Annotated in this window: 49 protein-coding genes and 3 pseudogenes (1 of these 52 cut by a window edge); 26 read left to right on the top strand and 26 right to left on the bottom strand. The window is 60.6% G+C overall.

Annotation, left to right across the window (positions count from 1 at the left end; all coding sequences use genetic code 11):
- Positions 1–465: the 5' portion of a DUF4142 domain-containing protein gene (locus FJ967_RS21405; protein WP_140733809.1), read on the bottom strand. It extends 276 nt beyond the left edge of the window; the window shows 465 of its 741 coding nt (coding positions 1–465); it begins with the start codon at positions 463–465; the stop codon falls past the left edge of the window.
- Between the two features lie 350 nt (positions 466–815).
- Between FJ967_RS21405 and FJ967_RS21400 the strand changes: the two genes are divergently transcribed.
- The 3 genes from FJ967_RS21400 to FJ967_RS21390 all read left to right on the top strand — a co-directional run bounded on the left by FJ967_RS21400 (position 816) and on the right by FJ967_RS21390 (position 4,253).
- Positions 816–1,970: a zinc-dependent alcohol dehydrogenase gene (locus FJ967_RS21400; protein WP_140733808.1), complete on the top strand. Its 1,155-nt coding sequence runs from the start codon at positions 816–818 to the stop codon at positions 1,968–1,970.
- Between the two features lie 435 nt (positions 1,971–2,405).
- Positions 2,406–3,299, top strand: a complete 894-nt coding sequence (locus FJ967_RS21395) for an SDR family oxidoreductase (protein ID WP_140733807.1) — start codon at positions 2,406–2,408, stop codon at positions 3,297–3,299.
- A gap of 33 nt (positions 3,300–3,332) precedes the next feature.
- On the top strand, positions 3,333–4,253 hold the full coding sequence (locus FJ967_RS21390; RefSeq protein ID WP_140733806.1) for a cytochrome c: 921 nt from the start codon (positions 3,333–3,335) through the stop codon (positions 4,251–4,253).
- 2 nt (positions 4,254–4,255) lie between these two features.
- Here the strand turns inward: FJ967_RS21390 and FJ967_RS21385 are convergent, their stop codons facing one another.
- Genes FJ967_RS21385 through FJ967_RS21350 form a run of 8 tightly spaced genes read right to left on the bottom strand, consistent with a single transcriptional unit; the run spans position 4,256 to position 12,339 of the window.
- Positions 4,256–4,672, bottom strand: coding sequence for a cytochrome c (locus tag FJ967_RS21385; protein WP_140733805.1), 417 nt, complete (start codon positions 4,670–4,672; stop codon positions 4,256–4,258).
- The gene (locus tag FJ967_RS21380; RefSeq protein ID WP_140733918.1) at positions 4,665–5,507 is read right to left on the bottom strand and encodes a cytochrome c oxidase assembly protein; all 843 of its coding nucleotides are present in this window, start codon (positions 5,505–5,507) and stop codon (positions 4,665–4,667) included. Before FJ967_RS21380 ends, FJ967_RS21385 begins: the two co-directional genes overlap by 8 nt.
- Before the next feature lie 23 nt (positions 5,508–5,530).
- Positions 5,531–5,839 (bottom strand): hypothetical protein, encoded by a 309-nt coding sequence (locus tag FJ967_RS21375; protein WP_140733804.1) that lies wholly within the window; start codon positions 5,837–5,839, stop codon positions 5,531–5,533.
- A complete protein-coding gene (locus FJ967_RS21370; RefSeq protein ID WP_140733803.1) occupies positions 5,836–6,438 on the bottom strand; it encodes a cytochrome c oxidase subunit 3 in 603 nt (200 codons plus the stop codon). Before FJ967_RS21370 ends, FJ967_RS21375 begins: the two co-directional genes overlap by 4 nt.
- On the bottom strand, positions 6,435–8,345 hold the full coding sequence (gene ctaD, locus FJ967_RS21365) for a cytochrome c oxidase subunit I (protein ID WP_140733802.1): 1,911 nt from the start codon (positions 8,343–8,345) through the stop codon (positions 6,435–6,437). Before ctaD ends, FJ967_RS21370 begins: the two co-directional genes overlap by 4 nt.
- On the bottom strand, positions 8,342–9,331 hold the full coding sequence (gene coxB / locus FJ967_RS21360) for a cytochrome c oxidase subunit II (RefSeq protein ID WP_140733801.1): 990 nt from the start codon (positions 9,329–9,331) through the stop codon (positions 8,342–8,344). Before coxB ends, ctaD begins: the two co-directional genes overlap by 4 nt.
- Entirely contained in the window at positions 9,328–9,912 is a 585-nt protein-coding gene (locus FJ967_RS21355) for a cytochrome c (protein ID WP_181176057.1), read from the bottom strand. Before FJ967_RS21355 ends, coxB begins: the two co-directional genes overlap by 4 nt.
- Before the next feature lie 30 nt (positions 9,913–9,942).
- On the bottom strand, positions 9,943–12,339 hold the full coding sequence (locus tag FJ967_RS21350; protein WP_140733800.1) for an FdhF/YdeP family oxidoreductase: 2,397 nt from the start codon (positions 12,337–12,339) through the stop codon (positions 9,943–9,945).
- Between the two features lie 418 nt (positions 12,340–12,757).
- Here FJ967_RS21350 and FJ967_RS21345 point away from each other — a divergent pair, with 418 nt between their 5' ends.
- From FJ967_RS21345 to FJ967_RS21335, 3 genes are read left to right on the top strand one after another with little or no spacing between them, the layout of a single operon-like run.
- Entirely contained in the window at positions 12,758–13,066 is a 309-nt protein-coding gene (locus FJ967_RS21345) for a hypothetical protein (protein ID WP_140733799.1), read from the top strand.
- Positions 13,067–13,079: 13 nt separating this feature from the next.
- On the top strand, positions 13,080–13,547 hold the full coding sequence (locus FJ967_RS21340; protein ID WP_140733798.1) for a hypothetical protein: 468 nt from the start codon (positions 13,080–13,082) through the stop codon (positions 13,545–13,547).
- Positions 13,548–13,582: 35 nt separating this feature from the next.
- Positions 13,583–15,697: a catalase gene (locus FJ967_RS21335; protein WP_140733797.1), complete on the top strand. Its 2,115-nt coding sequence runs from the start codon at positions 13,583–13,585 to the stop codon at positions 15,695–15,697.
- 158 nt (positions 15,698–15,855) lie between these two features.
- Here FJ967_RS21335 and FJ967_RS21330 read toward each other — a convergent pair whose 3' ends face one another.
- Positions 15,856–16,890, bottom strand: coding sequence for a PAS domain-containing protein (locus tag FJ967_RS21330; protein WP_140733916.1), 1,035 nt, complete (start codon positions 16,888–16,890; stop codon positions 15,856–15,858).
- A gap of 265 nt (positions 16,891–17,155) precedes the next feature.
- On the opposite strand from FJ967_RS21330, the gene FJ967_RS21325 reads away from it, so the two are divergent.
- Both FJ967_RS21325 and FJ967_RS21320 read left to right on the top strand, forming a co-directional pair.
- Positions 17,156–17,368 (top strand): hypothetical protein, encoded by a 213-nt coding sequence (locus FJ967_RS21325; RefSeq protein ID WP_246675337.1) that lies wholly within the window; start codon positions 17,156–17,158, stop codon positions 17,366–17,368.
- Positions 17,307–17,987: an isochorismatase family cysteine hydrolase gene (locus FJ967_RS21320; protein WP_348643105.1), complete on the top strand. Its 681-nt coding sequence runs from the start codon at positions 17,307–17,309 to the stop codon at positions 17,985–17,987. Before FJ967_RS21325 ends, FJ967_RS21320 begins: the two co-directional genes overlap by 62 nt.
- A 59-nt stretch (positions 17,988–18,046) precedes the next feature.
- Here FJ967_RS21320 and FJ967_RS21315 read toward each other — a convergent pair whose 3' ends face one another.
- Both FJ967_RS21315 and FJ967_RS21310 read right to left on the bottom strand, forming a co-directional pair.
- On the bottom strand, positions 18,047–18,577 hold the full coding sequence (locus FJ967_RS21315; protein ID WP_140733794.1) for a ferritin-like domain-containing protein: 531 nt from the start codon (positions 18,575–18,577) through the stop codon (positions 18,047–18,049).
- A gap of 720 nt (positions 18,578–19,297) precedes the next feature.
- On the bottom strand, positions 19,298–22,639 hold the full coding sequence (locus tag FJ967_RS21310; protein WP_140733793.1) for a DEAD/DEAH box helicase: 3,342 nt from the start codon (positions 22,637–22,639) through the stop codon (positions 19,298–19,300).
- Positions 22,640–22,952: 313 nt separating this feature from the next.
- Here FJ967_RS21310 and FJ967_RS21305 point away from each other — a divergent pair, with 313 nt between their 5' ends.
- Genes FJ967_RS21305 through FJ967_RS21290 form a run of 4 tightly spaced genes read left to right on the top strand, consistent with a single transcriptional unit; the run spans position 22,953 to position 25,298 of the window.
- Positions 22,953–23,387 (top strand): hypothetical protein, encoded by a 435-nt coding sequence (locus FJ967_RS21305; RefSeq protein WP_140733792.1) that lies wholly within the window; start codon positions 22,953–22,955, stop codon positions 23,385–23,387.
- Positions 23,384–24,604, top strand: a complete 1,221-nt coding sequence (locus tag FJ967_RS21300; protein WP_140733791.1) for a divalent metal cation transporter — start codon at positions 23,384–23,386, stop codon at positions 24,602–24,604. Before FJ967_RS21305 ends, FJ967_RS21300 begins: the two co-directional genes overlap by 4 nt.
- Positions 24,604–24,963 carry a hypothetical protein gene (locus FJ967_RS21295; protein WP_140733790.1) on the top strand — a complete coding sequence of 120 codons (360 nt, stop codon included), beginning with the start codon at positions 24,604–24,606 and terminating at the stop codon, positions 24,961–24,963. Before FJ967_RS21300 ends, FJ967_RS21295 begins: the two co-directional genes overlap by 1 nt.
- Positions 24,964–24,965: 2 nt before the next feature.
- Complete coding sequence (locus FJ967_RS21290; RefSeq protein WP_140733789.1) at positions 24,966–25,298, top strand: hypothetical protein; 333 nt, start codon at positions 24,966–24,968, stop codon at positions 25,296–25,298.
- Positions 25,299–25,312: 14 nt separating this feature from the next.
- Here the strand turns inward: FJ967_RS21290 and FJ967_RS21285 are convergent, their stop codons facing one another.
- On the bottom strand, positions 25,313–26,221 hold the full coding sequence (locus FJ967_RS21285; RefSeq protein ID WP_140733788.1) for an alpha/beta hydrolase: 909 nt from the start codon (positions 26,219–26,221) through the stop codon (positions 25,313–25,315).
- Between the two features lie 308 nt (positions 26,222–26,529).
- Between FJ967_RS21285 and FJ967_RS21280 the strand changes: the two genes are divergently transcribed.
- The 4 genes from FJ967_RS21280 to FJ967_RS21265 all read left to right on the top strand — a co-directional run bounded on the left by FJ967_RS21280 (position 26,530) and on the right by FJ967_RS21265 (position 34,232).
- On the top strand, positions 26,530–28,560 hold the full coding sequence (locus tag FJ967_RS21280; protein WP_140733787.1) for an HWE histidine kinase domain-containing protein: 2,031 nt from the start codon (positions 26,530–26,532) through the stop codon (positions 28,558–28,560).
- Positions 28,561–28,732: 172 nt separating this feature from the next.
- Positions 28,733–30,274, top strand: a complete 1,542-nt coding sequence (locus FJ967_RS21275) for a trehalose-6-phosphate synthase (RefSeq protein WP_246675336.1) — start codon at positions 28,733–28,735, stop codon at positions 30,272–30,274.
- Between the two features lie 272 nt (positions 30,275–30,546).
- Positions 30,547–33,216: a DNA ligase D gene (ligD, locus tag FJ967_RS21270; RefSeq protein ID WP_140733915.1), complete on the top strand. Its 2,670-nt coding sequence runs from the start codon at positions 30,547–30,549 to the stop codon at positions 33,214–33,216.
- Complete coding sequence (locus tag FJ967_RS21265; RefSeq protein WP_140733786.1) at positions 33,213–34,232, top strand: ATP-dependent DNA ligase; 1,020 nt, start codon at positions 33,213–33,215, stop codon at positions 34,230–34,232. Before ligD ends, FJ967_RS21265 begins: the two co-directional genes overlap by 4 nt.
- A gap of 469 nt (positions 34,233–34,701) precedes the next feature.
- Here FJ967_RS21265 and FJ967_RS21260 read toward each other — a convergent pair whose 3' ends face one another.
- The 3 genes from FJ967_RS21260 to FJ967_RS21250 all read right to left on the bottom strand — a co-directional run bounded on the left by FJ967_RS21260 (position 34,702) and on the right by FJ967_RS21250 (position 36,320).
- Positions 34,702–35,265, bottom strand: a complete 564-nt coding sequence (locus tag FJ967_RS21260; RefSeq protein WP_246675335.1) for a hypothetical protein — start codon at positions 35,263–35,265, stop codon at positions 34,702–34,704.
- A 258-nt stretch (positions 35,266–35,523) separates the two neighbouring features.
- Positions 35,524–35,928 (bottom strand): GFA family protein, encoded by a 405-nt coding sequence (locus tag FJ967_RS21255; protein WP_140733784.1) that lies wholly within the window; start codon positions 35,926–35,928, stop codon positions 35,524–35,526.
- 152 nt (positions 35,929–36,080) lie between these two features.
- The gene (locus FJ967_RS21250) at positions 36,081–36,320 is read right to left on the bottom strand and encodes a hypothetical protein (RefSeq protein WP_140733783.1); all 240 of its coding nucleotides are present in this window, start codon (positions 36,318–36,320) and stop codon (positions 36,081–36,083) included.
- A gap of 320 nt (positions 36,321–36,640) precedes the next feature.
- Here FJ967_RS21250 and FJ967_RS33765 point away from each other — a divergent pair.
- Positions 36,641–36,916, top strand: a pseudogene (locus FJ967_RS33765) (hypothetical protein).
- A gap of 29 nt (positions 36,917–36,945) precedes the next feature.
- Here FJ967_RS33765 and FJ967_RS21240 read toward each other — a convergent pair.
- From FJ967_RS21240 to FJ967_RS21200, 8 genes are all read right to left on the bottom strand, one after another.
- Positions 36,946–37,266 carry a helix-turn-helix transcriptional regulator gene (locus tag FJ967_RS21240; protein WP_140733782.1) on the bottom strand — a complete coding sequence of 107 codons (321 nt, stop codon included), beginning with the start codon at positions 37,264–37,266 and terminating at the stop codon, positions 36,946–36,948.
- A gap of 19 nt (positions 37,267–37,285) precedes the next feature.
- Complete coding sequence (locus tag FJ967_RS21235) at positions 37,286–38,110, bottom strand: Ku protein (protein ID WP_140733781.1); 825 nt, start codon at positions 38,108–38,110, stop codon at positions 37,286–37,288.
- Positions 38,111–38,570: 460 nt separating this feature from the next.
- Positions 38,571–38,744: a BA14K family protein gene (locus tag FJ967_RS21225; RefSeq protein ID WP_246675334.1), complete on the bottom strand. Its 174-nt coding sequence runs from the start codon at positions 38,742–38,744 to the stop codon at positions 38,571–38,573.
- Positions 38,745–38,782: 38 nt separating this feature from the next.
- Positions 38,783–39,034 carry a hypothetical protein gene (locus FJ967_RS21220; protein ID WP_140733780.1) on the bottom strand — a complete coding sequence of 84 codons (252 nt, stop codon included), beginning with the start codon at positions 39,032–39,034 and terminating at the stop codon, positions 38,783–38,785.
- A 3-nt stretch (positions 39,035–39,037) separates the two neighbouring features.
- On the bottom strand, positions 39,038–39,298 hold the full coding sequence (locus FJ967_RS21215) for a hypothetical protein (RefSeq protein WP_181176055.1): 261 nt from the start codon (positions 39,296–39,298) through the stop codon (positions 39,038–39,040).
- Positions 39,299–39,496: a hypothetical protein gene (locus tag FJ967_RS21210; protein WP_140733779.1), complete on the bottom strand. Its 198-nt coding sequence runs from the start codon at positions 39,494–39,496 to the stop codon at positions 39,299–39,301. It lies immediately after the preceding gene.
- 113 nt (positions 39,497–39,609) lie between these two features.
- Positions 39,610–40,365 carry a hypothetical protein gene (locus FJ967_RS21205; protein ID WP_140733778.1) on the bottom strand — a complete coding sequence of 252 codons (756 nt, stop codon included), beginning with the start codon at positions 40,363–40,365 and terminating at the stop codon, positions 39,610–39,612.
- 651 nt (positions 40,366–41,016) lie between these two features.
- A complete protein-coding gene (locus tag FJ967_RS21200) occupies positions 41,017–41,307 on the bottom strand; it encodes a hypothetical protein (protein WP_140733777.1) in 291 nt (96 codons plus the stop codon).
- Positions 41,308–41,484: 177 nt separating this feature from the next.
- On the opposite strand from FJ967_RS21200, the gene FJ967_RS21195 reads away from it, so the two are divergent.
- From FJ967_RS21195 to FJ967_RS21185, 3 genes are read left to right on the top strand one after another with little or no spacing between them, the layout of a single operon-like run.
- Positions 41,485–42,249: an ImuA family protein gene (locus tag FJ967_RS21195; RefSeq protein ID WP_140733776.1), complete on the top strand. Its 765-nt coding sequence runs from the start codon at positions 41,485–41,487 to the stop codon at positions 42,247–42,249.
- A complete protein-coding gene (locus FJ967_RS21190; RefSeq protein ID WP_140733775.1) occupies positions 42,161–43,684 on the top strand; it encodes a DUF6504 family protein in 1,524 nt (507 codons plus the stop codon). The genes FJ967_RS21195 and FJ967_RS21190 overlap by 89 nt, the downstream gene beginning before the upstream one ends.
- Positions 43,681–46,947 carry an error-prone DNA polymerase gene (locus FJ967_RS21185; protein WP_140733774.1) on the top strand — a complete coding sequence of 1,089 codons (3,267 nt, stop codon included), beginning with the start codon at positions 43,681–43,683 and terminating at the stop codon, positions 46,945–46,947. The genes FJ967_RS21190 and FJ967_RS21185 overlap by 4 nt, the downstream gene beginning before the upstream one ends.
- A gap of 200 nt (positions 46,948–47,147) precedes the next feature.
- Here the strand turns inward: FJ967_RS21185 and FJ967_RS21180 are convergent, their stop codons facing one another.
- Complete coding sequence (locus tag FJ967_RS21180; protein ID WP_246675333.1) at positions 47,148–47,816, bottom strand: hypothetical protein; 669 nt, start codon at positions 47,814–47,816, stop codon at positions 47,148–47,150.
- A 132-nt stretch (positions 47,817–47,948) separates the two neighbouring features.
- Positions 47,949–48,542 (bottom strand): SOS response-associated peptidase family protein, encoded by a 594-nt coding sequence (locus tag FJ967_RS21175; protein ID WP_140733773.1) that lies wholly within the window; start codon positions 48,540–48,542, stop codon positions 47,949–47,951.
- Between the two features lie 467 nt (positions 48,543–49,009).
- Here FJ967_RS21175 and FJ967_RS21170 point away from each other — a divergent pair, with 467 nt between their 5' ends.
- The 6 genes and pseudogenes from FJ967_RS21170 to FJ967_RS21145 all read left to right on the top strand — a co-directional run.
- The gene (locus FJ967_RS21170) at positions 49,010–49,981 is read left to right on the top strand and encodes a zincin-like metallopeptidase domain-containing protein (RefSeq protein WP_140733772.1); all 972 of its coding nucleotides are present in this window, start codon (positions 49,010–49,012) and stop codon (positions 49,979–49,981) included.
- Positions 49,978–50,349, top strand: a complete 372-nt coding sequence (locus tag FJ967_RS21165; RefSeq protein ID WP_140733771.1) for a DUF2958 domain-containing protein — start codon at positions 49,978–49,980, stop codon at positions 50,347–50,349. The genes FJ967_RS21170 and FJ967_RS21165 overlap by 4 nt, the downstream gene beginning before the upstream one ends.
- A 172-nt stretch (positions 50,350–50,521) precedes the next feature.
- A complete protein-coding gene (locus tag FJ967_RS21160; protein ID WP_140733770.1) occupies positions 50,522–52,654 on the top strand; it encodes a ParB/RepB/Spo0J family partition protein in 2,133 nt (710 codons plus the stop codon).
- A 280-nt stretch (positions 52,655–52,934) separates the two neighbouring features.
- Entirely contained in the window at positions 52,935–53,195 is a 261-nt protein-coding gene (locus FJ967_RS33455; protein WP_181176053.1) for a hypothetical protein, read from the top strand.
- Positions 53,123–53,387: pseudogene (locus FJ967_RS33755) on the top strand (DUF6117 family protein). The gene FJ967_RS33455 and the pseudogene FJ967_RS33755 overlap by 73 nt, the downstream one beginning before the upstream one ends.
- A gap of 173 nt (positions 53,388–53,560) precedes the next feature.
- Positions 53,561–56,812 (top strand): annotated as a pseudogene (locus FJ967_RS21145) (strawberry notch-like NTP hydrolase domain-containing protein); the annotation flags it as partial.

The following is a 56,812-nucleotide window of genomic DNA, read 5'->3' as shown; positions in this document are numbered from 1 at the left end:
CTGATGCATCTTGAGTGTGGGCAGCGTGTCAGCCGCAAAGGATTTCAGGGCGGCGTTGTCGCCGTCCTTGGCATAGGCCTCGAAGAGGCTGACCGCATCGGCATGGGCCGCCTTCTGCATGTCTGCATAAGATGCGTCTACTGGCGCCGCACCCGCCTGCAGCTTGTCGACATCGTTTTTGTGTGCAGCATCGAGGTCGGCGGGCACCTTCAGCTTCTGTTCGCCGGCGATGCTCTCAAGCTTCGCATTGGCGGCGCCATGATCGGAGATCATCTTCTGGGCGAAGTCCTTCAGGCCTTTATCCTGCAGCTTATCTTGGGCGACCTTGCTCGACTGAACTTCGAACATTCCGCCGATCGCGGCCTTGGTGACGAAATCCTGGGCGGTCTCTGTAGCGAGAGATGGCCAGGCAAATGCCACCGACGCGGCTAACGATAGCGACGCCAGACGAAGACTGTTTCTCATGGTGATGTTCCTCAGTTGAGATTGGTGAATCCAAACCTGCTCATGGCGTGTTTGTTCCCAGGCAAATACGAACTCGCTGCCAAATTCATTGAAGGCGCTTTTCGTCGCTCACATGCGTTGAAGCAGGCGAAAAAGTTTTGGGGCGGCGCGAATTGCGCGGAAGAGTCGGTGGTTCGCCACCGAGCTTATGAGCGGCCTTCTCGGTGCTGAAATGCGTCCGTCAAATCCGTACGGGCGAGTTCACAGGTTGTTTGCGGTGTGGATATTCAAACCGAGCAAAGGATCGCGCTGGACCAGGAACATTTTTTCGAGCGGCAGGTTAGCGAAGGCACAACCAACGGAGAATGACGATGAAGGCGCTCACCTGGCACGGCAAAAGTGACATACGGTGCGAGCAGGTGGATGATCCGATCATTGAGGACGACCGCGATATTATCATCAAGGTTACGGCTTGTGCGATCTGCGGGTCAGACCTTCATCTGATGGGAGGATTTGTCCCGGAAATGCACGCCCATGACGTGCTTGGGCACGAGACAATGGGCGAGGTCGTTGAAGTCGGGAAGGGTCACTCGAAGTTCAGGATGGGCGAGCGCGTCGTGGTGCCGTTCACGATCGCCTGCGGCGAGTGCCGGATGTGCAAGTGGCAGCTGTTTTCCCTCTGCGAGAGGTCGAATCCAGCCGGCGCCAAGCAAGCCGAGCAGATGGGGTATCCAACTGCTGGGCTGTTCGGCTATTCGCACATGTATGGCGGCTTCGCGGGCGGCCAGGCAGAATTCCTGCGGGTACCCTATGCCGACGTTGGCCCTATCAAGGTGCCAGATGGCCTGACGGACGAGCAGGTACTGTTTCTCTCCGATATTTTTCCCACCGGGTATCAGGCCGCGGAAAACTGCAACATTCAATCCGGTGATACAGTGCTCGTCTTCGGCTGCGGGCCAGTTGGCCAGTTCGCAATCAAGTCAGCCGTTCTCCTGGGCGCGGGCCGGGTCATCGCGCTGGACATCGTCCCCGAACGGCTGGCGCTTGCGCAAGCGTCGGGAGCGGAAACGCTGAGATATGACGACGAAGATCTGCAAAAGCACATCCTGGCTATGACGGGCGGTAAAGGGCCGGATTCTGTCATCGAAGCGGTCGGCATGGAGAGCCATGGCCCCGGTGGCGTCATGGAGACCTTGCAAACGGACCTTACGGCGATGGAGAGGCCTTATGCGCTACAACAGGCGCTGATGGCCTGCCGGCCCGGCGGCACTGTCTCGTTGCCGGGGGTGTTCGTTGGAAGCGTTACTGTGCCCATGGGAATGTTCGTCGGCAAAGGGCTGACAATGAAGACGGGCCAAACACATGTCCAGCGCTACTTGGAACCGTTAATGAAGCTCATTGAGGACGGAAAAATCGACCCGTCCTTTCTGATCACCCATCGCTTTGGGCTAGAAGACGGACCGGAGGCTTATAAGACCTTCCGCGACAAGAAGGATGGCTGCATCAAGGTCGTCATCAAACCGTAGGCTCAATCACCCGCCCGGCATTCGCCTTCAATTCCATGGAAGCTTACTTCGATTTCGCAACGTCGACTGGCTGCAGTGGGCATCAATGCGGGCCGTTCAAAAGGACCCCATCCGGCGCGAATCCCGGCATGAGCCATCCGACACTGCCCGGAGGAATTCATCTTGCATGGATGCGAACCGCCCGAGATGAAGCTTTCTGCCATATTACGACATGCAGCAACTCTGTGGGTCCTTTGCGCAGTAAACCGAAGCGAATCTGATGCCACGCCGGGTGATGTCGACCGTTGCGGCTTTGTCGCGTTCCGAGGCCGACGCAGCTATTGGGCGGAGATCACTTCTGCTGCGCGGCGACTGATTTTCTAACCAGGCTCTCAGCGGAACAAAGGGTTTCTCCTCGCGTTGCGGCAAGGGCAACGACGATATGGAGGCTTCACCGTGAATGATCGTGCATTACTTCGGGATCCGCGTGAGGAGTACCCGGCGCCGCCTTTTCCAAAACAGCCGCAGGCCATGCCTGGCCTTGCCGGAAATATGGATCCGGTGCCGGACCACGGCGAGGAAAGCTATCGGGGCTCTGGTAAGCTAGCTGGGCGCAAGGCGCTCGTGACAGGGGGCGATTCCGGGATAGGGAGGGCCGTCGCTATAGCCTTTGCGCGGGAAGGAGCGGATGTAGCCATTTCTTACCTTGCGGAAGAGGAGGCGGATGCCAAGAAGGTCATCGACCTTATCGAAGCCGCAGGCAGGAAGGCGCTGGGGCTGCCTGGTGACATCAAGGACGAGGCTTGGTGTCGGGGTTTGGTAGACAAAGCTGTCTCCTCCCTCGGTGGCCTCGATCTGCTTGTGATCAATGCCGGGAGGCAGCAATATCGCGAGAGCATTGATGAGTTGACGACAGACGACTTCGATAAGACCATGAAAACGAATCTGTACGCGCTTCATTGGATCGCTCAAGCAGCCGCGCCGCACCTCCCTGCCGGCGCCTCCGTCATCACCACGGCGTCGATCCAGGCCTACAAGCCTTCGGCGATCCTGCTCGACTATGCCACCACCAAAGCAGGCATTGTCGCTTATACCAAGGCACTCGCCAAGCAATTGATCAAGCGGGGCATCCGGGCCAATGTCGTGGCTCCCGGGCCTATCTGGACCGTGCTGCAGCCAAGCGGTGGTCAGCCGGATGAAAAGGTCAAGCATTTTGGCGAGGACAGCGATTTCGGCCGTCCTGGACAGCCGGTGGAGCTAGCGCCCGTCTATGTGCTGCTGGCCTCGCCGGAAGCCAGTTTCATAAATGGCGAAGTTTATGGCGTCACTGGCGGCAAGGGAGTCGCGTGACCCTATATTGAGACATCGAGCTTTAAGGACGCCATGGGGCGCATTGCATATAAAGTTGCTGTCGCCATTCTCCTGACCGCTGCGGCTGCTGCGATCCCCGCGTTCTTGGTGACCTCGGCTCACCCGCCGTTCTCGCCAGACGATCCGCGATTCGAAGTGAAAGGGGATGTGGGTCGCGGCAAGCTGGTCTTCGCGGCGGGGGACTGCGCCTCCTGCCACGCTACCCCCGGACAGCCAGATCGACTAAAACTGGGCGGTGGCATGGCGCTTGGGTCGCCGTTCGGCACATTCAGGCCGCCCAACATTTCCCCTGATCCCGTTGACGGTATAGGGAAATGGAGCGCCGCCGATCTGGCAAATGCGCTGATCGGAGGGGTATCTCCCAAGCGTGAACACTATTACCCGTCATTCCCATACACCAGCTTCACCGGCATGACCGTCGCCGACATCAACGATGTCTACGCCTATCTCATGACGCTGCAAAAAGTGTCTGGACGTGCGCCGCCGCACGATCCCGCAATCCTGTTCAGCATTCGCCGGTCCGTCGGATTTTGGAAGCTGATGTTTTTCCGCCAGGGCCGGTCGGCTGCCAACGCAGACGGCAAAACGTTGCTTGATCGTGGCGCATACCTCGTCGAAACCGTTTCTCATTGCGCGGAATGCCACTCCAGCCGAAATGCGTTTGGAGCAATCCGGTCCGATACGCTGTTTGCCGGCGGCATCGACCCGCAAGGCACCGGGTTCGTGCCCAACATTACGCAGGAACGATTGGGGGCTTGGACCGAGACCGATATTGCCACGATGCTTAGAACCGGACAGACGCCCAACCACGGCCGGGTGGGATCGTCGATGGCCGACGTGGTGACGAATACCGCCATGCTGCCTGAAGGCGACCGCGAGGCGATCGCCCACTACATCAAAGCGCTTCCGCCGGTCGCGACCCCACACCCATAGGTTCATTGGGCATAAAGATACGCTGCAAGATCCCGCGCTTCTTGTTCAGAAATCCCCGATTGCGGCATGGCGGTCTGCGGGGAGAAGCGCTGCGGCGAAACGATCCAGGCTACAAGATTGGCGGGACGGTTTTCCAGGAGACCCGCGATATAGACACGCTTCGACAGCTTCGCCAGTGGCGCCCCAGCCTGGCCGTCCGCCCCAGGAATCCCGGAGATTGTGTGGCATCCGGCGCAGCCATAGCGACGAAAGATCGCCGGCGCTCGACCGGGATCGCCGCCGGTCATCATCCTGGCGATGGAGGCTTTGGTGTGCTTGTCACGCACGACAGTGGTCGTGACAAACGCGGCGGAAGATACGACAACAAGCACCGTAGCCAAGGCGGCCCGGCCGGGGACCGAAGCGAGCAGACTAGACATTCTGCGCCTTTCTCTCGCTCGAGCCTCTGATCCAAAGCGCCAGCATCGTCAATGCCGCGCCTGCATAGATGGTGCCGGCTGGGACCCACATGATCATGCCTGCTAGTTGTTGGTCCTCAAGCGGCGTCAAGCCCCAGGCCATCGCGGCTTGCGTCTGCGCGACGTACAAGACGCGGGGAGCGAGAGCCATCAATGCGCCCAGAACGCTCGTGTGGATCATAGTGAAAAACAGATGCCAGGCAGCCGGGCCGTAATCACTTCGCCAAACAAGCGCCCACCAGAACAAGATCGCCGTGGCGAAGAAAGTGAGGTGCTGAAAGCGGTGAACTGCGGGGTTTGTAACGGCGGCGTCGAACACTATCGGCACGTGCCAGGCCCAGATTGCAACGCCATGCAAAATGGTTGCGCTGGTCGCGCTTGTGCCCCTGTCCCACAACTCGCGCATCAGAGGCGCCCGCATCAGCATTCCCGCCGCCATACGGGCCCTGGCGGGCAATCCCCAAAGCAGGATTCCAATCGGCCGCGCCAACACGATCAAAGGGGCCGATACAGCCATGACGATCTCGTGCTCGATCATGTGAAAGGTAAAGAGGTGTTCGCCAAGCCAGTGCAGAGGGGATAGCAGCGCACCAGCCAGGGTCAGGATTCCAGCGCTGTAAAGGCAGATGCGGCGGTGCGTCCCCCCGGGCCGCCTTGTGCGTCGAGCCAGCCTTGCCGCTCCCAGGCAATACAGAACGGCCAGCGTCCCGAGTGGCACCACAATCCACGGATCGAAAGTCCAGGCAGGCTCCAAGCCATGCGCATCGTCGCCATGCGCCAAGGCCGGCCAGGCCATCATACCCATGGTCAGGGCGCAAATCAGCGTTGGCATGCGTCCAGCAGCATCGTGGCTGCCTCCTGCAACACCAGGGCAAAGACAAATGCCAGCGCGATCAGAAATCCCGCGTCAACAATAAAGCGCCTGGTCTGGGCCATCCCGTGTGAAGCCGTACGCGCTGCAGTTAGGCCAGCGATCGAAACAACCAGAAGGACGCCGCAGAGGAGGGCGCTCCACGAACTATTCTGTCGGCAGTCAATGTAGGGCATGATTTGGCCAAGTTGGGTGCTGAGCGCCCAGGCCAGCGGGGCGACACCAAGTCCGGTCCATTGCAGCCATGTTTTGCTCAAAGCCGAGGTATCCAATAAAGGCAGGCGTACATGGGCAACCACGTCGCAACCACGAAGTTCCAGTACATCGCATTGTCGCCGACATCTCCGAACCGGCGCGGCGTGTCGCCATGCCGGGAAAACATCAGGCAAGCGAGAACCAGCGTCTCGATCACATCAGTCAGGATGTGGGTGGTGTGGAGCCCAAGCATAACCCATACAATCGAACCGTATGCGTTTTGATCCCACTTGATATGCATCGCCGGAAACTCGAAGCCCCGCAGGATCAGAGGCACTATTCCCAGTACGGCCATGACGACCAATCCGAGGCGCACCTTTCGCAAATCCTGCTCGCGCGCCCAGCGTGCGACGAGGATGTTGGGAACAAGGCTTGCCAGCAGAAGGGCTGTCAGGGCCGAGCCGGCGAACAGATCTGGCGGCAGGGTGCCCAATGGCCATCGCGGCGCCAGGCTCATCAGGTAGAGATAGATCACGATCGAGAGGGCAAAGCCTGTCCCTTCGATGAGCATGAAAGCGAGCGTTCCCCACCATGACGGACTTGCCGTGCCAAGGGCATGCGCTGGGAGCTCGGTCAGATCGAGCACAATATTCTCTTTCATGACTCGTCCTCCAGCACGCCCTTGGGCCAGAACCAACCTATCAGCGAGACCGCGACTGGGATGGAACCCCAGACAACCGCCCATGGGCTGAATATGGACCAGACCAGCGTCAAGGTGGTGGCAAGCGCTGCCCAAAGCGGCCAGATCGAATTGCCGACCGATGATTCCCGCGCTTCTGGAATGCCCTCAACGACGCCGGTGATCAAAAGCTCACGCCGGTCGACCCGCAAGCCGGCAGCGACGGGCAGCGCGGTCGCCTCCGCCCACAGGGGCTCGCGGCTGCCGACCACGGGTGGCCTGGCAAAATTGTAAGGTTGCGGCGGCGACGCCGTCGCCCATTCAAGTGTGGAGGCTCCCCAGGGGTTAGCACTCGCGACGGCGCCTGACCTGGCGCTGCGGATTGCATCGACGAAAAACAGAAGGAAGCCCGCGGCCAGGACAATTGCGCTAAGGCTAATGAACATGTTGAGGCCGGCCCAAGGCATTTCGGGCTGATAGGTGTAGATGCGGCGCGGCATCCCCTGAAGACCCAGGATGTGCATGGGAAAAAACGTCAGGTTGAAGCCGACAAAGATCAGGCCGAAGACCCAGCGGCCAAGGGTCTCGCTCATCATCTTGCCCGTCAGCTTTGGGAACCAGTAATAGATCGCGCCGAGCAGCGGAAAAACCGCGCCGCCGACCAGGACATAATGAAAATGGGCGACAACGAAATAGGTGTCGTGGACCTGGGTATCGAACGGAACCGACGCCACCATGACGCCGGTGAGGCCGCCAATCACGAAGATTACGATGAAGCCGATGACGAACAGAAACGGCGTTTTGAAGATTGGCTTTCCCGCCCAGATGGTGGCCAGCCAGCAGAAAATCTGCAATCCCGCCGGGACCGCGATCGCCATGCTGGAGGCGGTGAAAAAGCTCTCTCCCAGTCGTGGAAGACCAGCAACGAACATATGATGGACCCAAAGGCCGAAGGCGAGGACCCCCGTCGCCACCAAAGCCATAACCATCGCCAGGTAGCCAAACACTGGCCGACGCGTAAACGTCGCTACAATGGTCGACACCATGCCCACTGCCGGCAGGAAGATTATGTAGACCTCGGGATGACCGAAGAACCAGAACAGATGCTGCCAAAGCAACACGTCGCCGCCTTCGGCAGGGTTGAAGAAGTGCGTGCCTACAAGGCGATCGAGGATAAGGCTCGTGCTTGCGATCATGATCGCCGGCATGGCCAGAATGATAAGAAACGACGTCACCAGCATCGACCAGACAAATAACGGAATCCTGTCGAGCGACATCCCCGGCCCGCGCTGCTTGAACACGGTCACAACGATCTCGACGGCGATGGCGAGGGCGGAAACCTCGGTGAAGGTGATCATCTGGGCCCAGATATCGGCGCGTTTCCCCACGCCATATTGCGGCCCCGACAAGGGCACGTAAGCGAACCATCCGACGTCCGGGCCGGTGTCGACGATGAAGGCAGTCCACAAGAGCAAGCCGCCCGCGACATAGATCCAGTAGGAAAATGCGTTGAGGCGCGGGAAGGCGATGTTGCGTGTCCCCACCATCAAAGGCACGAGGTAGACGGCCATCGCCTGCATGACGGGGACGGCGAACAGGAACATCATGTTCGAACCGTGCATGGTGAAAATCTGGTTGTAGCGATCAGGTCCGATGAACCTGGCTTCAGGCTGCGACAGCTGCAGCCGCATCAGCAGCGACAGCACCCCTCCAAGCGCCAGGAAAACAAAAGCTGTCGCGATATAGCGTCGGCCGATCACCTTGTGATCCACTGTCGACAAGGCGCCCCACAGGCCCGGCTGCGCTGACCAGGTCGAGGCGAGGGCCCGGTTGAGTTCCTTGTCGCTTAATGCCGTGTCCCTGAGTCCATCATCCTTCGAGCGGATCATTTCAGGCTCTCCATATAGGCCGAGATATCCTGGAGCTCGATACTGGTCAGCGGCACCATCGGCATGTTGTTTCCGGGCTTCAGCGTCTGCGGATCGGCGATCCATGCGGCCATTGAACCGCGCGTGGTCTCGACGAGGCCGGCCGCGATTGTTTGACGACTGCCGACATGGGTAAGGTCAGGTCCGGTGGTGCCGTTGGCGGCTGTGCCCCGAATGGTGTGGCAGGCGGCGCACGGCTTTGCCAGAAAAGCCGCGCGTCCGGCGGCGACGTCAGCACCCGTCGTCGGGATTGCATCAGCACTCTGTGACGCGATCCAGCGTGCGTAGTCGGCTGGCGCCTCGGCGATGACCATCACCGCCATATGGCTGTGCTGCAGTCCGCAGAATTCGGCGCACTGACCGCGATAGACACCGGGCTTCTCGGCCCGCAGCAGCAGGCTGTTGGAGCGCCCCGGGACAAGATCCTGCTTGCCGGCAAGACTGGGGATCCAAAAAGAGTGGATGACATCAGCGCTTTCAAGCCGAACATGAACATCCTGACCGACCGGGGTGTGAATTTCATTAGCGGTCTGAAACCCGGATGTTTGGCCGGAACTGGCGTAGAATACTTGCCACCACCACTGCTGCGCCCTTACGGTGATCGTTATGGAGGCCCTTTCAGGAAGGCCAATGCTGCGGGTGGTGTAGAAGCTGGCGACGGTCATGCCGGCAATCAGAATGGCGGTCGCAGCCACTGCCGCAGTCACGACCACAGTCAGCCGCCGTTGCCGGATTTCCGCGTCGTCCTCCTGGGGTTTGCGCCACAGTGCGCCAGCAAGAACGACCATCACAGCAAGCCAGATTACGGCGCACAGGGCAACGATGCCGATAATCAGGTGTTCGATGTGGAGCGCGGGCGCGCCAGAGGGGGCGAGCGCGGACTGATTTCCGCTGCAGCCGCACGCGGTCGTAGCGACCCACAACGCGATGACGCGCGCGGCTCTCAAGGCGAGGGCCCTTGGTCAGGGTGGACCCCCGCCGGCCCCTGGTCGAAGAGGATTTTTGCAGGACCACGATTTTCGGCAGGGCGGGTCTGCTTGTCATCGTTTCGACTGGGCGCCGCAACTTTGGGCTTATAAGCGCCAATCGTTTGAACATAGCCGGCGAGCTGCCATATCTGCTCGGTCGTCATCCGGTCGCGAAAGGCCGGCATCCCATGCGGCCGGCCGTCCCTGACGGACGCAACGATGGAGACGATCTCGGGCCCGTACAGCCACCAGCCGTCCAGGAACGACGGGCCAGCGCCGCCGCGACCATCACCATGGCATGCCGAGCAGCCGAACCAGGCATAAAGACGCTTGCCCTGGCTTAGGTTGTAGGCGTCCGTTTCGTAAGGCTTGCCCAACGCAAAATAACTCTCGGGCGGCGTTCCGCTGATGCCGTTTGGCATCAGCCGAAATCCATCAAGATCAGACGCGACAGGCGGATCCAGCCGAAGCTCTCGCGACTCGCCAAGCCATCCCAAGGCGCCACTGGCAATGCCGAGCGCTATCGCCGCAGCCGCAAAGGCGCCATTCGAGTAGCTCATCTCCCTCTTCATCATTCGCCTACAAGGGACTCAACCATCCTGGGACAGGGTTGATCGGCTCAAACGCACCGGCAAAAGTTTGTACGAAGGGGTCTTGGACTTTGGATCGTGATGCGCCAAGGGAAACAGCGGATTTGTCTCAGGATAGTAAGCCGCACAACAGCCCTTGGGAATGTTGTACCGGACAATCCTGAGGCCACCGACGCTGCGAACGCTGTTGTCGTCGATTGCTGTCGTCATGTCGACGATGTCACCATCGACGAAGCCCAGGCGAGCGATATCTTGTGCATTCATGAATACAATCCGACGCGTGCCCTCAACCCCACGGAAGCGGTCGCTGTAGCCGTAGATGGTGGTGTTGAACTGGTCGTTGGAGCGCAGCGTGGCGAGATGTAAAACATCTGCTCTCTCGGCGGTTGAAAAGTCGGGGAAAAGCTTGCCCGGCGTTATAAAGTTCGCCTTTCCTGTTTTCGTGACCCATTTGCGCTCCCGCGCCGGCAGCGGTCTCGCGAATCCGCCGGGCTTGAAAAGCCGTTCGTTGAAATCCTTGAACGTCTCGGGGTAAGTCCGCTCAATAGCATTGCGGATCTCGGCGTAGTCGCCAACCCAGTCGTCCCAGGGAACCTTGTTTTGCCCAAGCGTAGCCTTGGCAATGCCGGCAATAATGGCCGGTTCGGACAGAAGTTCAGAGCTTGCCGGTTTAGTCTTGCCCCGCGAACCATGGAAATGAGCGATCGAGCTTTCCATGGACAGCGCCTGCGGCCCACTCGCCTGCTGGTCGAGTTCGATGCGGCCAAGGCACGGCAGCAGAAATGCGACCTCTCCGTGCAGAACATGGCTGCGGTTGAGTTTGGTGGCTATCTGAACGCTCAAACGAAGTTTGCGCCATCCCTCTTCCATGGCCGCGGTGTCTGGCACCGCTCTCAGGAAATTGCCGCCAAGGCTGATAAACGCGCGGGACTGACCCGTCATAATCGCCTCGCACGTTTCCACCGTCGAGCGGCCGGTCCATTGCGGCGGCTCAAAGCCATAGAGCTCGGAAAGTTTGTCGAGGGGCGCCAGGCCGGGCTTCTCCGTAATCCCGACGGTGCGCTGGCCCTGCACGTTGGAGTGACCGCGAACGGCGCAAATATTCGCCCCGGGCTTGCCGATGTTGCCGCGCAGCAGGGCGAGGTTGCAGACCATGTGAACGTTCTCGACGCCCATGAGCTGTTGTGTCAGGCCCATGCCGTAGACCATCATGACTGCGTTTGAGCTGGCATAGGTGGCAGCGGCCTTCTTCATTTCGGCGCGTGTCAGCCCCGATACGCGCTCAAGCTCGTCCCATTGGTGGGCGCGCGCAGCTGCTGCGAATTCCTCGAAGCCGGTTGTGTGTCCCTTGATGAAATCGTGATCGAGAACGTGCTTCTTGGCAGCGGATGCCATCGATGCCGCAAAGGCAATCATGGCTGCGTTGTCCGGATCTTTTGGCGTCGCATCGCGTCCGGCGACAGGGTTTTGACCGGAGGCCTTCAGCGCGTCGTCTGCTTCGATGAGAGCCTTGCAGACGCCAAACAACGCTGCGATATCGCCGCCGTTGTTGACTTGATAATATTCCGACGAAATCGGTGTCTCTTTTCCGGTCAGCATCTGGACAGGTGATTGCGGATTGACGAAGCGCTCCAGCCCGCGCTCCCGCAGCAGGTTGAAAGTAACAATCTTCACGCCTCGGTTGACTGCGTCTTGCAGATCATGAAGCAGGCGTGGCGAGGATGTCCCGACATTCTGGCCAATGTAGAATATACAGTCCGTGTTCTCGAAATCGGACAAAATGGCGGTGCCGACCGATGCGCCGATGCTCTCGGGAAGCGCAACGGAGGAGCTTTCATGGCACATGTTCGAGCTGTCGGGCATGTTGTTGGAGCCGTACATCCGCGCAAACAGCTGGTACATGTAGCTCGCCTCGAGTGACGCCCGGCCGGATGTGTAAAGATCGGTCTGATGCGGGTCCAGAGCGCGCAACTCCCTGCCGATCTCTTCGAATGCAGCGGGCCATTCGACCGGCACATATTTGTCGCTGGCAGCGTCCCAGCGCATCGGGTGCGTCAGCCGACCCTCCTCTTCGAGATCGTGATCCGACCATCGCTCGAGGTCGCTCAGTGTGTGCTTGTCGAAGAACGCCGGGCCCGCACGTCGCGACGTGGTTTCCCAGGCTGTTGCCTTGGCGCCGTTCTCACAGAATTCGAGCGGATGCGGCTGCGCCGGCTTTGCCCAGGCGCAGCTCACGCACATATAGCCTTCGGGCTTGTTCTGCGTCGACAGCAATCGGCTCCCTTTCAAGGGAACATGTTCTTTTAGGAGAACACCAGCCACGGATTTCGCTGAGCCCCACCCACCCGAGGGCCCTTTATACGGCTTGATAGTGGCTGTTCTCGTGTTCGACGTCATTTCCTGCCTCGTTTGCCACAGCGAGATTGCCGTCGGTCTCGCTCTCATTTGCCGTGGACGCCCAAGCAACGCCACCTGGCCCACGGCGTCTTCCCTTCGCCGGCACGGGATGACTTGCTGGCTGCGACATGCTCGACAACGCGAAAGGCAGGCCAATCGACGTTTCCCGGCAATATGAAACTTGGGATCTGCCTGACGGTTCCACGCATGGACCGACTTCGTTTTCCTCAACTTTTGCCACCGATTCCTGACGTCGGAGAAGCGTTGCGTCGGCCGCTTCGGGATTGCATGGCGGCTCTGGAACCTCGTCTCGTGTGGAAAGTTGTCCAACGTCCCGAAGGAGATTCCCCCATGGCGCGTCCAGCTTGCAAACCCGTTGGTCCGCCGACCATCGGAAGCGTGTGATGGAGAAGAATCGATGAACGTCGCCAACCTACAGCTGGAGGGGCTGCTGATGGCGGTCGCAGCGGTCAACAACGCTCTGGTACGGAAGGGACTCCTCTCGATCGATGATATCGATAGGGCCTTGAAAACCGCAGAAGCCTCGTTCACCGGCGACGAGCGCCTGTTCGAGGATATGTCACCGGCAAACCATGATGCCGTCTGCTTCCCTTTGCGCCTTCTGCAACTCGCGAACACCAGCCAGTTCGAAGCCGGCGTGCCGCCGTTTTCAGAGTTGGTCAAGCAGGTCGGGATCACCAAACAGCCTTACAACGACCAGATGTGAAGGGAGCATAGGTATGGAGGTTCTGGAAATCGTCGTTGCCAACAACGTGGTGGAATTCCGCGGCGAGGGTGGTGACAATATACTCGTCACCGTCGCGCAACCGGCGGTTTTATCCCCTGAAGAGCTGATCGAAAAATCCAAGATCATGCTTTTGCATGCCGCCAAATTTGGTGTCGAGGAAGAGAATTCTGGCGAACAGCGGATAGCCGATGCGGGGGATGAGTATCGGCTTGAGTATCATGACAATGGGGAGATCCGTGACGTGAGTGGCCTGGTCTTTCCCGATCTGGACGCGGTGCGCGACGAATGCAGGCGCTCGGCGGAGGATTTGTGGAAAGACGCCCTGTCTCGGGGCGAAGCACCGGTGGGCTGGGCCGTCAGGGCGCGTGACCGTCGCGGTGACATCGTCGCCACGGTCGATTTTTCCGACTTGCAACGCGCCTCCGCGGAGCTGGATCAACGACCCCAGTCCGAAATTTGAGCCCGTCATTCTCAAGCATTTCAAAGGAGAGCACTATGCCGCATAAGCCAGCAGCCGAAGCCAACGCATCGTCCGCCACCGTCCACGACTTGACCTTGGTCAGAGGCCAGGGAGGAGAATTGCATCAAGTTGCGGAGGGCGACACTGACGTCCTGACAACAGCCCAGGGCGGGCCGGTCTCAGATGACCAGAACACGCTCAAGATCGGCGCACGTGGTCCCACGCTGATCGAGGATTTTCATTTCCGCGAGAAGATTTTCCATTTCGACCATGAGCGCATTCCTGAGAGGGTAGTGCATGCGCGTGGCTATGGCGCCCACGGCTTTTTCGAAACCTACGAGTCGCTCGCAAAATATACGCGCGCCGACATCTTCCAGCAAGCTGGAGAAAAAACGCCGGCATTCGTGCGGTTCTCGACGGTGGCCGGTAGCAAGGGGTCATTCGACCTTGCCCGCGACGTCCGCGGATTTGCCGTGAAGCTTTATACCAAAGAGGGCAACTGGGATATCGTGGGAAACAATATCCCGGTGTTCTTCATTCAGGACGCGATCAAATTTCCCGATGTAATCCATTCGGTCAAGCCGGAGCCCGACCGTGGCTTCCCGCAAGCGCAGTCGGCGCACGACACGTTCTGGGACTTTATCAGCCTGACGCCGGAATCGATGCACATGATCATGTGGGTGATGTCGGACCGCGCCATCCCGCGCTCTTTCCGCTTCATGCAAGGGTTCGGCGTGCACACCTTCCGGCTCGTCAATGCGGCCGATGAATCGACCTTCGTGAAATTCATCTGGAAGCCCAAGCTTGGCATGCAATCAGTCGTGTGGAACGAAGCGGTCAAGATCAACGGCGCCGATCCCGACTTTCATCGGAGGGACCTCTGGAACGCCATCCAGTCCGGCGATTTCCCCGAATGGGAGTTATGCCTGCAATTGTTCGACCAGGAGTTTGCCGACAATTTCGACTTCGACATCCTTGATCCGACCAAGATCATTCCGGAGGAGATCCTGCCGCCGATACCTGTCGGGCGTCTTGTTCTCGACCGGATGCCGGACAATTTCTTTGCCGAGACCGAACAGGTCGCGTTCATGACCCAGAACGTTCCGCCTGGCATCGACTTCAGCAATGACCCGCTGCTGCAGGGACGCAACTTCTCTTACCTCGACACACAGCTGAAACGCCTGGGCAGCCCCAATTTCACGCATCTGCCGATCAACGCGCCGAAATGCCCATTCCATCATTTCCAGCAGGACGGCCATATGGCGATGCGCAACCCGGTTGGACGGGCCAACTACCAGCCGAATTCGTTCGGCGTCGGCCCGCGCGAATCCCCTGAGCGTGGGTTCCGGTCCTTCGCTGACGGGGAGGAGGGCCAGAAGGTCCGGCTGCGGCCCGAAAGTTTCGCCGACCACTACAGCCAGGCCGCGCAGTTCTTCAACAGCCAGACCCCACCCGAGCAACGCCACATCGCTCAGGCCTTGACCTTTGAACTGAGCAAGGTTGAAACCCCGGCCATCCGCGAGCGGATGATCGCGCACTTGCTGAACATCGATGAGGGGCTGGCTGTCACGGTCGCCGACAAGCTCGGCATCACCGAGATGCCGAAGCCGGCCGACGCCGCTGTATCGCCGCGCACGGATCTCGAGCCCTCGCCAGCGCTGAGCATCATTGCCAATGGTCCGGAGAGCTTTGCTGGCCGCAAGGTCGGTGTCCTGATCGGCACCGGCACGGACGCCGGCCTCTTCAAAGCCTTACAGGCTGCCATTGAGAATGAAGGGGCCGCCATGGAAGTTATCGCGGCAAAGGTCGGCGGCGCGGTCGCCAGCGATGGCACCAGGATTGTGGCCAAGCATATGATCGATGGCGGCCCATCGGTATTGTTTGACGCGGTCGCCATCCTGCTCACCGAAGAGAGTGCCAATCTGCTGGCCGGCGAAGCAGCAGCTCGCGATTTCGTGGCGGATGCCTTTTCTCATTGCAAGTTCATCGGCTTCACGCCCGGCGCTGTGCCGCTTCTGGCCAAAGCGGGCGTCGAGCCCGGGGCTGACGAGGGAATGCTGCCGCTGGCTGACAAGGCGAGTGCCACGGATTTCATTGAAAGTTGCAGGGGTCTGCGGCTGTGGGCACGGGAAGCCGCAGTCAAGCTGTGAGGCCGCGTCTTTCGGGCTTGCAAAAGAGGGGCCTGCAAAGTGGGCCCTTCGTTTTGATGAATTTCTGACAGAGGACAGCTCCGAATGGTACGGACATCGAGTCGCCGCTGAACGACGCAGCTTTGCCGCTACGATTGCTCGCTCATGTGAACGGGTTGCTACGTCTCGCTGGTGACGTTAGGCACTTCGACGACGATTCTCACACCGCGATCTAACCATTCGCGCTCGGTAGACCCTTGAAGCTGCCGCCGTATCGTAGCTTCGGCGATCACAGTGCCAAAGCCTGCCTTTCGGATGCCCGCAGGCGGCGGGCCTCCCGTTTCTTCCCAAACGAGCGCAAGCCCCTTGGTTTGCGGGATTTCGTTCCAACTGATTGCGACCTGCCCGGTGTCCTGCGAGAGCGAGCCATGCGACGCCGCGTTTACGGCGAGCTCATGAATGAACAACGCAAGCGGTTGGACCGCATGAGCCGCAAGCATGATTTCCGGGCCGCTCAAAACTGCCCGTGTCGCCCCGTAAGGCTCTATCTGGGTCCGAATGGCCTCCCGTAACGGAATCTGATGCCAGCCGCGTCGGGAAAGCAAAGTGTGGGCTCGGGCCAGAGATTGCACACGCTGCTGTACGGAGGCCGCATACAAGGCAGCGTCGTCCGATCGAGTAAGCCGAACGATGCTGTCGACAAGCGCAAGCACATTGTTGGCGCGATGGTCTACCTCTAGAAGAAGCCGGTGCTCGGAGTCTTCGAGAGACTGGATCCTGCGATAGTCTGTGCGGTCGATTTGAGAGCCAAAGTGATACACAACACGGCCGCTGTCATCATGAATTGGGCTGAAGTGAAGCTGGTTCCAGAAGGCCGATCCATCCTTGCGGTAGTTGAGGAGTTCGACACTGGCCTCGCGCTCCTCTCTTATCGCGGCTCGTATCTCGGAAACGGCGATTTTGGATGTTGCCGGACCCTGTAGGAACCGGCAGTTTTTGCCGAGAACCTCTGCTGCATCGTATCCTGTTAATTTCAGGAAAGCTTCGTTTGCCAGGACTATAGGGTAATCTTGCTGGGTGGCATCGGTGACCACCATCGGCATGCGTGTCCGCTGAAACGCTGTGGCCGCCAACTCTTTGCGGTCTGGCAGCGCATCCGCCGTCACCGCGGCCGGCTGATCACCGTGAATATGGGACAGGTCTTTTTCGTCCATTAAGGCTTCCTTGGTGCCGACTAAACCTTGAACGTGAGAGGCGTTAAAGCGTTGCCGATCGTTGGCGAATTCGCTGCGGATGCCAATCTGGTCGCGACAATCGTTGACGAAGTTGACGCCTTCTGCCCGAGCGGTGGAACAAGGATCGGGGCCGCAAATTAACAGCAATCGAAATCCCGGCGGGCGCCACAAGGGCACCGCCGATCGCGGTTGATCTGGGTGGAGGATCAAGATGTCACACGAGGTAGAGGAGCGCCGCCTCGAGATGCTTATCGAGCAGTACGTCGAGGTGCGGAAGAAGCGGCACGATGTTGTGTCGGTGAGGCAGGCAGCATCGGCTGTCCTGACTGTCATGAAAGCCTGTCCGGTTTCCAGAAGCGAACTGAACGACATGATCGCCGCAAGCGCCGTGGCCCATGGCCTGGGTGTTGCGTTCGATGCGCAGCAATCCCCGCCGCAATTTTCGATCTCGCGCTGACATGGCCGCTGACCCTACGCTGCGCGAGGAACCCATTGGCAGCAACGCAGTGCACATCTGCGTCGACATGCAGGCGATGTTCCGCGAACCGTCGCAATGGTCGTTGCCATGGATGGACCGTGTGCTTCCCAGGATCGTAGATCTTTGCAGCACACAGCCGTCGAGACTGGTCTTCACGCGGTTTATACCGGCTAGGCGCCCCGGCGCCGGGCAGGGGACTTGGAAACGCTACTATGAACGATGGGCAGACATGACGCTTGAGCGCCTTGGCCCGGGAAAGGTGGACTTGGTCCCGGAACTTCGAGCGTTTACGCCGCCGGCGCCAGTTGTAGACAAGCCGGTGTATTCGCCTTGGCTTGGCTCGAACCTTCGCACTCTACTGGCGCAACGGCGCTGCGACACCGCAATCGTCACCGGCGGCGAAACAGATATGTGCGTGCTTTCGACGGTGTTGGGCGCGGCAGACTATGGCTTGCGTACCATCGTGGTCCAGGATGCGGTCTGCAGCGCCTCGGATGAGTCGCATGATGCCATGATCGGGCTGTTCAGCAACCGCTACGGCCAGCATATCGAGACCGCGACCACCGAGCAGCTTTTAAACTGTTGGATTGGTGGGTGACCGACGCAAACGGTGGGGCCACGACGATGTCGTCGTGGCCCTTCTTTCTGTGTGTGGATTCAAGCCGCTTTTTGCTGGTCGGCCGCCCTGTCATTCACGCCGGACTCACCGAGAGAGGTCAGGGCTTCGTCGGTGGCCTTCTCCTCTTCGAGCGTGGCGTTGAGGAGTTCGACGATGTCATCCTTGCCCAGCGATGTCGCCCAGGCGATCAGCGTGCCATAGCGCGCGATCTCATAGTGTTCGACCGCCTGCGCGGCGGCGACAAGGCCCGCGTCGATCGAGGTCGAACCCTTGTATTCCTCCAGGATTTCGGATCCTTCCTCGATGATGCCGTCGATGGCAGGGCAGGTCTTGCCGCGCGCAGCAATGCCAAGGATATCAAACACCTGCTCAAGTCGCTCGACCTGGCCCTCCGTCTCGACAAGATGTTTCTCGAAAGCGGCGGACACCTGGGGGTCCTCCGCGCCCTTGGCCATCTTCGGCAGGGCTTTGAGAATTTTCTTTTCGGCGTAGTAAATGTCCTTGAGGCCGTCGAGGAACAGATCCTCGAGGCCCTTGGTGCCGGCACTGGCTTTCTTGGTGGCTGCCATCTGACAATCTCCTTTGGTTGAAATCACCCCTTCGGGTGCTAATCAAACTCGGATGGTCGCACCGGGTTCCTCCGGAAATCAGGTGTGATCAATTTTCTTTTTAGCCTCGAAAAGCTCTGCAAAAGCGACGCGAAACGTGACCGACTTTTGTGCTCGGCGCACCTGCTCGGTGCTATCGTTTGAACTCCTGTTGCTGCTGGGCGTTTTCAACGGATGAACGCTGTGATGCACGACGAAGGGCCCCAAACGGGGGCTTCACCGACGCTGCAGGGGAACGAACTGCTTCGGCGCGGGTTACGCATCGTCCTTCATCCGAAGTCTCGGGGGTCCGTTTGGCAAGCCGGGCGACCCGAGAAATCAAGTAAACATTTCACCAACGATGGGAGAACAAGGTGACTGAATTTGTGGTGACTACGATTGACGGGAGGCAATTTCGTGCCAGCAGCGAGAACGCCCGGTTGTCGAGCCTCGTAGACCAGTGCAGCACGAAAGGCTATTGCGAACTGGCTGTCAGGCCGCGAGAGCTCGAGCATTCCGGCAGGGAGACAAACACGGTCTTTTTCAAGCACGGGATCATATCGATCAGTGAAGGAAGCCAGGTATAGTCGGATTTGCCAGCGGACAAGGCAGTATCTGCCTAGGCGTTCGCCGTGGCTGGCCCGTCCCTTCAATGGGACGAAGCACCGTCTGTGGACCTGCCTAGCCAGTGTTGAGCTTCGATCACGCCGGATGGGCCGATTCCAAAGCGTCTAGCACCAGTCCGTGAACAGCGGCTATCCGCTCCGGCCCGGGCTGGGTGGCGAGCTTAAAGATGAGCCGCCCGTCACGGCGAACGCAGTCGGTGCGCTGGGCCAAGCGGCTGTAGGATTTGGAACCGGGCGTCGTAAATTCGATGGCTATGGCAACGGGGCCAGCGCCGATCTTGGAGATGCCGGCCTTCACCGCCGCAAGCTTAAGGCGTGCGAAATCGATTAGCATGGTCGCCTCAGGTGGCGGCTTTCCAAACCGATCTTCAAGCTCCTCGGCAAAAGCATCGATTTCAGCGAGGGTCTCAAAGCGTTGCAAACGCGAATAGAGGTTGAGGCGCACCACAGCCTCGGGGACATAATCGAACGGAAGCGTGCCCGAGAATTGCAGTTCAATCTCGGTTTCGAAGGTCGAGGTGGCATTTTTGCCCCGCACCTTATCGACCGCCCGCGCCAACAGCCGCTGATACAGACTCAACCCGATCAACTTCATGTGGCCGGCTTGTTCCTCACCAACCAGATCGCCCGCGCCGCGCAGGTCGAGATCGCGGGCACTGATGGCAAGCCCTGAACCGAGCCGGTCGAAAGCGAGCAGTGTCGAGAGCCGCGAGCGCGTTTGCGGCGCGATGTCCTTGCCAGCCTCGGTTAACAAGTATGCCAAACCTTGCACCCGCCCCCTGCCGACACGGCCGCGCAACTGGTGCAGTTGAGCCATCCCGAACCGGTCCGCTCGAAACACGACGATGGTGTTGGCGCGTGGCACATCCAGGCCATTCTCGATGATGTTTGTCGACAGAAGGATGTCGCCATCCCCGTTGCCGAAATTCACGATAGCGTCGTCCATCTCGGCGGTGTTCATGTCGCCATGGGCCACTAGCACGGATAATTCGGGCAGCAATTTGCGCAGTTCAGCAAGCGTGGGCTCGATGTCCTCAATGCGTGGGACCACGCAGAAACTTTGGCCAGCCCGTCGATGCTCGCGGATCAGTGCTGTCTTGACCGACGCTCTATCGAATGGGGCAAGTTCTGTGCGCACCGGACGCCGCCTTGCCGGTGGCGTAGAAAGCAGGCTGGCTTCCTGCACACCAACCATGGCTGCCGCAAGCGTACGCGGTATGGGAGTGGCACTCATCGACAGAACGTGCAGCTTCTGGCCGAGGCCGCGAAGCGTTTGCTTGAGTTTGACGCCGAAGCGGTGCTCCTCGTCGATAACGAGCAGACCGAGGTCGGCAAAGGTGACGTCCTTGGCCGCGATTGCCTGCGTCCCAACGACGACTCGAAGCGATCCGTCGGCGAGCCCTGCCTTGACCTTTCTTGACTCGCCCTCGCTGACGACGCGCGAAAGAAGGGCCACACTCACCTCGGTGCCCTCAAATCTGCGGGAAAATGTATCGTAGTGCTGGCGCGCCAGCACTGTAGTCGGTGCGACGACCGCGACTTGACAACCATTCAACGCGACAACGGCGGCAGCGCGCAAGGCCACTTCAGTCTTGCCGAAACCAACATCGCCGCAAATCAACCTGTTCATCGCCTTGCCAGATGACAGGTCGTCGATGACTGCGGCAATCGCCTCGGCCTGATCGGCGGTCTCCGGATAGGGGAACCTTCCGGCGAAACGAGCATAAGGAATACGCGGTGGTTTCAACGCTCGGGCACCAGTTCTGTCACGCTCGGCAGCCAGTCTGACAAGCTGTTCTGCCGCCTCAGCAATCTCCATGTCGAGCTGTGCCCGGCGCTTGGCCCAGCCATCCCCTTTCAACCTGTCGAGTGTCACTGCCTCTTCATCGGCCCCGTAACGCCAGATGCGGCCGAATTCCTCTACGGGCGCCAGAAGCGTGGCTCCTCCATTATATTCAAGCCGTACGGTATCGGTGACCATCCCCTCGACCTCGACGGTTTCAAGGTCTCTCAGAACGGCGATGCCGTGATCTTCATGCAAAACGACGTCGCCGATTCGCAACTCTGGCTCCTGAACGAGAGAGCGGGCTTCATGATCTCCCGGGTTTAATCGTGTACCGAAGCCGTCGGCGGCCGTTACGACCGCAAGAGCGGCCTTGTCATCGACAAACCCGTCATCGATATCGACATTGAGGCTGGCCAAGGTTGCGGGCTCGGCGCCCAGTGCCGATGCCCAGCTTTCGGCGTGGCCGACATCAAGCGTCAGATGACGCTGCAGCGTCTTGACCATTCGATCGAGGTCCACCGCAGGGCCGGCGAGGGCGACGCGCCGGCCGCCTTGGATCTGTTCGGCAATAAAGTTCCCCATGGCCTTTGACGGGTTGACCTCAACGATAAAATCGGGCGTTGGCGACAAGCCCTGCAAATCGAGCTTCATCCGACGTTTCGCCAGGTGCTTATCAAGGGTCGGGCGATCAAGGTAGAAGCGCTCCGAGGTCGGCTTGCGGCCTTGCTGCCTGTCGCGCATCCGGCGGGCGTCATTGATCAACGCGATCGCGGCGTCAAAGCGTTCTTCCACAGCCGGCTCCACTGCGATACGGGCGTGCGGCAAGAGTTCGAAGATGGTGTTGAGCTTGTAGCCGGCCCCGACCATCTGCATTTCCATGCATTGTGCTTCCTTAGGTCCAGCCGGCGCTGAGCTGCATTCCAGCAACTCCGTCGAAGGCGCGAGCATGATGTTCTCGAAACTCTCATCTGTGCGTTGCGACACAGGGTTGTACGAACGAATGCTGTCGACGACTCCACGTTCGATTAGAATGCGATAGGGATGTGGCGCTGCTGATGGAAACACCTCGATGCCCTGACCAAGCAAGGCGAATTCCCCAGGCTCGTCGACCCGATCGTCCATCAGGTAGCCATAAGTCTGCAGGCGATCGCAAAATGCCTCAACATCAACGCGGTCGCCGGTGGCCAGGGATGTGAAGGCCTTCGCAACGGCATCGCCAGGGAGAAAGCGCTGCAGCGCCGCCTCGGGTGACATGACGACCAGGCGAGCGCGACTGTTGGCTGCCTTTGCCAAAGCGAGAAGCGCGGTTGCGCGTCGTCCCATGCTTTCACGCGATGGCTGGATACGGTCGTACGGCAGGCAGTCCCACGGCGGCAATAAAATCACCTGCGTTTCCGGCATAAACTGCTTGAATGAAATTGAGACTTCTTCGGCCTGGTTCTCGCTCCGTGCGATGAAAATCATGTCATCCGCGCCGCCATCCCGTACGGCCTGGACCAGCCGCGCGGCAATCGCCGCAGCTGGTATTCGACGCGATCTTTTTGCGTGTTCTTCGCTCGGAACACCCGATTCTGAAAGCGTGCTCGACCCAACCACGTCGATGGGCGGTTTTAAGTTTTTTTGTCGTTTCATGAAATATCGGTCCGAGGTTGCCCGCTTCTAACGAGCTTGCGCACGGTGTGTTCCAAAGGCCGCGGGCGCGCTTCAAGAAGGCGTGTAGCCCGAATGCGGCGGCTAACGGACAGCGTGCGATTGGCTGTTCTTCGACCGTTCGCCGAGTGACCCCTCGGCGGCAGGACGTGCAGGTTGCAGTCGGGTCTCCGGATACGGTCGTTAGCAAAGCCCGCAATGAAATCGCGGCGAACGTGACGATCACAAGCAGGGAGGGTAGTTCCTGAGCCGAACGCTTGCGGAACCTTTTCGACCGCAATGCTTTACGCATCCGATGTCACTGAGCGTCGTAACGTTCGCCAATACCATCATGTCGCGTCTGCTGGCGGCTTTGTTGCTCGCCGGCGTAGCTGCCTGTTCTTCATCCGATGCTGAAGACAAGCAGGCGCAGAACGCCAAGTCCACCGCAAATTCAGCGATCATGGTCATCGACAGTTGGACCGCCGGCGCCGCACCTTCCCACTATGCGGGAGCCACGTTGCGGTCTTTGGCCGAAGCGTTAGCTGACTACGATCGGCAACTACAAACGGCGGACGGTTCGGACTCCTCCAGGCGACTGGCGCGACAACTCACAGCCGCTGCCGAGCGGGCCGAAAATGCCGTCACGAGCGGCGACAGAGCACAATCGGGGCAAGCCGGTCAGGAGCTTCGAACTGTCATTGCCAAGTTCGTTGTGGCAGATCCCGCCGATCAAGCGACAAATCCATGAAAAAATTGCTTGAAATCTCGCTCGGCGTGGTGACCAGCGTTGGCGGTTTCCTTGAGGTCGGATCGTTGGCGACAGCAGCCCAGGCCGGTGCATTGTTCCACTTTCAGCTGGTCTGGGCGATTCTCCTTGGGACTATCTGCATTATTTTCCTGGTGGAGATGGCCGGCCGTTTCGCAGCCGTCAGCGAGCACACGATAGCCGACGGCATTCGCGAGCGCTTCGGCTTCAATGCGTTCCTTTGGCCTCTGGTCAGCACGTTGCTGGTCAATTTCCTGGTGCTGTCTGCTGAAATCGGTGGGGTCTCCATTGCTGCCGAACTCGCCAGCGGGATCGGCTTCCAATGGTGGGCGCTGCCGGTAGCTTTCATTGCGTGGCTCTTGCTGTGGAAAGGCACTTTCGGCCTTATTGAAAAAGGCGTTTCGCTGTTGGGGCTGGTGACGCTCTGCTTCGTCGTAGCGGCGGTCATCCTCAAGCCTGACTGGACGCGGGTCGCCGTCAGTGCGGTGCCCTCCTTGCCACATCATGACACCGCTACTTACTGGTTCATGGCTGTCAGCATTCTGGGTGCTTCCATCTCGCCATATCTCTTCATGTTCTATTCCGCGGGAGCTATCGAGGACAAGTGGGACAAGAGTTATCTCGGTATCAATCGCGCCATTGCCGGCCTCGGCATGAGTTTCGGCGGGACCATCTCCATAGCCGTGCTTATCGTCGCTGCGTTGGTGCTTGGAGCGAACGGCATCACGCAAGTGGACGACTACCACCAATTGCCATTGATGCTGACTCCGGTGTTCGGTTTCTGGGGCTTTGTGCTGTTCGTTGCGTCGCTCGGCATCGCCTGCTTCGGCGCCACGGTCGAGATCGCCCTTCAGCAGGCATACCTCGTCGCGCAGGGGTTCGGGTGGAATTGGGGCGAGGACCGCAAGCCTCGCGAGGATCCAGGCTTCACGATGCTCTATACCGTCACAATCTTCGCGGCCGCCATTCCGATCGCGCTCGGCCTTGATCCGCTGAAGCTTACCATCTTTTCAATGGCCCTTACGGCCGCAAGCCTGCCGCTGGCGGTCGTGCCATTTCTCTTCCTGCTCAATGACCGGTCTTATATGGGCGAACATCGCAACGGCGTGATCTCCAACGCGGCAGTGCTCTTTATTATCGCGCTTGGCTTTATCCTTGCGGTTGTCACCATTCCTCTACAAATATTTGGAGGCGGCTGATGCACATGATACGCGACGTTTTGGACAAGCAGGTTGTCGATCGCAATCAGGTCAAGATCGGCAAGGTGGACGGGATAGTAGCCCAGTTGAGACAAGGTAAGCCCCCAAGGGTCATCGCCGTCGAGATTGGCTCGATTGCGCTGGCGCGCCGCTTGGGACCGCTCCCCGGACGCTGGATGGTCATTCTGGTCGCCAAGCTGGGCGGCGAACGCCATGCCAAGCCTCATCGGGTGGCATGGAGCAAGGTTCGCGACATCGGCCTAGACATCGAGATCGATGTCGATGTGCGCAAGACTGCAATTTTTGGGTGGCAGGACTGGTTGCGCGACCACATCGTCGGAAGGATTCCGGGAGCTTGACGATGGCAACCGCAAATCTCGACCAACTGGCAGGCCGGCGCGTATTCTCGAAGGAGGGTCAATGCATCGGCCACTTGGAAGAGATCGTCGCCGAGGCAGATGGCGACGACCTTGTCGTCACTGAGTATCATGTCGGTATTTTCGCGGCGTTCGAGCGTCTGTCAGCCTCGTCGATCGGCACGGCCCTCCTCGACCTCATTCGGCTGCGCCATCGCGAAGGCATCTATCGGATTCCGTGGGACAAGCTTGACATCTCCGACCCCGTGCGGCCGGTCCTTCGCTGCTCCGAGCAGGACCTCGCAGCGATGCAATCCAGCGTGCGGGTCGAACGCTGAGGTCCGGTCACCAGTCAGGCTAGCTTCAGACGATCAGGTAACTGGCGCAACGGCGATCGAAATTGCTTTTGGAGAAAGGCCTTGAATGCTGCCGCGAGAGCGGCTGGATTCTCTTCGGCGACATGGTGCCCACTCTTTATCCCAAAGCCTCCCACGTCGTCGGCCCAGTGCTTCCATATTGCGATCGGATCGCCATAGATCTGCTCCAAGTCATCGTCGAGCGACCAGAGGCAAAGCATCGGACAGCGCACCTTGCGGCCTGCATCTCGATCATCACGGTCGTGGCGATGGTCGATCCTGACACCTGCGCGGTAGTCTTCAATCATCCCATGGACGACAGCAGGATCGTGGATTAAGGAAACCAACTCGTCATAGGCCTCACGTCCCATCTCATCTGGCCGCAAGGCGCTGTACCATGCCATTGGGTCTGCCAGGATGGCCCGTTCTGGCTTCTCGGGTTGAGCGAAGAAGAACCAGTGGTACCAATCGCGGGCAAATTTCCAGTCGGCACGCTCTAGATGCTCGATAACTGGCAATCCATCTACCGTAATCAACTTTCGCACCAAATCGGAATGGTCCATAGCCATTCTGAAAGCGACCAGGCTGCCACGATCATGCCCCGCAACGAAGAAAGTGTCGTGGCCCAACCCTTTCATGACCTCCACCAGCGCCGCCGCCTTTGCCCGCTTGGACGAGAACCTGCTTTCCGGGTCGTCCGCCGGTATGTAGGAGCGCCCGAACCCCGGAAGATCCGGGCACACAATTCTGAAATCTGCTGACAGCAAGTCCGCAACTTGGCCCCACGTCATATGCGAGCGGGGATGGCCATGGATCAGAAGCAGCGGCGGCCCAGATCCGCCGTGCCGAAGCCGTATCGGTCCGCCCTCGGTATCAATCATTTCAAGCTCGAAGTTGTCGAACATGTACCATCTACCCACAGGTCAACCATGAGCCATAGAACCTTCTCACCGAGGAACGGTTCACGGCGGGATCGCCATTTCTGCGTGCCCCTCGGAATAATCCCGGGACGTGACGGGCTCCCCGTTAGATAGATATGCCCTTGCCATCAACACTTGATGGAGCGAAAAGCTCGCAAGCCGTTGCAGAGCCGCCGGTCGGTAGTATCAAAGCAAACCAAACCTCGGGGTATCGCTGGCGCTTTCATGCCTCCGCGCTGTCCCTTGTTGTTTGTTTTCTTGTCTCTATGGTTAGCCCATTTCCGGAGGGTGGCATGCCTCGTCGATCGGCTCGGGCTCATTTGCTTGGTCTTATCGCGGTGGCCGTTTTGCCAGTCTGGCTGTTTGCTGCCTACCTCCTTGTAGAATATGCGCTTCATGAACAAAGCCGCTTTGAACAGGATGCCTTGCAGACGGCACGACAGGTCTCTTTGGTGGTCGAGGCCGAACTCCTCAATTTACAGACGACCGTCGATGGGTTGTCGAAATCGGGGTCTCTCGTAAAGGGGGATTTGAAAGCGTTTGAGGATGAAGCGCGTCGGCTTGCGCAGGGCACGGATAAGATCATCGCATTGCGCGACCTCGATGGCCGCCAACTTGCAAACACGCAGGTCGCACCGGGAGAGCCATTGCCGCCCGTCGACCCTGTGACGACCGACGAACGCGAAAAGCTGAAATCGGGCGGCATCTCGGTCAGCAATGTGTTCGCGGCCAGAGACACCACGGACTATCGGGTGGCGGTCGAGAGACGCGTGTCCGGACCGAACGGTGAAGAGTGGCTGCTTTCGGTATCCGTGCCGACTGCCCGCATCCGCGATGTCATGTTGCCCGCCGTACCACATGGCTGGACTGTGGGCATTGGCGATCGCCACGGCAGTTACGTCGCACGGTCGAAGCAACACGAGGAGATGACCGGAAAGCCTGGGTTGCCGGAGTATGTCGAAAAAATCGTCAGCCCTCATGGCAGTTTCACGGCCCGCAATTTCGAAGGGACAACGCTGCTGGCAGGTTACTACCGTTCTACGTACTCTGGATGGTTTTACACCGCCAATGTGCCGCTCTCGGAAGTCCAGGCGCCGCTTTGGCGTTCGCTCGCAGCGATTGGTGGAACTGGCGCGGCGGCGCTGCTTATCTCTCTTGCCCTCGCTTACATTGTTGGAAAAAGGCTGACCCAAGCCGCGATTGATCTTGCTGGCCGCGCAGAGTCGCTTGGTAATGGCCGCGAAGTTCGGCCAATGTCCACCTCGGTGGCCGAGTTCGCCACGATCGCCCAGGCGATGGTCAATGCAGAGCACGCTATTACGGAACGCACGCGAGAGCTGCAGACCGTGCTTGATACGGTGCCGGCAGCCGTATGGTTTACTTATGACCCTCAAGCTCGCCAGGTTATCCGAAATCGCTTCGCGGCCGAGTTGATGGGTCTACCGACGGTAACGTCCAAGTCATTCGGCGAACCCGATCTCGTTATTGACACGGTGGCCGTCAAGGACGGGCAGCGTGTCGCTCGCGAAGATCGCCCTTTGAGCCGGGCGATGCGCGGTGAGACGATCGACAACCAGGAATTTGCATACATTCTGCCGTCAGGTGTTCACCGTTACCTGCTCTCCAGCGCACGTCCGATCCGCGATCCGAGCGGATCCATCATTGGTGCCGTGCAAATCAGTTTGGATATCTCGGAGCGTAAGCGTGGCGAAGAGCAACGTCAGCTGCTGCTCAACGAACTCAATCACCGGGTGAAGAACACGCTGGCGGTTGTCCAGTCGATCGCCACCCAGACAATCCGCAACGCCGCGGATCTGCCGGAGGCAGGACGCAACCTGTCGAGCCGGCTCGTCTCGCTGGCGAAGGCTCACGATGCCCTGACACGCCAAAATTGGAGCGGCGCGGACCTCGGCGATCTGATCGCCAACTCGATCACCGCGCACGCACCGCTCGACCGTTTTCGGATCAGCGGTGAGCATGTCTGGCTTCCGCCAGCCGTAGCGCTTTCATTTGCTTTGGCACTTCATGAGCTCACGACCAACGCCATCAAGTACGGGGCGCTCTCGAACGGGGCCGGGACAATTTCAATCGCCTGGACGATTACCGGCGAGGAGGATGGGCGTAAACTCAAGCTGAAATGGCGTGAGTCAGGAGGGCCTCCGGTCATACCTGCAACGCGCAAGGGCTTTGGAACGCAATTGCTGAAGCGCGTTTTCGACAATGAGCAATCTGGCGGAGTTGTCTTGCGATACGAGCCATCCGGCCTGCTTTGCGTTTTCCATGTAAGCCTCTCCCGGCAGACAATTGCGGGGGCAACGACCTAAAAGTTCATCTCGCCATAATGTGAGACACTACGCCGAGTGGGATTGCGGACGCTGGCTGCGGCCCAACTCCTTGGCGTGCGCAGGTCTTTCGTCGTTGCGTGCGCATTTCTGGCATGGCCGGCGCGAGGCCGAAAATTTGCGTGGCACAGCAAGACAATCTACGGCGAATTTCGTGGAACAATCGAATGCCCAGACCGTTGCCAAGCGGTCTTCAAGCTCAGGATTTGCCTTGTTTCAGCGACCCAACGAAAGTCTCGCTACCTCGCAAAGGTCTGGCGATGCCACTCATGGCCAGGGCGGATTGGCCGAGCCCAGGCAAATCGCCAACGTTGCGCGCCGACTTGTTGTCATCTCGAATAGGTTGGGTAACATTCGCGATCTGTCGCAAGCCGGCGGGCTGGCGGTTGGTGTCGCGGATGCGTTGGCCGAGCGTGGTGGCTTATGGCTCGGAGCAAGCGACGAACATCAGGACTCTGTCGCGAGCGACCAACCGCTGATCCGCCTCGAACGCTTGGGTAGGATCGAGACGGCTGCGCTCATCCTGCCGCGCGAGGATTATTCGCTATATTACAACGGCTACGCAAACAGTACGCTATGGCCGCTGTTCCATTATCGGCTAGACCTGGTGAACCACCGGGCAGAGTTTCTAGCCGCCTACCGGCAGATCAATGCGCGGTTTGCGAAAGCGCTCGTGGGACTGTTGTCGGGCAACGACGACCTAATCTGGATTCACGACTACCATCTTATCCCCTTGGCCGCCGAGTTGCGGCGGCTCGGAATCCGCAATCGGATCGGCTTTTTCCTGCATATTCCGTTTCCGCCGCCTGACCTGTTTGTAGCCACACCCGACCATGAAGAACTCATCGGCGACCTGCTTCAGTATGACGTTGTGGGTTTCCAGACCGAAACGGACGTGGCGAATTTTCGGCGCTCGGTGCAGGCCACCAATTCCACGACCTTTGATACCAACGGCGCAGTTGAGGCAAATGGCCGGACAGTGTTGTCGAAGTGCTTCCCAATAGGCATCGACGTCGATTCATTCTCTCGCATGGCCAACGACGCGGCCGAGGATGTCCAGATTGATTCCATGCGCCGCCAGATTCTGGGACTGAAACAAATCATCGGCGTCGACCGGCTGGACTACTCCAAAGGTCTGCCCGGCCGCATGCAGGCTTTCGCTCGCCTGCTGGAAAGGCACCCTGAACAAGAGCGGGCGGCAACTTATTTGCAGATTGCGTCGCCCACGCGCGAGGAGGTTAGCGCCTATGCTGACATCCGGTCACAGCTAGAGGCAACCGCTGGCGCGGTGAACGGGAAGTACGCCGATCTGGCCTGGACCCCGATCCGCTACATCCACCGAGCCGTAGCGCGCTCGCGGCTAGCTGGTCTGTTGCGCGCTAGCCAGGTCGGCTTGGTCACGCCTTTGCGTGACGGGATGAACCTTGTGGCAAAGGAATACATAGCCGCCCAGGATCCAGCCGATCCCGGAGTGCTTGTATTGTCTCGTTTTGCAGGTGCGGCGGAAGAGCTTGCGGAGTCCCTGATCGTGAATCCTTATGCGGTTGACGAGGTTGCCGATGCCATCGCAAAAGCGCTCGTAATGCCACTTGATGAACGAATTGCTAGGCACGGCGCACTGCTCAAGCGCATCAGGCGCAATGACGCAGCAGAATGGCGGCGATCATTTCTCGCCGCGCTCGCGGGCGAGGGGTAGCGTTTGCACTAATCCTGCAAGCGGCCTGGCTACACCGAGTTTACAAAGGGAAGCAGCTGTGTGGCGGCGAGCAGGCCGCTTTCATGCGGAATTACCAAGTTCGGCGGCGCGATGCAGACCGGTGCGCGAAAATATCCGGCGCCGCCGTTTCCGAAGCAGGCGGCGCCAGAGTTCCAACCGAAACACGGCAAAACCGGACTGGAACGCCGCGGACCGAACCAAATGTCGCCAAAGGCGTTGAGTCGCGTTGCGTCATCAGCCGGGGCATTTCCATGACAAAGGGCGAGCTAAATACCTATCGGGCCAAACGCGATTTCACCAAAACGAAAGAACCCAGCGGCGAGCGTTTGATCGCGAAATCAAACCGGCTACGGTTTGTAATCCAGAAACACGCAGCCACACGGCTCCACTACGACCTTCGCCTTGAGCTCGACGGTGTCTTCAAGTCCTGGGCCGTCACCAAAGGTCCTTCGCTCGATCCTCAGGATAAACGCCTTGCGGTAGAGGTTGAGGACCATCCGCTGGACTACGGCGACTTCGAAGGCACGATCCCCAAAGGGCAATATGGTGGCGGCACCGTCCAGCTGTGGGACCGTGGATATTGGGAGCCAGAAGGCGCTATGTCTCCTGAACAAGCCTTGGAGAAAGGCGATCTGAAATTCACGCTTGACGGCAAGCGCCTGCATGGAAGTTTCGTTCTCGTGCGCATGAAGCACGACCGCAATGGCGGAAAGCGAACCAACTGGCTTTTGATCAAGCACCGCGACAAATACGCGACTGATGGCAATGGCGACGCAGTGCTGACGCAGGACCGGTCCGTCGCCTCGGGCCGGAGCATGGAAAAGATTGCTGCCGGGAAGGGGGCCGGCCCGAAGCCGTTCATGATGCAAGGCTCATCGGTGCCCGATGCGGACGCCGTGTGGGACAGCAATCGCGGCCTCGCCGCTGAGGAACGCGCAAAGTCGTCAAAGGCATCGCCAAAGCCGTCGCCGAAAGCATCGCCACGTCCGAAACGCGCCGTTCGTGCTGAAGCGGTCAAGATGCCCGACTTCATCGCACCACAGCTTTGCGCGACGCTCTCCCGGCCGCCTGTAGGAACAAACTGGGTTCACGAAATCAAGTTCGATGGCTATCGCGTCCAGCTGCGGGTCGAAGATGGCGTCGCCACGTTGAAGACCAGAAAAGGCCTGGACTGGACGGAGAAGTTCGGCGCCATTGCAAAAGAGGCGGCCAGCCTTCCCAACGCTATCGTGGATGGTGAGATCGTGGCGCTCGGCGAAAATGGCGCACCGGATTTCGCCGCCTTGCAAGCGGCGTTGTCGGAGCGCCGGACAAAAGAGCTGATCTTCTTTGCATTTGATTTGCTGTTTTCGGACGGTGTCGATCTGCGAAAGCTGCCGCTCTCGGAACGCAAGGTAAGGCTAAGCGAGATGATCGGCGAGGTTGAGCGCGGTGAGGAGAACCTCATCCGCTATGTCGAGCACTTCACCAATGGCGGTGACGCTGTGCTGCAGTCTGCCTGCCGACTTGAACTCGAAGGCATTATCTCCAAAAAAGCTGACGCACCCTACGTCTCTGGCAGAACCGACACCTGGGCAAAGTCGAAATGCCGCGCCGGGCATGAGGTTGTTATCGGCGGCTGGTCGACGACCAACGGAAAATTCCGCTCATTGCTGGTCGGCGTCAACAGGGGCGAACATTTCGCCTATATCGGCCGTGTCGGGACCGGGTACAGCGAGGCAAAGGTCAGGCAACTGCTGCCGAGGCTGAAGGAGATGATGGCGGCCAAGTCGCCGTTTACAGGCGATGGCGCACCGAAAAACGATTCAACCGTCTTTTGGACGAAGCCGCAACTGGTTGCGGAAATCGAGTTCGCCGGCTGGACCGGCGGCGGCAATGTCAGGCAGGCGGCCTTCAAGGGCCTTCGCGAAGACAAGCCGGCAAAGGAGGTAGAGGCGGAGCGTCCCGCCAATCCACAAGAGACGCAGATTGCCGAACCTGCCAGAGGGTCCGGCCGGACCGGAAAAACCCCAATCGTCATGGGCGTCATTATCTCGAAACCTGACAAGCCGCTTTGGCCGAATGCCGGTGATGGTGGGAAGCCAGTCACCAAGCTCGACCTCGCGGAATACTTTGAGGCCGTTGGCCCTTGGATGATCAAGCATCTCAACGGCCGCCCCTGTTCACTAGTGCGCGCGCCGGACGGTTACGCCGGCGAGCAGTTCTTCCAGCGCCACGCCATGCCTGGCACGTCCAATCTGCTGGAACTGGTGAAAGTCTTCGGCGACCACAAGCCTTATCTGCAGATCGACCGCGTCGAGGGCCTGGCTGCGATCGCTCAGATCGGCGGCTTGGAACTGCACCCCTGGAATTGCCACCCCGCTCATCCCGAGGTTCCCGGCAGGCTGGTTTTCGACCTGGATCCCGGTCCGGAGGTTTCCTTTGGCGAAGTTGTCGCGGCCGCCAAGGAGATGCGCGACCGTCTCGAAGATTTGGGGCTGGTCAGCTTTTGCAAGACCACGGGCGGCAAGGGACTACACGTTGTGACGCCGCTGGCAGGCCAGCGCAGCAAAACGAACTGGCCCGAGGCCAAGGCCTTCGCGAAGGCAGTGTGCGTGCAAATGGCGGCGGACCGTCCGGATCTCTACCTCGTCAACATGGCCAAGAAGTTGCGGACGTCCCGGATCTTTCTCGACTACCTCCGCAATGATCGCATGGCGACGGCCGTTGCACCCCTGTCACCGCGTGCCAGAGAAGGTGCAACTGTTTCCATGCCACTGACCTGGAGCCAGGTGAAGGCGGATCTCGACCCGAAAAAATACACAGTCCGCACCGTGCCGGGGTTGCTGAAGAAGACGGTTGCCTGGGCCGACTACGACGATGGCGAAAGGTCTATCGCGAGCGCGATCAAACGGCTCGGTTCAGCAAAGCTAGCGGCATGACATCGAAACATGCAAAACCGTCTTTCGCCGTCCCATTGGACACGGAACCGATGGAGGCAAAGGCTGCCGCCACGTTGCCTGACGGCGCTGGCCAATGGCAGTACGAACCCAAATGGGACGGCTTCCGCTGCCTTGCCTTCAAAGCTGGCGATGAGGTCGACCTGAGGGCAAAGTCCGGCAAGCCGCTCGGCAGGTACTTTCCGGAAGTCGTCTCGATGCTGCGTGTTCTGAGGGCCACTGATTTCGTGGTCGACGGTGAGATCGTCATCGAGGTGAATGGCGCGCTCTCCTTCGATGCGCTGCAGATGCGATTGCATCCAGCGGAAAGCAGGGTTCGAAAGCTGTCTGTCGAAACCCCCGCCAGATTGATCTTGTTTGATATGCTGGCTAGGGCGGACTTCAACGTGATGGACCAGCCGCTGTCCGAAAGGCGCCAAGCTCTGGAACTGTTCGTAGAATCGGCTGGTCATGCCGATATCGAACTGTCTCCTTGTACTCGGGATTTGGCGATAGCAACGAAGTGGCTTGGCGCATCCGGTCACGGTTCGACGGACGGCGTTGTCGCCAAGCTTGTCGACGACGAATATCGGCCCGGCGAACGCGCCATGCTCAAGGTCAAACGGCTGCGTACAGCCGATTGCGTGGTCGGCGGCTTTCGCTATCTGGCAAATGCGCGTGAGGTCGGTTCCTTACTGCTGGGTCTCTACAATAACCAGGGCAAGCTCGACCATGTGGGGTTCACGTCGACAATCGCGCGGGAGGATCGACCGCAGCTGACCCGACAACTCGAGGCTTTGCGGTCGCCTCCTGGTTTTACCGGCAAGGCTCCGGGCGGCCCAAGCCGCTGGAGCACCGAGAGGAGTGGGGAGTGGGAACCGGTTCACCCCGAATTGGTGGTCGAAGTTCGCTTCGATCACGTCACGAATGATCGCTTCCGGCACGGTACCAAATTTCTGCGATGGCGCCCCGACAAGAATCCCAAGCAGTGCACCTTCGAACAGATGCTGAAAACATGAAATCGGCACGCGGTCTGTAGCGCGCGTTGCGCTCAAACCTTAGCCTATGCGCTCGACTGCCCAGTGTTCGCTTCTTGATCCCTTTCGTAGTGAGGCTGGGCCTCCGTGATTCTCGCAACGACCCACTGGCTCCGGCGGCGGCGCTAATCGATCAGCGCGTCAATCCGCCTGGGACTATCCATTCCTGAATCCGCCGAGCCAAATTCCGCTGCAGTGACTCGCGGCGTCACCGAAAGTTCTCATACCCGCTTGCTGCCTTCGGTGAGTGCTGAGGTTGCACCGCCTGCTGCTGACCGGATTTAGACAGCGGGAGCTCTCCCCCGTTGATGGTCCGAAAAACCTCGCTGGCAGGCTGCTCAACCATTGGGTTAGGTGGCATCGGTGTCGATTGCGTCATTGTGGAGTCCTCCGGTTACTGCGCTGCCCATGCGCCAATGAGCGTTACTGTTTGCGTAATTGCGGGCCTGACCTAAGCAGCATCGACGCGCTGGAGATCAGAGACGCGGACCACGCCGTGCTGGCTGACGAAGGTCAGGGTCGTGTCCGTGCTCTGGCTCTGTGAAACACCAGATATGCGATGATCTCCGGTATCGTAGATTATCGTATTTCCATGATCGTCGATGACCAGACGGCGCTTCTCGTTAAACGCCGCGTAGCGCATATGGTTCTGGGAGCCAGCGGCAGACGGGCTTCCAAACTCGTCAGGCCACCACGAGCCGGCGGTTGCCAAACCAGCCGAGCGATAGCTCACATTCGTATCGTCGTTGCGCCCCTCGGCTGGATGATCGCGGAGGTAGGCGGACAGCTCGCCCGCGATAGCGTTGAGCTTCGCCTTGAGGCTGCCGTTGAACATGTCGCCGACCATCGTCATGCCGGAAGACCATTGCGACATGCCTCCGAAGTCGACATGGCTGAACTGGGCCATGGTCCCGCCGCCACGCCGCAAAGCGTCTAGAACAGCGGTGACAGCGCCTTCGGAGATGCCATGTTCGCGCGCAAGACGGGCGGTCAGTTCGGTGTCGTTCTGGGTCATCATGATGTCCTGAGAAATCGATGAACAGCGTACGGCCGCGCATGCAAGCTTTGTCGGGCCGTTGGTCTGCGCAGCACGGAAGTAACGAGCGTCGAGAGGCGCGGTTCCCGTACCCGGCAGAACGGCAACACATTCGACAGTCACCCTACCCAGAAATCGTGTAATCCGCCGCGAAATATCGCGGAACACCCGTCAATGTCATTGACGGGAACGCTAAGATCGAGAGAGCGGACCGCGAGAGCAGATGTGTCCGGCGGCTCAAGCCGAGTCGGGGGTTTCGGTCTCTTGATCATGTTGGAATTGCTCTGCCCATTGCAGATCCATCAGCCAAGGCTCGCGCCGGCCGATCCAGAGTTCATAGCCTGGAATGATGTCGCTCGGGGCGAGGTCCAGAGCGCCCAGCATGATCTCCGCCTCGTCGTCCCGCAATGAGGCGATGCGCGATCCGCAATTGGGGCAAAAGCTTCTGCCATTGAACGCCCGTAGGTCGCCAGTGCCCTGATAATTCGACCGCGCCCAAATACCGAAGAAGTTGAACGCGCTGCCGCTCGAGCGGCGGCAATCCTGACAATGGCAAAGGCCAACACGAAGCGGAGCGCCTGTGACCGAAAAGCGAACCGCACCACAGAGGCACCCACCTCTGCGAATATCATCTTCGCTCATGTCAGAGCTCGCTTTGGAGGGCCTCGGTTCTCGTCGGGGTTGGGGACGGGCATCGTCCGGCAAGAGGTCAGGGTCAGGCTCGCGCACATCTGGGGTCCAGCTTGGTGCATCCACGGGCGGTTCTTCGTTCGGTTCTGGTTTGGGCGGCATGACTATTCTCCCGGTCTGTCAACTGGGCGCGGTGTCTTGCCGGCCACCGGATGTGCGTCGCTTCGTCTGGCCGTGAAGGGGTCCGCCAAAGCGCTCGTACGTTTGGGCGGAGCGCCTGCCGTCTTGGGGCTGGCTGGCGCCTGGCCGGAGTCATTGGTGCCAGGGTTTTTACGCTGGATTTCCACACCGGCTGCCTCTGGTTCCTTGGCAATTGCAGCGTTGAGGTTTTTGATCTTGGCCATCCAGTCATCTCCTTTGCTGGCCAACGACCGGCCGCCAGGAATGTTCCATGCAGCGCGGAACCCGCAGGGTGCAGGCCTGTTATCGATGATCACACAGGAGCAATGAAAATGTCTGGAAACGAAAACCATCGCGAAACAGGTGCGACGAAGTATCCGGCCAGGACTGGCGCTGACCCTTCCGATGCATTCTCCCAGGATGCGGCGAGCAACAAGAAGCCCAAGGACGGGGTTGGATTGACGCGGCCTGTGGACGAAGTCGATGACAAGACGCATCAGTCGGACGGGCAGAACCCACTAGGCCAGGTAAAGAGCTCTCGGCCATGAACGTCGCCAACCTTCAGCTCGAAGGTCTGCTGGTCCACAAAGGCCTGCTTTCAAAGACGACATCGACATCGCGCTGCGAAAGGCCGAGGCCAATGTGACGGGCGATGAGCGGACATATGAGGATATGTCGCCGGCCAATCGCCGCCATCTGCTTCCCGATTCGGCTTTTGCAGATCGCGAACAATGCCCAGGGCGAGGCCGACATTCCACCGTTTTCGGAACTGGCGAAGATGGTTGGACAAACGAAAGAGTCGTACAACGATCAGCGCTAACGGCAGCGCGGTTCGACTTTGTTGACGGCTTACATTTCGCTGTTCTGAGTAATTCCCGCTTCGCCATCGTGGATACGCGTGCCCGAGACCGTTGAGTTTTTGAGTCGCACGCCGGGTCCGCCATGGATCGTCTCGCCATCACTTAGAAAGGCAACCCCCGCCAGTTCGAGCGCCGATCGCATCGCGACAATCATGCCGGCGGCCGGAATGCGCTTCCCTTTCTCGAAGTCCCGAACCGTCCCCTCGCTGACCTGCGCTTTGGCGCTAAGCCTGGCTTGTGACCAATCCAGCAGAGCCCGCGCCGCCCGGCATTGCTCGACAGTCAATTGGGTCACAAACTTCTCCTCCATCGACACGGTGCTCGTTGGCCTACGCGCTCTTGCGCTTCGGCTCGCTCTTTTTGGGTGTCGCTAGCCCCTCCTGCTTGAGGCTCTTCTTAAGCACCTCAGCCAGGTTGATAACGTTCTCTTTCGGCTTGGGAGCCGCCTTTGGTGGCGCCTGGCCCTTGCGCTTCGCGTCGATCATGGCAATCAGCGCATCTTCGTAGGTGTCCTCGAATTTCGAGGGATCGAAAGTGGTCACCTTCTTGTCGATGAGCATGCCGGCGATTTCCAGCAACTCGGGATCGTACTTCGACTTGGTCAAGCCCTCAAAAACACTGTCCTCGGCGACCATCTCGTTGTGGTTTCGCAGCTCGGTCATCACCATGCCCTTGCCATAGGGTTGGATCACAACTTCCCGGCCGCGCTGATAGAGCACGATGCACGACCGTGCTGCGACGCCCTTGTTCTTCATCGCGTCGCGGACCACACCGTAGGCTTCGACGGCCGCGCCGTCGGCGGGAATGAGGTAGTAGGGCTTCTCGAGATAGCGGGTGTCGATCTCGCTGATCGCAACAAACTCACCTACTTCGAGCGTGTGATCCGAGGTGAGCTTAAGCGCCTTGATATCCGTGGGCTCGATCTGAAGGAATTCATCCTTCTCGACCTCGAACCCCTTGACCTGGTCTTCTGCGTCGACCGTCTTTCCTGTCTTCTCGTCGGCATAGACGCTTTTGACAGGAAGACCGTCCTTGCGATTCAAGATTTTGAAGTGGATCTTGGATGCCTCGCTGGTGGCGCCGACAATCTTCACTCCGCAAGTCACCGATCCAACCTTCAAAAAGCCCTTCCAGACAGCACGTGGCGCGACCATGTCGTTTATCCTGTTTCGGGTCAGGGCAAACGAGTTTTCTTTCAAATCGTTCCCTCTGCCGCGGGTTCGGCGGAGTCGACTGAATTCAGCAAGAAGCTTGAAAGCCAAACCAACCGGGAGATGGCGGGATCGACCCTGTCGCGGCCCGGCGATCGTCAACAGTGGTTCGGCAACCGGCTTCGACGACTCCAAGGTACTGATCATGACGAAGAGCGGAATCCACGCCTTCGCCAGGGTGCTATCTGGCAACCTGACAGACAAGGGAATCCGCGTGAACGACGTTGCTCCGGTCCAACGTCGCCACCGCTCAACCCGCCGGAAAAGCAGGCCGCCGACGTCTCGAAATTTGGCGCGAAGGCCATGAAACGGCCCGCGCAGCCGGCTGTCAGATTCCCCCTGGCGAGCGACAAAAATCCGCGACGTCGCCGGCGCGGACTTTTGGGTCGTTGCGGAAAAATCGTCAGTAGTTGCACTGCTGGCGAGGGCCGCTGTTCGGCTGCCAGCTGTTGTCGGAAGATCTGCAGGACCTGTAATGCTCAGCGCATCCCGGTCGTGCGAACTGCCGCCTGAGTCCTGGTTTGCCACGACGCCGGTAATCAGCGCGCCGGTTGCGAAGGCGGCCAGCGGAAACCACATGCGACGTGCAGCTCGCTGGCTGCTCTCCCCGGTCGCCTAAAGCGGCTTGCCGGCCCGTACCATAGCACGCGCGATCGCGAGTTCGGCTTCCGTCTTGGCATTCTCTTTCTGGGTCATGTTGTCGGCGGCAATGAGCCGCTTCAGCGCCCGCAATGTCTCACCCCGGGTCCAGCCCACTTCCAGCATGCAATCGATGATTGCCTGAAAGCCGGGCTCCATGGCCTCCTGGCAGTCTAGCGCGCGGTCTGCGTAGTCATGGTCATCCTGGTACCTGGGCGGATCGATCATCCTTCACTCCATGTCCGGCACTTCGCCATTGGTGAACAGCACCGTCGGCGGCCCATAGTCGCCAAGCCCCGGGTCGGCCTCGCGGCTCCATGCTATGACACCGACGTGGTTTGAAGCCAGCGCCTTTGCCGTGCGGATCGCGCGGTCCTCGCTTTGCTGGTCGGTCGGGCCGTATGCGGTGAAGAGGTCGCCATCCTCACCGCGGTCGAACGCCATGACAACGATCAGCTTCGGCTTTTTCTGATCTGGCACATCGTCGGACACTCAGTGCGTCCTGCCGGAGCGGAGATGCATCTCGATCTTATTGATTGCCTTGGTGAGGACATCGACTGCCTGCAAATTTACGGCGAAGTCGAAGTTACCTTGCGCCGTTTCAAATATCAGAACGCCGACCTTCGTCTCGTCGTCGCTTATCATGCCCATTCCAACGCCGGTCGGCATATAGTGTGGTTTTTCTGACATGGTCTCTCTCCTCAGATGCGGTGTGGGCTTGTCAGCCGTTCTGCCACGGCCGTGCGATCTGGAGTGGCCAAGCACGATCGATAGACGATGGAGGCCATCTAACCCGTTCACCACTATTCGAAATGCATCGACTGGCCGCGCATCATCGCCAGGGTCAGTGCGATTGCAGGATTTGCAGGCGGCTTCTCCATAAGCAGGGAGCCATTGAAATCGCGCCACGCCGCCATGCGCAATCCGTCACCGTCTTCACTGGCTGCCGGGTCGAAAACGTGGGCATCATAGGGATCCCGGTCAATATCGATCGTCCAGTCCTTAAGCGCCTTGCGAGCCATTTCTTCAACCTGGGCAAGGTCGCTGGTGAAGAAGGGGATACGGTCGCCGTCTTCCGAAAGCGGCTCAACCCGATCCAGCGTCGGTCGCTCGGGCACCCAGCCAAGAACGAAGGCAATGTCGAAATCGATCTGGCGGTCCGGGCCAGCTGTGACCTCCAGCCGTTTGACGACGTCTGGATAGAGCTGCTTGCGCGCCGGCCACGTATCCGGGAGCGCCTCGGCTTGCAATCTCGTTCGGGGAATGTCGATCAGTTCCATGATCTGATGGCGCGGAACTTTGTCCTCCGGCCAGCCCGCGCAACATGCAGCCGTCGCGGCCTCGTCGGCTTCCATCCAGACCGAAGCAGCCTGGTCCTCGCGCTCGGTTGGCTGGTCGTCTTCTGGAAAGCCTTTGATATCCCACCCTTCCAACGCGAACAAACCTTCCGCGCCTTGCAAAGCCGTAATGCCGGCCTGCGCGAAGACTGCTTCGGCCGCCGCGACGCCGCGTGCCAGTTCCTCGGGCGCTGCACCTTCAATGTTTAAGCGAAGTTCCATGGTTCGCCTCCTTTTACCAGTCCTCCCAGCAGTGAACAAAATAAGAACATAAGTGTCAATAGACCGCGGACCACGGGGAAATAGCTTACTTTTTTCAATAGGATGGCATACTGGGCAGTACTCGTTTAATTTCCAAGACGACTTCATCCAAGGCCGATGCTTCATGCGGACCGCCGCGGACGGGGACAGTCGGTCCCGCGTCCCGTCCTGCGGCCGGCGCTATGCTGACGCTCCTACGGCTGTCCCGTTCACCGCCCGCGGCGGGGGCGAATTTCCTCCGTCCCGCGCGCGACAATTGTCCGCTGTTGCGGACGCGCGCAGGACTGCGGCTTATACGCCGTCTTTCTTTAGAGGGCCGACCGAGGGTTTACATCGAGAAGGGGTCTTCGACCCATTCAGCGGCCCGCGGAACCGCGACCTTTGAGTCTACATCGAATCTCTGAACTTCGTTTCCACGACCTAGTAACGCAGCCGGCGCCTCAAGCGATAGAACGCCGGGGAGCTCTGCAAGTCACGCGCGGCGTGCGTCATGAACAGGACAACGAACAAAATCAGCAAGGTAAAAGCGATTCCAGTGATAATGGGCATTGGACACTCTCGGGAAATCGCACTCGGTGTGACGGTTGGTTCAAAGTTGGATGGCCAGCGCAGTCAGCCCGACCGCATAACACCGGGCTCCTCTGTCGGCGCATCGCTGATTGGCTGCTGCTGGGAGCTGTCGAGCACCACGTCTGAAAAGTTGACTGTGGCGACCAGATAGCCGGCTTCGTCGTAGACCCTTGTGACCGATCCGGATTGGTCGAGACCGGTGGGAGCACCCGCAACAAGCGCCGCGTGGGCCTTTTCGATTGCTCGCGGGCTAGCCAAATCGGGACTCGCCAACTCTTCCTCGAATGTTGTGGTCTGGTCGAACTCTGTGGTCTCAAAGCGGAACTTCGGCATGAACATCTCCTGTCACCAAGCAATGTCCGTGCACAAATTGGGTTCCCGGGAACCGATGTACGGGGATGCTCGAACACCGATATCCGATCTTCCCGCCGACCTCACGTCCCATTGACTCTTTGTCAGGAAGAGAACAAATAAGGAACATGCCATCAGCATTTCGCGTTCAGAGGACAGATGAGTGCATCGACGCCGACTGCTGCCATTTCCGATCTCCGAGATCGCATTGCGCGTCTCGAAGGAGGAAGCACGCGCGAACGAGCGGTGCTTCCCTTCGGTGTCGCTTCAATCGACAGCCATCTGCCTGGGGGCGGGGTGGCGCTTGGTGCTCTTCATGAGGTGGCCGGTGGCGGCAATGGTGCAATCGATGGCGCTGCTGCATCGCTTTTTGCTGCAGGCATTGCGGCCAGGACGCAAGGCAAGGTGCTGTGGTGTGTGACGCGCCAGGATCTGTTTGCGCCGGCAATCGCACAGGTCGGACTTCACCCTGATCGGGTGATCTATGTCGAAGCCGGCGACGACAAATCCTTGCTCGCCTGCTTCGAGGAAGGCCTGCGGCATGTCGGACTTGGGGCTGTGGTCGCTGAGGTTGCGCGTTTGTCGATGACGGCTTCGCGACGCTTGCAGCTTGCGTCAGAAGCGTCGGGAGCGATGGGCATCGCAATCCGCCGTTGGCGCCGCCAGACCGAAGCTGCCGATTTCGGCCAGCCGACAGCCTCCGTCAGCCGCTGGCGGGTTTCTGTTTTGCCATCGCGGCCGCTCCCCGCTCCGGGTGTTGGCCGGGCACGATGGCAACTTGAATTGATCAGATCCCGTGGAGGGGAAACGCTCGATATCGAAGTGGAGGCTTGTGATGCCAAGGGTCGTCTCGCTCTTCCTTCCAAGCTGGCCGACCGACCGGCTCAGAAGGAAATTGGGCGACGTCTCGCCGCCATCGGATAAGCCGTTGGTGACAGTGGGGCGGCACGGCAATCGTCGCCTGGTGACCGCGGTCGATCGCGCCGCAGTGGAAGCCGGTTTGCGCGTCGGAATGCCTGCAACGAAGGCGCAGGCATTGGTCCAGGGGCTGGCGGTCATGGATGCCGAACCCGATGCCGACGCGGAGGCATTAGAGCGGCTGGCGCTATGGGCATTGCGGCGGTACGCGCCGATCGTCGCGACAGATCCTTCGGACGGATTGGTCATGGACACCACGGGCGCCGATCATCTTCACGGCGGCGAGAAGTTGATGCTGATCGATATGGTCAAGCGTCTCAGCCAGGCCGGCATCTTGGCGCGGGCAGCAGTTGCGGACAGCTGGGGTGCCGCACACGCCGTTGCGCGATACGTCAGGCAGACCGTCAGCGTGGTTGCCGTGAACGCTACCTATGATGCAATCCTTTCGCTCCCTATCCCGGCGCTGCGCTTGCCCGATGCAATGGTCAGCGGTCTGCGTGTCTTGGGCTTCGACAGGGTAGGCGAGCTTTTGAAGCAGCCGCGCGCGCCGCTGACCCTGCGCTTCGGACCGGAACTGGGTCGCCGCCTTGACCAGGCGACGGGGCGCCTTGCCGAGCCGATAGAGCCGGTCCGGCCGGCTGATGTGATCGAGGTCAAGCGTGCCTTTGGCGAACCCATCGGTGCGGCCGAGACAATCGCGCGCTATGTCGGCAAGCTTGTTCAAGCGCTTTGTCTCGAGCTGGAGGCCAAGGGCCTCGGCGCGCGGCGGCTTGACCTGCTGCTCTACCGCGTCGACAACCGGATCGAAGCCATTCGCGTCGGCACAGCCTTGCCAGTCCGAGATGTGAAGCGGTTGACGCGTCTCATCTGCGACAAGATCGAGAAAATCGACCCGGGCTTCGGCATCGAGTTGATGCGTTTGTCCGCGCCCTTGGCTGAACCGCTGACGCCCAGGCAGACCATTTCGTCGCTCATCGAGCAACAGGACGCCGACATGTCGGATCTGATCGACATACTCGGCAATCGTGTCGGCGAGGAAAAGCTCTACAGGTTTGCCCCGGTCGCCAGCGACGTGCCCGAACGGTCTGTTCGGCGCGTGGCACCCGCGTCGGTTGAAACCGGCGACGCATGGCCTGACCATTGGCCGCGTCCGGCGCGTTTGTTTGCCGTGCCTGAGCTGATCGAGGCGATAGCACTGCTGCCGGATCATCCACCCGCAAGCTTCACCTGGAGAGGCATCCGTCGACGGGTGAAGCGCGCTGATGGCCCGGAGCGGGTTTTTGGCGAGTGGTGGAAGCGTGACGGCGAGCTTGCCGCCGTGCGCGACTATTTCCAGGTCGAGGACGAAGCGGGCGAACGGTTCTGGATTTATCGCGCCGGCGATGGGGAGGATGCCGGGACCGGCTCCCATCGCTGGTTCCTACACGGCATCTTCGGATGAGCGCACCTTATATCGAGTTGCAATGCACGTCGCATTTCTCCTTCCTGCGCGGCGCCAGCTCCTGCGAGGAATTGTTCGCGCAGGCCGCCATCATGGACATGCGAGCGCTTGCTATCTGCGATCGCAACAGCCTGGCCGGAATCGTCCGCGCCCATTTAGCGGCGAAGGGAACCGGTGTAAGGCTGATCGTCGGCTGCCGGTTGGATCTGGTCGAAGAGATTTCCATCTTGGTCTATCCAACCGACCGCGCTTCCTACTCGCGGCTATGCCGCTTGCTGTCGCTGGGCAAGAAGCGTGGCGGCAAGGCAAAATGCGTGCTGCACTGGGCCGATGTTGTCGCCTATGGCGAAGGCCTTATTGCCGTTTTCATCCCCGATCAGGCCGACGACACATCCTCGATGTGGCTGCGGCGAATGCGCCAGGCGTTTGGCGATAGGGCTTACATGGCGCTGACTCTGCGTCGCCGTCCAAACGATGCGCTGCGGCTTTACGATCTGTCCAGCCTCGCCGGTCAGGCCGGCGTGCCAACGGTCGTTACCAACGATGTCCTGTTTCACGAGCCGTCACGGCGCATCCTGCAGGACGTCGTGACCTGCATCCGGCACAATGTCACCATCGACGATGCCGGGTTTCGGCGCGAGCGGCATGCCGACCGCTACCTGAAACCGGCGGCCGAAATGGCGCGGCTTTTTGGTCGCTACCCCGAGGCGCTTGCGCGCACGCTCGAGATTGTCGAGCGCTGCCGGTTTTCTCTGGAAGAGCTTGCCTATCAATATCCCGAGGAGCGCATGCTGCCTGGACTGACGCCGCAGCAGGCCTTGGAGAAACTCACATGGGAAGGCGCGGCAGAGCGCTTTCCCGAGGGCGTGCCCGACAAGGTCGTTGGCACGCTCAAACATGAATTGGAACTCATCGAAAAGCTGCAATACGCGCCATATTTCCTGACGGTCAATTCGATCGTTCGCTTTGCCCGCAGCCAGGACATTCTATGCCAGGGCAGGGGCTCGGCCGCCAACAGCGCCGTTTGCTATGTGCTGGGCATCACCTCGATCGATCCTGATCGCAACGATCTTCTGTTCGAACGCTTCGTCTCGGAAGAGCGCCGCGAGCCGCCCGACATCGATGTCGATTTCGAACATGAGCGGCGCGAAATCGTCATGCAATGGGTGTTTGACACCTATGGCCGCGAACACGCGGCCTTGTGCTCGACCGTCATCCGCTATCGCTCGAAAGGCGCTCTGCGTGATGTCGGCAAAGCATTGGGTCTGCCCGAAGATCTGACCAAGATGCTGTCGTCGCAGGTCTGGGGCTGGTCGGACGAGGGCGTTCAGCCCAAGCACGCCGAGGAACTGAACCTCAATCTCGGCGATCGCCGGCTACGCCTGGCCCTTGGCCTCGCCAGGCAACTGATCGGCGCGCCGCGCCACCTGTCACAACACCCCGGTGGCTTCGTGCTGACCCGTGACAGGCTCGACGATCTGGTGCCTATCGAGCCGGCCGCGATGAAGGATCGTCAGGTCATCGAATGGGACAAGGATGACATCGACGCGCTGAAGTTCATGAAGGTCGACGTGCTCGCGCTCGGCATGCTGTCCTGCATGAAACGAGGCTTCGACCTTTTATCGCAACACAAGGGGATCAATCTGGATCTCGCCACGATCCCGGCTGAGGATCCGCGCACCTATGCAATGATCCGCAAGGCCGATACGCTGGGCACGTTCCAGATCGAATCCCGCGCCCAGATGTCGATGCTGCCGCGCATCAGGCCGCGCACCTTCTATGACCTCGTCATCGAGGTCGCGATCGTGCGACCAGGACCAATCCAGGGCGACATGGTGCATCCCTATCTGCGCCGGCGCGAAGGCAAGGAAGACGTCGTCTATCCAAAACCCGAACTCGAAAAGGTGCTGGGAAAAACGCTGGGCGTGCCGCTGTTCCAGGAGCAGGCGATGCGGGTGGCGATAGAATGCGCCGGCTTCACCCCAGGCGAGGCCGACCAGCTGCGCCGCGCGATGGCGACGTTCAAACACACAGGCGGTGTCTCCAGCTTCGGCGCCAAGCTGATCGGCGGCATGGTGAAGAACGGCTATGAGCGCGAATTCGCCGAAAAGACCTTCAAGCAGCTGGAGGGCTTCGGCAGTTATGGCTTTCCCGAAAGCCATGCGGCAAGCTTCGCGCTGATCGCCTACGCGTCCTCCTGGCTGAAATGCCATCACCCCGATGTCTTTTGCGCTGCCCTCCTGAATGCCCAGCCGATGGGGTTCTACGCGCCGGCGCAGATCGTTCGCGACGCGCGTGACCATGGTGTCGAGGTGCGGCCGGTCTGCGTCAACGCATCACGCTGGGATTGTACGCTCGAGCCCACTGCGGATGAGGCTCGTTTCGCCGTTCGCCTCGGCCTACGCATGGTCCGTGGTCTAGCTAATGCCGACGCTGCGACCATCATCACCGCACGTGCCGACCAGCCCTTTACTACGGTCGACGACCTCTGGCATCGCGCTGGTGTTCCCGCTGCCTCGCTGGTCGAGGTTGCTCATGCTGACGCATTCCAACCATCCCTATCGCTGGCGCGGCGTGAGGCCCTGTGGGCGATCAAGGCGCTGCGCGACGAACCCCTGCCGCTGTTTGCCGCCGCTTCCGCTCGTGAACATCGGTCGGTGCCAGAGATCCACGAGCCCAGCGTTACGCTGCGTGCCATGACATCAGGGAGCGAGGTTGTTGAAGACTATGGCCATGTCGGGCTGACCCTGCGCGATCATCCCGTGTCCTTCTTGCGTGCAGATCTGCGGCGCAAGCGCATCGTCCCGTGCCGGCAGGCCATGCTGGGGCGCGACGGGCAATGGCTGGAGGCGGCTGGCCTGGTGCTGGTCCGACAGCGGCCGGGCTCAGCCAAGGGCGTCATGTTCATCACCATCGAGGATGAAACCGGGATCGCCAATCTGGTGGTGTGGGTAAAAGTCTTCGAAAAATATCGCAGGGTAGTTCTCGGCGCCGGCATGATCGGCGTCTATGGGCGCATTCAGCGGGAAGGCGAGGTGGCCCACCTCGTGGCTCATCGGCTGAGCGATCTCTCGGCCGATCTGGCCAGCGTTGGCGACCGGGATACTGCCTTCCCGCTGCCGCATGGTCGCGGTGACGAGTTTCATCACGGTAGTCCGACGCCCGACCCGCGCGGGCTGCCGAAGGGGCCGCGGCCGCGCAACATCATCGATCCCTATCTCCACATCGACCAGATCAAGGTGAAGACACGGGATTTCAAATAGGTGACGTGTGCGAATTGCTTGATAGCAAGAATGGCCGGTACGGTCGGGTCCATCGGCACACACACGTGCTGCTTTGGGTCCCCTCGTGGTCGTCTGCGATAGCCCGTCCCGAAAGCAAAAACCCGCCGGAATGGCGGCTTTGCAAGGGAGCGAGATCGGTAGCTGAACCCGTCAGGTCAACGATTTCATTGGCGCCGACTCTAGCGCAGCAGTCCCTCATCCTCGAAAGCTTCCCAGTCCTGCAAACTTGGACGTGGGTCATCTGGCTTTCGGGCTTTCCTTACAGCGGCTGCGTTGACCTTTCCCGCACGCGTCAGGACGGCTTTGGCTGCACCACGCCTTCTGTTGTCGGCGACCTCTTGCGCATCCTCCTCCCGCCATACGACCGCCAGGTCACGATCGAGGACGTCCTCGATGTGCCGAGGGTCGAAGACGTGGAAAGTGACGGCCTTTGACCGTCCGCGCATCTTCACCGTGCGCGTGCCTATGCTTTGCAGCCTTCCGTCTTTGAGCCACTTGTGACGCTCTCGCGAAGAGATCGTCAGGACATCCTCCGCCTCGCGGGGAAGCACGGGCAACACTTCGATCTCCTCAACTGTCTTCGAGACTTTCGCCGAGACGGCCTCGAACTCGCGTGCCTCAGATTCCGGCATCCGCAACACGATGCGTCCCGTTTCGGCTTTGACAAATTTCCTCACTGCCCACGGCAGTTGGGCCCGTAATTCACGTTCAATTCCCTTCGTGCGGACCGACGAGCCAAGCGTCGCCGCTGGTGATAGTGGCCATTCGGCACTTAGCGCGGGTGATGATGTTGTGCTTTTGTCTGATGTCTTCGGATCCGCCTGGCGAGGCCCGAATTTGTGAAGCAACCTTATACCTGCTCGCGCCAATGCCTTAAGCCCCGGTGCCTTGCGTTTCCCGACGCTCTTGCGCGCTAGCGCCTTTGTCTTCTTCCCGTGTTTAGCCAATGGGTACCTCAACGGCCAGATCAGGCTGAACTTTCAGCCGGTTCCTGCTCGAACGGTTTCGACCGCCAACGAACCGGCGGGCAGGGCCCTCAACAGCTCGGGCTCGGGTTTTGTGAGATGGATCCATGCCGCCCAGTCCTCTGGTCGGAGAACGACAACCTGGCGATTGTGGATCGGCACGACATCTGGTCCCGGTTCCGTCGTCAGCATTACGAATGTGGGTGGTTTGTTGCCTTCGCCATCGCGCCATAGTCCCGCGATCCCCATGAACGGGGCGCCGTTGAGGGTGAAGCGATGCTTCGCCTTTGGAGACTTCTTTCCGGTGAATTCGAAGAAAGCCGATGCCGGTATAAGGCAGCGCTTGCTGTTGGAGAAATTCCGCCCGTCCGAGCGGAAGTTGAAGATTGGCCCGCCTTTAGGCCCGGAGGGTGGAAAGGCAAACGTCATGCGCGTCAGTTCGATCGTGTCGCCGGCGGCGCGCATGATCGGGGCGGGGTCACTGATGCGGATGTCATCCGCCTGCGGCAGATCCAGTTCAGTTTGATGGGTGGGAATGTCGAGCGCCAGCGATTGCATCATCCGGCAATATTCTGCCCAGGCGATATGCTGCTCGTAGTCGTTGCACATGGCTGCCCCGCACGTCCGTCATCTGACGAGTACTTCAGATAGTGCGGATTGCTAGGCAGGCAAACGGCAACAATCACTTCCGCCGCTCGCTTACCTTGTGCCCGCTGCAGCAAGGTGGGTGGGCTTTTCGACGGTGAAGGGCACGCCAGGGGACGCCAAGGCAGTCTGATCGCTGCGCTTCCTCTGGCCGCGATGCCTGGGCAGTACGAACGAGACTGGATTCGTGGTCGGGAGGCCAGGCGGCGAGGCGCAACAAGCGTCGAGCCGGAAAGCCGGGGAACCTGCGTTACAGTCATTTCGATCTCGTGGTGAAAAGCCTTCCCCCTGGTCGGCACTTTCGTTGCCGACGCGCCCCCTTCTGCGGGGAGACCCCGCAGCGCCCCCCAGAGTGAGAGTGGGGACCGGCTTTGCCGTGACGGGTTGAGGGCTGGAGGAGAGGCCTCCGGCGCCCGTCGCGGAGAACCGCGATGTCCAGACATTACGCTCGCGCCGGCGCCGACCGGGCAAGCCTTTATGACGATATCACCAACAAGATCATCGCCGAGTTGGAAGCCGGCCGCTTCCCCTGGGTGCAGCCCTGGGGTACGACAGCGACGAAAGCTCCCCTCACCATACCGGCCAATGCCGCCACCGGCCGCGCCTATTCCGGGATCAACGTGCTGATCCTGTGGGGCGCGGTCGTCGAGCATGGCTTCCCCGTCCAGAGCTGGCTGACTTTTCGCCAGGCGCTATCGCTGGGCGGTCATGTCCGTCAGGGCGAACGCGGCACCACCGTCGTCTATGCTGACCGCTTCGTCCCTGACGACGAGAAAAATCGGGCGCGAGAAACCGGCGAGGCAGCTCAGGCGATACCGTTCCTGAAGCGCTTCACCGTGTTCAACATCGGGCAATGCGAAAATCTGCCCGACGATCTGGCCGCGGCTCCGCCTGCGCCAGAGCCCGGACTGATCGAGCCGGCCGTCGAGGCGCTGATCAAGGCGACAGGTATCGATTTCCGCATCGGTGGCAGCAGTGCCTATTATGTGCCGGCGCAGGACTACGTGCGGGTGCCGCCCCCGCAGGCCTATTTCGAGACCATCGACTGGCACCGCACCGCCTTGCACGAGCTTGGGCATGCGACCGGCCACGCCTCCCGCGTCGGCCGTGACCTCGGCGGCGCCTTCGGCACCAAGAGATATGCTTTCGAGGAACTGGTCGCCGAGATGAACGCAGCCTTCTGCTGCGCCTCGCTTGGAATCGTGCCGACCGTGCGCCACGCCGACTACCTGGCCTCCTGGCTCGATGTCCTGCGCGAAGACAACCGCGCCATCGTTCGTGCCGCCTCCCAGGCCAGCAAGGCGGCCGACTGGCTGCTCGCCTTCCTGCCGCGACCTGACGGTGCAGCCAAGGTAGGCCCGGCCGAGGTCGATGAGGCCGAGATCGACAGGAGGGCGGCATGATCCTCCTCACCGACGAACTGCGCGAGCGCCTGCTCGCCAATGGCCGCGAGCGCAACGCCGATCACGTGCCGGTGGTGAAGCTCTTCAACCCGCTCGGCGAAGGAACCTGGCTCGCGACCGAACTGGATGCCGATGGCGACGCCATGTTCGGTCTCGCCGATCTCGGCTATCCCGAGCTGGGCAGTTTCTCGCTGCTCGAGATGACGTCGATCCGGCTGCCCTTTGGCATGGGCATCGAGCGCGACATCCTCTTTGCCACCGACCTGCCGATTTCGGTCTGGGCGGAGGCCGCCCGCCGGGCCGGAAGCCTTCGCGACGCCGAACGCGTCCTCTACCACGCCGCCCCGTCTGGTCGCGACGGCGCGTGAGATCTCAGCCTGAAATCCGTACAGCCGCAGATGCGCAAAGTCGTGTCTGCGGCCCTGTACCCCCGGATTTTCCGAGTGCGGCGTAGTCCTCAGAGTGAGAGGGCTGCGCTCGTCTTTTTTGACGGGTTTGGAGGTCGAGAGAGTCTCGCCGCCCGTCTCGGAGATAATCCCCATGGCTACCGTCAAGCAGAAAATCACCCTCAACGCTTCGCGCGACATCCCCTTCAACAAGCTGATGCTGAGCCAATCCAATGTCCGGCGCATCAAGCGCGGGGAAACGATCGAGGACCTCGCCGCCTCGATCGCACGGCGTGGCCTTCTCCAGAGCCTCAACGTCCGGCCAGTGTTGAATGGCGAGGGCAACGAGACCGGCATGTTCGAGGTGCCGGCCGGCGGGCGCCGCTATCGCGCGCTGGAACTGCTGGTCAAGCAGAAGCGCATGGTCAAGACCGAGCCCGTTCCGTGCGTCGTCACCGATGCCCATAGCGCGATCCCGATCGAGGAGGATTCGCTGGCCGAGAATTTTCAGCGCGAAGATCTACATCCGCTCGACATGTTTCGCGCCTTCCAGACCCTTCACGACCAGGGCGCGAGCCACGAGGAGATTGCGGCACGCTTCTTCGTGTCCGCTACCTTTGTCCAGCAGCGCCTGCGGCTCGCAAAAGTTTCGCCCAAGCTACACGAGGTCTACGAGCAGGATGGCATGAAGCTCGAGCAACTCATGGCCTTTACCGTGACCGACGATCACGCCCGCCAGGAGCAGATCTGGGAGGCGCTCGAAAACTCTTGGTCGAAGGAGCCGCAGCAGATTCGGCGCTTGCTGACGGAGACCACTGTGCGTGCAAACGATCGCCGGGCGCTGTTCGTTGGTGTCGAAGCGTATGTCGCTGCTGCAGGCGTGGTGCTGCGCGACCTCTTCGAGTCTGACAATGGTGGTTGGTTGCAGGATCCGGCGCTGCTCGACCGCCTGGTCGGCCACAAGCTGAAGTCGATCGCCGACGAGATCGCGGCGGAGGGCTGGAAGTGGATCGTGATCGATGTCGATCTGCCTTATGGCCATAATCACGGTCTGCGGGCACTGGCAGGCACCCCCGTCGATCTGACCGACGCGGAGCGGGCGGAACGCGAAGCCCTGCGCGCGGAGTACGATCGGCTGGAAGCCGAGTATGGCGAATCCGACGAACTCCCCGACGAGGTCGATCGGCGCCTCGGCCAGATCGAGACTGCACTTGAGGCCTTCGAGAGCCGCCCGATGAACTACGATGCCGCCGATATCGGCCGCGCCGGTGCCTTCATCAGCATTGACCGTGACGGTGACCTGGTCGTCGATCGCGGATATGTGCGCCCCGAGGACGAAGCGATGCAGGCGGTCGACGACAACGCCGCCGAGACCGACGGTGCGACCGAGAGCGAGGAGGGCAGGGACAATCCTTCGGTTCGCCGCGCCACCATCACCATCGGCGCGCAAACGTCCGAGCCCGATGAGGATGACGGCGACTCCATCAAGCCGCTGCCCGAACGCCTGGTGATCGAGCTCACCGCGCATCGCACGTTGGCGCTGCGCAATGCCGTGGCCGAGAACCAGCATGTGGCGATCACGGCGCTGTTGCATCGGCTCGTCCTTGACACCTTCGGTCATCGATCCGCGACCGGCTGCCTCGAGGCGATCGTCCGACATGTCCACCTGCCGACGCAAGACGCCGAGCTGAAAGACAGCCCCTCGGCCAAGGCGATCGACGAACGTCACGAGGCGTGGAAGGGCGACATCCCGCTCGGTGACGACCAGACTCTGTGGGCCTGGCTCGACAGTCTCGATGAAGCCAGTCAGCACACACTGCTGGCGCATTGCGTCAGCTATGGGATCAACGCGCTGTTCGAGCGGCCTAACCCCTATGGCAGTGGCGTTTCCCAGCACGGGCTAGAGCAGCGCTTTCGCGAAGCCGACCGGCTCTCCCACGCCACCGGGCTCGACATGGTGCATGCGGGTTGGCGTCCGACGGTCGATAATTATCTTGGCCGGGTCACTAAGTCCCGCATTCTCGAAGCCGTGCGAGAAGGTGCCGGCGACCAGGCTGCCAAGCTCATCGACCATCTCAAGAAGGTCGACATGGCCAGGCAGGCCGAACGCCTCCTTGCCAATAGTGGCTGGCTGCCTGAACCGCTGCGCCTCAGCGGCGATGACGCGCAGGCAGCGCAGCCGGGCGAGGGCGAGGAACCTGACCTGCCCGAGTTCCTCGCCGGCGACGACAAAGACGACTCGCAGGCAGCCGATGAGGCCATCGCTCACGCGGTCGCTGCCGAATAGCACCCATCGACGGGCGGCTCCGGTCGCCCCGTTCCCCTTCGCCTCACCCTCATGGCCCGACGCCCTGTCGGGCCTTTTCGTTTCAGGAGACATCCATGTCCGCCCACATCGTCTATGACAACGCCCCGCTGGGCTCGCTGATCCGGTACTCGGACTGCACCCCCAAACCGCCCGCGCGCTTTACCCGCAAGTCGAAACCCATGTCACCGGCATCTGGGAGGGTGCCGGCGCCGCTTATCGTGGACAGGCCATTCCGGTTCCTGCAGATTTCGGGGAAGTGGTGCAGCGCAAGGCCGCACAATTCGAACTCATGCTGGCCTTGCTCAAGGTCGTCGTCGGCGATGCCAAGGCCCGCCGACCGACGCCGCCGGAATGGCTGGACAAGGCCGAATGGGCGATCGCACGCGGCGAAGCGATCTTCGCGGGCGCCCGCGATCCAGTTGAATCCGGAGATGCGAAGGACTTGCCATCATTCCCGACCACGCCCGCAGCAACTTTCAGACGCTGCTTCGTGCCGCCGGCGACGGCAACCTCGCGCTAATGGAATGCGTCGACGCGGCGACCGGGCAGCGGCGTTATGCAATCTGCGCAGTCGGGCAGGAGGGCGCGGACTACGTGTTCACGCCGTTCGGTCATCTTGCCGACGGCAATCCCTATGATGCCTTACCTGCCGCCCGATCCAGACGACGCCAATGGTTTCCTACATAAGTCGGGGCCTGACAGCGGAATATGATCGAGGTCGGTTGATAACGGCAAGCGCTCCACCTCATGGCGGGGCGCTTGTTTCATTTTGGCTTCGGCGGACGCCTGAGAGGAAGAGGCGGGCCGGGATGGGTTTGAATCCGCGCGGTCCAGAGAGGGCGCCGCGCGGCTCGATCCTGTCCCCGCTCTCCCGAGGTTCACACCATGAAGATGATCTCGCCCGCCGCCGCGGCTCCCGCCGTCGTATCGCTGCCGCTCGCCGAAACCAATGCCGCCGGTGCCATCTTCGCTGCGGCTGGCCTGTTGCTTCCTCATCTCGAACGCGGCGAGCGCATCGACGCACCAAAGTTGCGCGCGGCGATGGAAGCCGCCTTCGGCGCTTCCGATGCCGCCGGCGCCTGGAACTGGAAACAGGCCTATGACGCCTGCGAGGCGGCCACAATCCTGTTCCTCGGCAAATACGGAAAGCCGCTATTCCGTAAAGCCGCATCTGCGGATGCACGACTTTCCGCGTTGTCGAAGATCGCCGGGCTCATGCCAACGCATACGCGGCGATCCGAGGATGCGCAGACCTTCCAGCAGTTTTCGACGCCGATCCCGCTCGGCCTCGTCGCGGCGACGGCCGCGGCGATCACGCCGGCCGACCGTGTGCTGGAGCCTTCGGCCGGCACCGGGCTGCTCGCCATCCTGGCCGAAATCGCCGGCGCCTCGCTCGTGCTCAACGAGCTGGCTGAAACGCGAGCCGCACTTCTCTCCTCCCTCTTTCCGGCCGTTCCCGTCACCCGCTTCGATGCCGCCCAGATCGACGACCATCTCGATACTGCGGCCGTACCGAGCGTGGTGCTGATGAACCCACCCTTCTCCGTCATGGCCAATGTCGAGGGCCGCATCGCCGATGCGGCCTGGCGTCACATTGCCTCGGCGCTGGCGCGACTGGCCCCCGGCGGGCGGCTGGTGACGATCACCGGTGCGAACTTCACCCCGGACCATGCGGCCTGGACCCCCGCCTTTACCCGTCTGCAGGAACGTGGCCGCATCGTCTTCTCCGCTGCGATCAACGGCGCCGTCTATGCCAAGCATGGCACGACCTACGCGACACGGCTCACCATTTTCGACGGTGTGCCCGCTGACGACCCGGGAGTCTTCTCCACCGCCATTCTCGGCGTCGCCCCGGATGCTGCGACACTGCTCGAATGGGTCAGCGAGCATGTGCCGGCGGCTGCCGGTCATCATGCCCGCAGGCGCAATCCCCACATCCTCTTCGGTCGCACCCCGCCCCGTGCGCGCCTATCCAGCGCGCACGGCGCGGCCAACACCGCGATCCTGGTTGGCTGCCCCGGAGGCCGTCGAGCTCACCTATGAGGTGGTCGACTGGCAGGCGGCCGAGGGCGGTCATATCAGCGATGCGATCTATGAGGATTACGGACTTCAGGCGATCCGAATTCCCGGCGCGCAGGCGCATCCCACGCAACTCGTGCAGTCGGCGGCGATGGCCTCGGTCGCGCCGCCCAAGCCTAGCTATCGGCCGCGCCTGCCTCGGAACGTTCTCGACCTGCTCTCGGACGCGCAGCTCGAGACCGTCATCTATGCCGGCGAGGCTCACGCCGAGTATCTCGCCGGCGCCTGGACGCTCGACCACACCTTTGACGTGGTTAGCGCCGCAGCCGATGACACCGCGGGTGCCGTGCGCTTCCGGCAAGGCTTCATGATCGGCGACGGTACGGGTGTAGGCAAGGGCCGCGAGTCCGCCGCCGTAATCCTAGACAATTGGATGCAGGGCCGAAGTAAGGCGATCTGGATCTCCAAGTCCGACAAGCTCATCGAGGATGCGCAGCGCGACTGGTCGGCGCTCGGCATGGAACGCTTGCTGGTCACCCCGCTCTCCCGCTTCCCGCAGGGCAGGCCGGTCACGCTGGCGGAAGGCATCCTATTCACCACCTATGCCACGCTGCGCTCCGACGATCGCGGGGAGAAGGTTTCCCGGGTCAAACAAATCGTCGAATGGTTGGGTCCGGATTTCGATGGGGTCATCATTTTCGACGAGGCACACGCCATGCAAAACGCCGGTGGCGGCAAGGGCGAACGCGGCGACGCCGCTCCCTCCCAGCAAGGCCGTGCCGGCCTGAGGCTACAGCACGCCCTGCCGAATGCCCGCATCGTCTATGTGTCGGCGACTGGCGCCACCACCGTGCACAATCTCGCCTATGCCCAGCGGCTCGGCCTCTGGGGCGGCGAGCTTTTTCCATTCTCGACCCGCGCCGAGTTCGTCGAGGCGATCGAGGCCGGCGGCGTGGCGGCGATGGAAGTGCTGGCACGCGACCTCAGGGCACTCGGCCTCTATACGGCCCGCTCGCTCTCTTTCAAGGGCGTCGAATACGAACTGCTCGAGCATGAGCTGACGCCCGAACAGGTCCGCATCTATGACGCGTACGCAGGGGCCTTCGGCGTCATCCATAACAATCTCGATGCGGCGATGCAGGCGGCCAACATCACCGGCAGCACCGGCACGCTCAATGCCCAGGCCAAGTCGGCCGCGCGCAGCGCCTTTGAAAGCACCAAGCAGCGCTTCTTCGGTCATTTGTTGACCAGCATGAAGACGCCGACCCTGATCCGCTCCATCACCCGCGATCTGGAGGAGGGCCATGCGGCCGTTGTCCAGATCGTCTCGACGGGCGAGGCGCTCATGGAACGGCGGCTGGCCGAGCTGCCGACCGAGGAATGGAACGACGTCCGAGTCGACATCACGCCGCGCGAATACGTCCTCGACTATCTCGCCCATTCCTTCCCTGTGCAGCTCTATGAGCCCTTCACCGACTCCGATGGCAATCTGTCGTCGCGCCCGGTCTACCGCGATGGCCAGCCCGTCGAGAGCCGCGAGGCGGTTGCCCGGCGCGACGAGCTGATCGCCAAACTCGCCAGCTTGACGCCTGTCCCCGGCGCGCTCGACCAGATCGTCCAGCATTTCGGGGTGGACATCCTGGCCGAGGTCACCGGTCGCTCGCGCCGCATTGTCCGCAAAGGCGAGCGCTTTGTCGTTGAAAACCGTGCCAGGTCAGCCAACCTCGCCGAGACGCAGGCTTTCATGGACAACCAGAAGCGCATTCTGGTGTTCTCGGACGCCGGGGGGACGGGCCGATCATACCACGCCGAACTCTCGGCCCGGAATACGCGGCTGCGTGTACACTATCTGCTTGAGGCGGGCTGGAAGGCAGATACCGCCATCCAGGGCCTGGGGCGAACGCATCGCACCAACCAGGCGAGGCCGCCGCTCTTCCGGCCGATCTCGACCAAAGTGAAGGCCGAGAAGCGCTTCCTCTCGACGATCGCGCGGCGTCTCGACACGCTCGGCGCCATCACCCGCGGCCAGAGGCAGACCGGTGGCCAGGGCCTGTTCCGGCCAGAGGACAATCTGGAAAGCCACTATGCCCGCGATGCGCTACGGCAACTCTATCTGCT

It is taken from the genome of Mesorhizobium sp. B2-3-4 (assembly GCF_006442315.1).
GTDB lineage: Bacteria > Pseudomonadota > Alphaproteobacteria > Rhizobiales > Rhizobiaceae > Mesorhizobium.
This window is presented reverse-complemented; position numbering and strand designations above follow the sequence as displayed.

Excerpts from the sequence above, each read along its gene's own strand:
- FJ967_RS21210 (WP_140733779.1), bottom strand. The coding sequence starts at position 39,496 with ATGTCAGAAAAACCACACTATATGCCGACCGGCGTTGGAATGGGCATG.
- FJ967_RS21325 (WP_246675337.1), top strand. The coding sequence starts at position 17,156 with ATGCTTATCGAGCAGTACGTCGAGGTGCGGAAGAAGCGGCACGATGTT.
- FJ967_RS21195 (WP_140733776.1), top strand. The coding sequence starts at position 41,485 with ATGAGTGCATCGACGCCGACTGCTGCCATTTCCGATCTCCGAGATCGC.
- FJ967_RS21350 (WP_140733800.1), bottom strand. The coding sequence starts at position 12,339 with ATGACGTCGAACACGAGAACAGCCACTATCAAGCCGTATAAAGGGCCC.
- FJ967_RS21355 (WP_181176057.1), bottom strand. The coding sequence starts at position 9,912 with ATGAGCTACTCGAATGGCGCCTTTGCGGCTGCGGCGATAGCGCTCGGC.
- FJ967_RS21240 (WP_140733782.1), bottom strand. The coding sequence starts at position 37,266 with ATGGAGGAGAAGTTTGTGACCCAATTGACTGTCGAGCAATGCCGGGCG.
- FJ967_RS21390 (WP_140733806.1), top strand. The coding sequence starts at position 3,333 with ATGGGGCGCATTGCATATAAAGTTGCTGTCGCCATTCTCCTGACCGCT.
- FJ967_RS21255 (WP_140733784.1), bottom strand. The coding sequence starts at position 35,928 with ATGAGCGAAGATGATATTCGCAGAGGTGGGTGCCTCTGTGGTGCGGTT.
- FJ967_RS21285 (WP_140733788.1), bottom strand. The coding sequence starts at position 26,221 with ATGTTCGACAACTTCGAGCTTGAAATGATTGATACCGAGGGCGGACCG.
- FJ967_RS21310 (WP_140733793.1), bottom strand. The coding sequence starts at position 22,639 with ATGAAACGACAAAAAAACTTAAAACCGCCCATCGACGTGGTTGGGTCG.
- FJ967_RS21200 (WP_140733777.1), bottom strand. The coding sequence starts at position 41,307 with ATGCCGAAGTTCCGCTTTGAGACCACAGAGTTCGACCAGACCACAACA.
- FJ967_RS21330 (WP_140733916.1), bottom strand. The coding sequence starts at position 16,890 with ATGGACGAAAAAGACCTGTCCCATATTCACGGTGATCAGCCGGCCGCG.
- FJ967_RS21160 (WP_140733770.1), top strand. The coding sequence starts at position 50,522 with ATGGCTACCGTCAAGCAGAAAATCACCCTCAACGCTTCGCGCGACATC.
- FJ967_RS21165 (WP_140733771.1), top strand. The coding sequence starts at position 49,978 with ATGATCCTCCTCACCGACGAACTGCGCGAGCGCCTGCTCGCCAATGGC.
- FJ967_RS21400 (WP_140733808.1), top strand. The coding sequence starts at position 816 with ATGAAGGCGCTCACCTGGCACGGCAAAAGTGACATACGGTGCGAGCAG.
- FJ967_RS21235 (WP_140733781.1), bottom strand. The coding sequence starts at position 38,110 with ATGGTCGCGCCACGTGCTGTCTGGAAGGGCTTTTTGAAGGTTGGATCG.
- FJ967_RS21260 (WP_246675335.1), bottom strand. The coding sequence starts at position 35,265 with ATGACCCAGAACGACACCGAACTGACCGCCCGTCTTGCGCGCGAACAT.
- FJ967_RS21205 (WP_140733778.1), bottom strand. The coding sequence starts at position 40,365 with ATGGAACTTCGCTTAAACATTGAAGGTGCAGCGCCCGAGGAACTGGCA.
- FJ967_RS21335 (WP_140733797.1), top strand. The coding sequence starts at position 13,583 with ATGCCGCATAAGCCAGCAGCCGAAGCCAACGCATCGTCCGCCACCGTC.
- FJ967_RS21315 (WP_140733794.1), bottom strand. The coding sequence starts at position 18,577 with ATGGCAGCCACCAAGAAAGCCAGTGCCGGCACCAAGGGCCTCGAGGAT.
- FJ967_RS21175 (WP_140733773.1), bottom strand. The coding sequence starts at position 48,542 with ATGTGCAACGACTACGAGCAGCATATCGCCTGGGCAGAATATTGCCGG.
- FJ967_RS21280 (WP_140733787.1), top strand. The coding sequence starts at position 26,530 with ATGCCTCGTCGATCGGCTCGGGCTCATTTGCTTGGTCTTATCGCGGTG.
- FJ967_RS21290 (WP_140733789.1), top strand. The coding sequence starts at position 24,966 with ATGGCAACCGCAAATCTCGACCAACTGGCAGGCCGGCGCGTATTCTCG.
- FJ967_RS21385 (WP_140733805.1), bottom strand. The coding sequence starts at position 4,672 with ATGTCTAGTCTGCTCGCTTCGGTCCCCGGCCGGGCCGCCTTGGCTACG.
- FJ967_RS21170 (WP_140733772.1), top strand. The coding sequence starts at position 49,010 with ATGTCCAGACATTACGCTCGCGCCGGCGCCGACCGGGCAAGCCTTTAT.
- FJ967_RS21300 (WP_140733791.1), top strand. The coding sequence starts at position 23,384 with ATGAAAAAATTGCTTGAAATCTCGCTCGGCGTGGTGACCAGCGTTGGC.
- FJ967_RS21265 (WP_140733786.1), top strand. The coding sequence starts at position 33,213 with ATGACATCGAAACATGCAAAACCGTCTTTCGCCGTCCCATTGGACACG.
- FJ967_RS21250 (WP_140733783.1), bottom strand. The coding sequence starts at position 36,320 with ATGGCCAAGATCAAAAACCTCAACGCTGCAATTGCCAAGGAACCAGAG.
- FJ967_RS21345 (WP_140733799.1), top strand. The coding sequence starts at position 12,758 with ATGAACGTCGCCAACCTACAGCTGGAGGGGCTGCTGATGGCGGTCGCA.
- FJ967_RS21340 (WP_140733798.1), top strand. The coding sequence starts at position 13,080 with ATGGAGGTTCTGGAAATCGTCGTTGCCAACAACGTGGTGGAATTCCGC.
- FJ967_RS21370 (WP_140733803.1), bottom strand. The coding sequence starts at position 6,438 with ATGAAAGAGAATATTGTGCTCGATCTGACCGAGCTCCCAGCGCATGCC.
- FJ967_RS21380 (WP_140733918.1), bottom strand. The coding sequence starts at position 5,507 with ATGGCCTGGCCGGCCTTGGCGCATGGCGACGATGCGCATGGCTTGGAG.
- FJ967_RS21295 (WP_140733790.1), top strand. The coding sequence starts at position 24,604 with ATGCACATGATACGCGACGTTTTGGACAAGCAGGTTGTCGATCGCAAT.
- FJ967_RS21305 (WP_140733792.1), top strand. The coding sequence starts at position 22,953 with ATGTCACTGAGCGTCGTAACGTTCGCCAATACCATCATGTCGCGTCTG.
- FJ967_RS21320 (WP_348643105.1), top strand. The coding sequence starts at position 17,307 with ATGGCCTGGGTGTTGCGTTCGATGCGCAGCAATCCCCGCCGCAATTTT.
- FJ967_RS21185 (WP_140733774.1), top strand. The coding sequence starts at position 43,681 with ATGAGCGCACCTTATATCGAGTTGCAATGCACGTCGCATTTCTCCTTC.
- ligD (WP_140733915.1), top strand. The coding sequence starts at position 30,547 with ATGACAAAGGGCGAGCTAAATACCTATCGGGCCAAACGCGATTTCACC.
- ctaD (WP_140733802.1), bottom strand. The coding sequence starts at position 8,345 with ATGATCCGCTCGAAGGATGATGGACTCAGGGACACGGCATTAAGCGAC.
- FJ967_RS21190 (WP_140733775.1), top strand. The coding sequence starts at position 42,161 with ATGCCAAGGGTCGTCTCGCTCTTCCTTCCAAGCTGGCCGACCGACCGG.
- FJ967_RS21220 (WP_140733780.1), bottom strand. The coding sequence starts at position 39,034 with ATGATCGATCCGCCCAGGTACCAGGATGACCATGACTACGCAGACCGC.